This is a genomic window from Domibacillus sp. DTU_2020_1001157_1_SI_ALB_TIR_016 (genome assembly GCF_032341995.1).
Lineage (GTDB): Bacteria > Bacillota > Bacilli > Bacillales > Domibacillaceae > Domibacillus > Domibacillus indicus_A.
Genome location: NZ_CP135438.1, coordinates 1 through 57,671 on the forward strand (window position 1 = coordinate 1; position 57,671 = coordinate 57,671).

51 protein-coding genes, 3 rRNA genes and 1 riboswitch (1 of these 55 running past the window's edge) are annotated in these 57,671 nt (G+C 44.0%); of the genes, 16 read left to right on the forward strand and 38 right to left on the reverse strand.

Annotated elements, in window-relative coordinates:
* Positions 1-25: 25 nt before the first annotated feature.
* The 7 genes from rrf to RRU94_RS00035 form a co-directional block, all read right to left on the reverse strand.
* A 5S ribosomal RNA gene (gene rrf, locus RRU94_RS00005) occupies positions 26-141 on the reverse strand.
* An 89-nt stretch (positions 142-230) separates the two neighbouring features.
* Positions 231-3,163 (reverse strand): 23S ribosomal RNA (locus tag RRU94_RS00010).
* A 192-nt stretch (positions 3,164-3,355) separates the two neighbouring features.
* Positions 3,356-4,908, reverse strand: a 16S ribosomal RNA gene (locus tag RRU94_RS00015).
* Together the 16S, 23S and 5S rRNA genes form the textbook arrangement of a ribosomal RNA operon.
* Before the next feature lie 440 nt (positions 4,909-5,348).
* Positions 5,349-6,074 carry a DUF421 domain-containing protein gene (locus RRU94_RS00020; protein WP_315691241.1) on the reverse strand — a complete coding sequence of 242 codons (726 nt, stop codon included), beginning with the start codon at positions 6,072-6,074 and terminating at the stop codon, positions 5,349-5,351.
* 51 nt (positions 6,075-6,125) lie between these two features.
* On the reverse strand, positions 6,126-6,743 hold the full coding sequence (locus RRU94_RS00025) for an FAD-dependent oxidoreductase (protein ID WP_315691242.1): 618 nt from the start codon (positions 6,741-6,743) through the stop codon (positions 6,126-6,128).
* Positions 6,722-7,471: an FAD-dependent oxidoreductase gene (locus tag RRU94_RS00030; protein WP_315691243.1), complete on the reverse strand. Its 750-nt coding sequence runs from the start codon at positions 7,469-7,471 to the stop codon at positions 6,722-6,724. The genes RRU94_RS00025 and RRU94_RS00030 overlap by 22 nt, the downstream gene beginning before the upstream one ends.
* A 198-nt stretch (positions 7,472-7,669) precedes the next feature.
* Positions 7,670-7,861 (reverse strand): YozQ family protein, encoded by a 192-nt coding sequence (locus tag RRU94_RS00035; RefSeq protein WP_242237961.1) that lies wholly within the window; start codon positions 7,859-7,861, stop codon positions 7,670-7,672.
* Positions 7,862-7,963: 102 nt separating this feature from the next.
* Between RRU94_RS00035 and RRU94_RS00040 the strand changes: the two genes are divergently transcribed.
* Positions 7,964-8,203, forward strand: coding sequence for a methyl-accepting chemotaxis protein (locus RRU94_RS00040; RefSeq protein ID WP_315691244.1), 240 nt, complete (start codon positions 7,964-7,966; stop codon positions 8,201-8,203).
* 193 nt (positions 8,204-8,396) lie between these two features.
* Here RRU94_RS00040 and RRU94_RS00045 read toward each other — a convergent pair whose 3' ends face one another.
* From RRU94_RS00045 to RRU94_RS00060, 4 genes are all read right to left on the reverse strand, one after another.
* Positions 8,397-9,722 carry an NAD-dependent malic enzyme gene (locus RRU94_RS00045; RefSeq protein WP_315691245.1) on the reverse strand — a complete coding sequence of 442 codons (1,326 nt, stop codon included), beginning with the start codon at positions 9,720-9,722 and terminating at the stop codon, positions 8,397-8,399.
* Positions 9,723-9,888: 166 nt separating this feature from the next.
* A complete protein-coding gene (nhaC, locus tag RRU94_RS00050) occupies positions 9,889-11,313 on the reverse strand; it encodes a Na+/H+ antiporter NhaC (RefSeq protein ID WP_315691246.1) in 1,425 nt (474 codons plus the stop codon).
* Between the two features lie 43 nt (positions 11,314-11,356).
* Positions 11,357-12,784: an aspartate ammonia-lyase gene (aspA, locus tag RRU94_RS00055; protein ID WP_410492942.1), complete on the reverse strand. Its 1,428-nt coding sequence runs from the start codon at positions 12,782-12,784 to the stop codon at positions 11,357-11,359.
* 26 nt (positions 12,785-12,810) lie between these two features.
* Positions 12,811-13,800 (reverse strand): asparaginase, encoded by a 990-nt coding sequence (locus RRU94_RS00060; protein ID WP_315691248.1) that lies wholly within the window; start codon positions 13,798-13,800, stop codon positions 12,811-12,813.
* Positions 13,801-14,016: 216 nt separating this feature from the next.
* Here RRU94_RS00060 and RRU94_RS00065 point away from each other — a divergent pair, with 216 nt between their 5' ends.
* Both RRU94_RS00065 and RRU94_RS00070 read left to right on the forward strand, forming a co-directional pair.
* The gene (locus tag RRU94_RS00065; protein WP_315691249.1) at positions 14,017-14,391 is read left to right on the forward strand and encodes a helix-turn-helix domain-containing protein; all 375 of its coding nucleotides are present in this window, start codon (positions 14,017-14,019) and stop codon (positions 14,389-14,391) included.
* Positions 14,392-14,838: 447 nt separating this feature from the next.
* The gene (locus tag RRU94_RS00070; protein WP_315691250.1) at positions 14,839-15,390 is read left to right on the forward strand and encodes an MEDS domain-containing protein; all 552 of its coding nucleotides are present in this window, start codon (positions 14,839-14,841) and stop codon (positions 15,388-15,390) included.
* Positions 15,391-15,467: 77 nt separating this feature from the next.
* On the opposite strand, the gene RRU94_RS00075 is transcribed toward RRU94_RS00070, so the two are convergent.
* Together RRU94_RS00075 and RRU94_RS00080 are read right to left on the reverse strand one after the other, a co-directional pair.
* Positions 15,468-16,379 (reverse strand): class F sortase, encoded by a 912-nt coding sequence (locus RRU94_RS00075; RefSeq protein ID WP_315691251.1) that lies wholly within the window; start codon positions 16,377-16,379, stop codon positions 15,468-15,470.
* 237 nt (positions 16,380-16,616) lie between these two features.
* Positions 16,617-17,969, reverse strand: coding sequence for a copper amine oxidase (locus RRU94_RS00080; RefSeq protein ID WP_315691252.1), 1,353 nt, complete (start codon positions 17,967-17,969; stop codon positions 16,617-16,619).
* Between the two features lie 244 nt (positions 17,970-18,213).
* Here RRU94_RS00080 and RRU94_RS00085 point away from each other — a divergent pair, with 244 nt between their 5' ends.
* Together RRU94_RS00085 and RRU94_RS00090 are read left to right on the forward strand one after the other, a co-directional pair.
* On the forward strand, positions 18,214-18,771 hold the full coding sequence (locus RRU94_RS00085; protein ID WP_315691253.1) for an RNA polymerase sigma factor: 558 nt from the start codon (positions 18,214-18,216) through the stop codon (positions 18,769-18,771).
* Positions 18,768-19,520, forward strand: coding sequence for an anti-sigma factor (locus tag RRU94_RS00090; RefSeq protein ID WP_315691254.1), 753 nt, complete (start codon positions 18,768-18,770; stop codon positions 19,518-19,520). Before RRU94_RS00085 ends, RRU94_RS00090 begins: the two co-directional genes overlap by 4 nt.
* A 95-nt stretch (positions 19,521-19,615) precedes the next feature.
* On the opposite strand, the gene RRU94_RS00095 is transcribed toward RRU94_RS00090, so the two are convergent.
* The 14 genes from RRU94_RS00095 to RRU94_RS00160 form a co-directional block, all read right to left on the reverse strand.
* Positions 19,616-20,722, reverse strand: coding sequence for a PAS domain-containing sensor histidine kinase (locus RRU94_RS00095; protein ID WP_315691255.1), 1,107 nt, complete (start codon positions 20,720-20,722; stop codon positions 19,616-19,618).
* An 18-nt stretch (positions 20,723-20,740) separates the two neighbouring features.
* The gene (locus RRU94_RS00100; protein WP_315691256.1) at positions 20,741-21,175 is read right to left on the reverse strand and encodes a GAF domain-containing protein; all 435 of its coding nucleotides are present in this window, start codon (positions 21,173-21,175) and stop codon (positions 20,741-20,743) included.
* Positions 21,172-21,846 carry a response regulator gene (locus RRU94_RS00105; protein WP_315691257.1) on the reverse strand — a complete coding sequence of 225 codons (675 nt, stop codon included), beginning with the start codon at positions 21,844-21,846 and terminating at the stop codon, positions 21,172-21,174. The genes RRU94_RS00100 and RRU94_RS00105 overlap by 4 nt, the downstream gene beginning before the upstream one ends.
* 90 nt (positions 21,847-21,936) lie before the next feature.
* On the reverse strand, positions 21,937-22,587 hold the full coding sequence (locus RRU94_RS00110; protein WP_315691258.1) for a sensor histidine kinase: 651 nt from the start codon (positions 22,585-22,587) through the stop codon (positions 21,937-21,939).
* A 13-nt stretch (positions 22,588-22,600) separates the two neighbouring features.
* Positions 22,601-24,103: a nitrate/nitrite transporter gene (locus tag RRU94_RS00115; RefSeq protein ID WP_315691259.1), complete on the reverse strand. Its 1,503-nt coding sequence runs from the start codon at positions 24,101-24,103 to the stop codon at positions 22,601-22,603.
* A 1-nt stretch (position 24,104) separates the two neighbouring features.
* Positions 24,105-24,380: a hypothetical protein gene (locus tag RRU94_RS00120; protein WP_315691260.1), complete on the reverse strand. Its 276-nt coding sequence runs from the start codon at positions 24,378-24,380 to the stop codon at positions 24,105-24,107.
* Entirely contained in the window at positions 24,367-24,678 is a 312-nt protein-coding gene (locus RRU94_RS00125; RefSeq protein ID WP_315691261.1) for a hypothetical protein, read from the reverse strand. The genes RRU94_RS00120 and RRU94_RS00125 overlap by 14 nt, the downstream gene beginning before the upstream one ends.
* Positions 24,675-24,878 (reverse strand): hypothetical protein, encoded by a 204-nt coding sequence (locus RRU94_RS00130; RefSeq protein ID WP_315691262.1) that lies wholly within the window; start codon positions 24,876-24,878, stop codon positions 24,675-24,677. The genes RRU94_RS00125 and RRU94_RS00130 overlap by 4 nt, the downstream gene beginning before the upstream one ends.
* A complete protein-coding gene (locus tag RRU94_RS00135) occupies positions 24,868-25,392 on the reverse strand; it encodes a Rieske 2Fe-2S domain-containing protein (protein WP_315691263.1) in 525 nt (174 codons plus the stop codon). Before RRU94_RS00135 ends, RRU94_RS00130 begins: the two co-directional genes overlap by 11 nt.
* 11 nt (positions 25,393-25,403) lie before the next feature.
* Positions 25,404-25,964 carry a 4Fe-4S dicluster domain-containing protein gene (locus RRU94_RS00140; protein ID WP_315691264.1) on the reverse strand — a complete coding sequence of 187 codons (561 nt, stop codon included), beginning with the start codon at positions 25,962-25,964 and terminating at the stop codon, positions 25,404-25,406.
* Positions 25,965-28,133 (reverse strand): molybdopterin oxidoreductase family protein, encoded by a 2,169-nt coding sequence (locus RRU94_RS00145; RefSeq protein ID WP_315691265.1) that lies wholly within the window; start codon positions 28,131-28,133, stop codon positions 25,965-25,967.
* On the reverse strand, positions 28,120-29,202 hold the full coding sequence (locus RRU94_RS00150; RefSeq protein ID WP_315691266.1) for a hypothetical protein: 1,083 nt from the start codon (positions 29,200-29,202) through the stop codon (positions 28,120-28,122). Before RRU94_RS00150 ends, RRU94_RS00145 begins: the two co-directional genes overlap by 14 nt.
* 204 nt (positions 29,203-29,406) lie before the next feature.
* Positions 29,407-29,907 (reverse strand): hypothetical protein, encoded by a 501-nt coding sequence (locus tag RRU94_RS00155; RefSeq protein ID WP_315691267.1) that lies wholly within the window; start codon positions 29,905-29,907, stop codon positions 29,407-29,409.
* 153 nt (positions 29,908-30,060) lie between these two features.
* On the reverse strand, positions 30,061-33,771 hold the full coding sequence (locus RRU94_RS00160) for an EAL domain-containing protein (protein ID WP_315691268.1): 3,711 nt from the start codon (positions 33,769-33,771) through the stop codon (positions 30,061-30,063).
* 346 nt (positions 33,772-34,117) lie between these two features.
* Between RRU94_RS00160 and RRU94_RS00165 the strand changes: the two genes are divergently transcribed.
* Together RRU94_RS00165 and RRU94_RS00170 are read left to right on the forward strand one after the other, a co-directional pair.
* Positions 34,118-35,023, forward strand: coding sequence for a PhzF family phenazine biosynthesis protein (locus tag RRU94_RS00165; protein ID WP_315691269.1), 906 nt, complete (start codon positions 34,118-34,120; stop codon positions 35,021-35,023).
* A 324-nt stretch (positions 35,024-35,347) separates the two neighbouring features.
* Positions 35,348-35,608: a hypothetical protein gene (locus RRU94_RS00170; protein ID WP_315691270.1), complete on the forward strand. Its 261-nt coding sequence runs from the start codon at positions 35,348-35,350 to the stop codon at positions 35,606-35,608.
* 296 nt (positions 35,609-35,904) lie between these two features.
* On the opposite strand, the gene RRU94_RS00175 is transcribed toward RRU94_RS00170, so the two are convergent.
* Positions 35,905-36,465 carry a hypothetical protein gene (locus tag RRU94_RS00175; RefSeq protein ID WP_315691271.1) on the reverse strand — a complete coding sequence of 187 codons (561 nt, stop codon included), beginning with the start codon at positions 36,463-36,465 and terminating at the stop codon, positions 35,905-35,907.
* 619 nt (positions 36,466-37,084) lie between these two features.
* On the opposite strand from RRU94_RS00175, the gene RRU94_RS00180 reads away from it, so the two are divergent.
* Together RRU94_RS00180 and RRU94_RS00185 are read left to right on the forward strand one after the other, a co-directional pair.
* Positions 37,085-37,516, forward strand: a complete 432-nt coding sequence (locus RRU94_RS00180) for a helical membrane plugin domain-containing protein (protein WP_315691272.1) — start codon at positions 37,085-37,087, stop codon at positions 37,514-37,516.
* 39 nt (positions 37,517-37,555) lie between these two features.
* Positions 37,556-38,737 carry an NAD(P)/FAD-dependent oxidoreductase gene (locus RRU94_RS00185; protein ID WP_315691273.1) on the forward strand — a complete coding sequence of 394 codons (1,182 nt, stop codon included), beginning with the start codon at positions 37,556-37,558 and terminating at the stop codon, positions 38,735-38,737.
* A gap of 81 nt (positions 38,738-38,818) precedes the next feature.
* Here the strand turns inward: RRU94_RS00185 and RRU94_RS00190 are convergent, their stop codons facing one another.
* The 4 genes from RRU94_RS00190 to RRU94_RS00205 form a co-directional block, all read right to left on the reverse strand.
* Complete coding sequence (locus RRU94_RS00190; RefSeq protein ID WP_315691274.1) at positions 38,819-39,961, reverse strand: mannitol-1-phosphate 5-dehydrogenase; 1,143 nt, start codon at positions 39,959-39,961, stop codon at positions 38,819-38,821.
* Positions 39,962-39,966: 5 nt separating this feature from the next.
* Positions 39,967-42,054, reverse strand: coding sequence for a BglG family transcription antiterminator (locus RRU94_RS00195; RefSeq protein ID WP_315691275.1), 2,088 nt, complete (start codon positions 42,052-42,054; stop codon positions 39,967-39,969).
* 82 nt (positions 42,055-42,136) lie between these two features.
* Complete coding sequence (locus RRU94_RS00200; protein ID WP_315691276.1) at positions 42,137-44,050, reverse strand: PTS mannitol transporter subunit IICBA; 1,914 nt, start codon at positions 44,048-44,050, stop codon at positions 42,137-42,139.
* Between the two features lie 227 nt (positions 44,051-44,277).
* A complete protein-coding gene (locus tag RRU94_RS00205) occupies positions 44,278-45,594 on the reverse strand; it encodes a multi antimicrobial extrusion protein MatE (protein WP_315691277.1) in 1,317 nt (438 codons plus the stop codon).
* Between the two features lie 473 nt (positions 45,595-46,067).
* Here RRU94_RS00205 and cdaS point away from each other — a divergent pair, with 473 nt between their 5' ends.
* Positions 46,068-46,691, forward strand: coding sequence for a sporulation-specific diadenylate cyclase CdaS (gene cdaS, locus RRU94_RS00210; protein WP_315691278.1), 624 nt, complete (start codon positions 46,068-46,070; stop codon positions 46,689-46,691).
* A gap of 14 nt (positions 46,692-46,705) precedes the next feature.
* Here cdaS and RRU94_RS00215 read toward each other — a convergent pair whose 3' ends face one another.
* From RRU94_RS00215 to RRU94_RS00225, 3 genes are all read right to left on the reverse strand, one after another.
* The gene (locus RRU94_RS00215) at positions 46,706-47,704 is read right to left on the reverse strand and encodes a ketoacyl-ACP synthase III (RefSeq protein WP_315691279.1); all 999 of its coding nucleotides are present in this window, start codon (positions 47,702-47,704) and stop codon (positions 46,706-46,708) included.
* Between the two features lie 104 nt (positions 47,705-47,808).
* Positions 47,809-48,447 carry an NAD(P)H-binding protein gene (locus tag RRU94_RS00220; RefSeq protein WP_315691280.1) on the reverse strand — a complete coding sequence of 213 codons (639 nt, stop codon included), beginning with the start codon at positions 48,445-48,447 and terminating at the stop codon, positions 47,809-47,811.
* Between the two features lie 55 nt (positions 48,448-48,502).
* Complete coding sequence (locus RRU94_RS00225; RefSeq protein WP_315691281.1) at positions 48,503-48,679, reverse strand: hypothetical protein; 177 nt, start codon at positions 48,677-48,679, stop codon at positions 48,503-48,505.
* Positions 48,680-48,766, reverse strand: a riboswitch (cyclic di-GMP riboswitch).
* 344 nt (positions 48,767-49,110) lie between these two features.
* Here RRU94_RS00225 and RRU94_RS00230 point away from each other — a divergent pair.
* The 6 genes from RRU94_RS00230 (at position 49,111) to RRU94_RS00255 (ending at position 54,689) form a co-directional block, all read left to right on the forward strand.
* The gene (locus RRU94_RS00230; protein ID WP_315691282.1) at positions 49,111-50,094 is read left to right on the forward strand and encodes an alpha/beta hydrolase; all 984 of its coding nucleotides are present in this window, start codon (positions 49,111-49,113) and stop codon (positions 50,092-50,094) included.
* A gap of 32 nt (positions 50,095-50,126) precedes the next feature.
* Positions 50,127-50,798 (forward strand): response regulator transcription factor, encoded by a 672-nt coding sequence (locus tag RRU94_RS00235; protein ID WP_315691283.1) that lies wholly within the window; start codon positions 50,127-50,129, stop codon positions 50,796-50,798.
* Positions 50,795-51,802, forward strand: coding sequence for a sensor histidine kinase (locus tag RRU94_RS00240; RefSeq protein ID WP_315691908.1), 1,008 nt, complete (start codon positions 50,795-50,797; stop codon positions 51,800-51,802). The genes RRU94_RS00235 and RRU94_RS00240 overlap by 4 nt, the downstream gene beginning before the upstream one ends.
* A gap of 305 nt (positions 51,803-52,107) precedes the next feature.
* Positions 52,108-53,052, forward strand: coding sequence for a permease (locus tag RRU94_RS00245; RefSeq protein ID WP_315691909.1), 945 nt, complete (start codon positions 52,108-52,110; stop codon positions 53,050-53,052).
* 14 nt (positions 53,053-53,066) lie between these two features.
* Positions 53,067-53,930 (forward strand): TIGR03943 family putative permease subunit, encoded by an 864-nt coding sequence (locus RRU94_RS00250; protein ID WP_315691284.1) that lies wholly within the window; start codon positions 53,067-53,069, stop codon positions 53,928-53,930.
* Positions 53,931-54,107: 177 nt separating this feature from the next.
* Positions 54,108-54,689, forward strand: coding sequence for an RsfA family transcriptional regulator (locus tag RRU94_RS00255; RefSeq protein ID WP_315691285.1), 582 nt, complete (start codon positions 54,108-54,110; stop codon positions 54,687-54,689).
* 92 nt (positions 54,690-54,781) lie between these two features.
* On the opposite strand, the gene RRU94_RS00260 is transcribed toward RRU94_RS00255, so the two are convergent.
* The 3 genes from RRU94_RS00260 to RRU94_RS00270 form a co-directional block, all read right to left on the reverse strand.
* Entirely contained in the window at positions 54,782-55,033 is a 252-nt protein-coding gene (locus RRU94_RS00260) for a hypothetical protein (protein ID WP_315691286.1), read from the reverse strand.
* 216 nt (positions 55,034-55,249) lie between these two features.
* Positions 55,250-56,032, reverse strand: a complete 783-nt coding sequence (locus tag RRU94_RS00265) for a LysM peptidoglycan-binding domain-containing protein (RefSeq protein WP_315691910.1) — start codon at positions 56,030-56,032, stop codon at positions 55,250-55,252.
* A gap of 377 nt (positions 56,033-56,409) precedes the next feature.
* Positions 56,410-57,671, reverse strand: partial view of an allantoinase gene (locus RRU94_RS00270; protein ID WP_315691287.1) — the 3' portion only. It continues 127 nt past the right edge of the window; 1,262 of the gene's 1,389 nt are visible here — the last part of the coding sequence; the start codon falls outside the window, past its right edge — the gene reads right to left on this strand; it ends in the stop codon at positions 56,410-56,412.

The window sequence follows — 57,671 nt, forward strand, 5'->3', positions numbered from 1 at the left end:
CTGATTTCTCAAGTTGTCTTAGCGTGCCAGGCGGCGTCCTGCTCTCACAGGGGGAAACCCCCAACTACCATCGGCGCTGAAGAGCTTAACGGCCGTGTTCGGGATGGGAACGGGTGTGACCTCTTCGCTATTGCCACCTGACTATGAAGTTTGAAAGAAGTGTTCTTTCAAAACTGGATAGAAGCGTTATTGTATGGGCAAAAACCTTTCGGTTACACGCCAAGTGTACATTGATTAAGTCCTCGATCGATTAGTATTCGTCAGCTCCATGCGTCGCCGCACTTCCACCTCGAACCTATCTACCTCGTCATCTTCAAGGGATCTTACTTACTTGCGTAATGGGAAATCTCATCTTGAGGGGGGCTTCATGCTTAGATGCTTTCAGCACTTATCCCGTCCACACATAGCTACCCAGCGATGCCTCTGGCGAGACAACTGGTACACCAGCGGTGTGTCCATCCCGGTCCTCTCGTACTAAGGACAGCTCCTCTCAAATTTCCTGCGCCCGCGACGGATAGGGACCGAACTGTCTCACGACGTTCTGAACCCAGCTCGCGTACCGCTTTAATGGGCGAACAGCCCAACCCTTGGGACCGACTACAGCCCCAGGATGCGATGAGCCGACATCGAGGTGCCAAACCTCCCCGTCGATGTGGACTCTTGGGGGAGATAAGCCTGTTATCCCCGGGGTAGCTTTTATCCGTTGAGCGATGGCCCTTCCATGCGGAACCACCGGATCACTAAGCCCGACTTTCGTCCCTGCTCGACTTGTAGGTCTCGCAGTCAAGCTCCCTTGTGCCTTTACACTCTGCGAATGATTTCCAACCATTCTGAGGGAACCTTTGGGCGCCTCCGTTACATTTTAGGAGGCGACCGCCCCAGTCAAACTGCCCGCCTGACACTGTCTCCCACCCGGATTACGGGTGCGGGTTAGAATTTCAACACAGTCAGGGCAGTATCCCACCAGCGCCTCCACCGAAGCTGGCGCTCCGGCTTCCAAGGCTCCTGCCTATCCTGTGCAGACTGTGCCAAAATTCAATATCAGGCTGCAGTAAAGCTCCACGGGGTCTTTCCGTCCTGTCGCGGGTAACCTGCATCTTCACAGGTACTATAATTTCACCGAGTCTCTCGTTGAGACAGTGCCCAGATCGTTGCGCCTTTCGTGCGGGTCGGAACTTACCCGACAAGGAATTTCGCTACCTTAGGACCGTTATAGTTACGGCCGCCGTTTACTGGGGCTTCAATTCAGACCTTCGCTTGCGCTAAGCCCTCCTCTTAACCTTCCAGCACCGGGCAGGCGTCAGCCCCTATACGTCGCCTTGCGGCTTTGCAGAGACCTGTGTTTTTGCTAAACAGTCGCCTGGGCCTATTCACTGCGGCTCTCTCGGGCTTGCACCCTACCAGAGCACCCCTTCTCCCGAAGTTACGGGGTCATTTTGCCGAGTTCCTTAACGAGAGTTCACTCGCTCACCTTAGGATTCTCTCCTCGCCTACCTGTGTCGGTTTGCGGTACGGGCACCTTACATCTCGCTAGAGGCTTTTCTTGGCAGTGTGGAATCGAAGACTTCGGTACTAAAATTCCCTCGTCATCACAGCTCAGCCTTAATGGAAACGGGATTTGCCTCATTTCCAGCCTGACTGCTTAAACACGCGTATCCAGCTGCGTGATCTCCTATCCTCCTGCGTCCCCCCATCACTCAAACGATGCTTGGTGGTACAGGAATATCAACCTGTTATCCATCGCCTACGCCTTTCGGCCTCGGCTTAGGTCCCGACTAACCCTGAGAGGACGAGCCTTCCTCAGGAAACCTTAGGCATTCGGTGGAAGGGATTCTCACCCTTCTTTCGCTACTCATACCGGCATTCTCACTTCCAGGCGCTCCACCAGTCCTTCCGGTCTGGCTTCACAGCCCCTGGAACGCTCTCCTACCACTGACACCGAAAGGTGTCAATCCACAGCTTCGGTGATACGTTTAGCCCCGGTACATTTTCGGCGCAGAGTCACTCGACCAGTGAGCTATTACGCACTCTTTAAATGGTGGCTGCTTCTAAGCCAACATCCTGGTTGTCTGGGCAACTCCACATCCTTTTCCACTTAACGTATACTTTGGGACCTTAGCTGGTGGTCTGGGCTGTTTCCCTCTTGACTACGGATCTTATCACTCGCAGTCTGACTCCCAAACATAAGTATCTGGCATTCGGAGTTTGTCTGAATTCGGTAACCCGGGATGGGCCCCTAGTCCAAACAGTGCTCTACCTCCAGTACTCTTCGTTTGAGGCTAGCCCTAAAGCTATTTCGGAGAGAACCAGCTATCTCCAGGTTCGATTGGAATTTCACCGCTACCCACACCTCATCCCCGCACTTTTCAACGTGCGTGGGTTCGGACCTCCAGTGAGTGTTACCTCACCTTCATCCTGGACATGGGTAGATCACCTGGTTTCGGGTCTACGACCTCATACTCATGCGCCCTATTCAGACTCGCTTTCGCTGCGGCTCCGCCTTATCAGCTTAACCTTGCATGAAATCGTAACTCGCCGGTTCATTCTACAAAAGGCACGCTATCACCCGTTAAAGGGCTCTAACTACTTGTAGGCACACGGTTTCAGGATCTCTTTCACTCCCCTTCCGGGGTGCTTTTCACCTTTCCCTCACGGTACTGGTTCACTATCGGTCACTAGGGAGTATTTAGCCTTGGGAGATGGTCCTCCCGGATTCCGACGGAATTCCTCGTGTTCCGCCGTACTCAGGATACACTCAAGAGAGAAGAGAATTTCGGCTACAGGGCTGTTACCTTGTACCGCGGACCTTTCCAGATCGCTTCACCTATCCTCTTCCTTTGTAACTCCGTATAGAGTGTCCTACAACCCCAAGAAGCAAGCTTCTTGGTTTGGGCTATGTCCCGTTTCGCTCGCCGCTACTCAGGGAATCGCGTTTGCTTTCTCTTCCTCCGGGTACTTAGATGTTTCAGTTCCCCGGGTATGCCTCCTCCTGCCCTATGTATTCAGGCAGGTGTGCCATCCCATTACGGATGGCGGGTTTCCCCATTCGGAAATCTCCGGATCAAAGCTTACTTACAGCTCCCCGGAGCATATCGGTGTTAGTCCCGTCCTTCTTCGGCTCCTAGTGCCAAGGCATCCACCGTGCGCCCTTTCTAACTTAACCTAAAATGGCGGTGTATCTTACTCGGTTTTTTGCTTTGGTCATACAATGTGTTGCTTCTATCCAGTTTTCAAAGAACAGTTTCAGTTTCGAGCTGCATCATGCAGGCTCTAGAAGGATTGAACCTTCAAAACTGAACAAAATCAAACGTCAACGTGCCAGGAACGGAGTTCCTGTTTCCGTAAATATCCTTAGAAAGGAGGTGATCCAGCCGCACCTTCCGATACGGCTACCTTGTTACGACTTCACCCCAATCATCTGCCCCACCTTCGGCGGCTGGCTCCCGTAAGGGTTACCCCACCGACTTCGGGTGTTGCAAACTCTCGTGGTGTGACGGGCGGTGTGTACAAGGCCCGGGAACGTATTCACCGCGGCATGCTGATCCGCGATTACTAGCGATTCCAGCTTCATGCAGGCGAGTTGCAGCCTGCAATCCGAACTGAGAATGGTTTTATGGGATTGGCTAAACCTCGCGGTCTTGCAGCCCTTTGTACCATCCATTGTAGCACGTGTGTAGCCCAGGTCATAAGGGGCATGATGATTTGACGTCATCCCCACCTTCCTCCGGTTTGTCACCGGCAGTCACCTTAGAGTGCCCAACTAAATGCTGGCAACTAAGATCAAGGGTTGCGCTCGTTGCGGGACTTAACCCAACATCTCACGACACGAGCTGACGACAACCATGCACCACCTGTCACCGCTGTCCCCGAAGGGAAAGCCCTGTCTCCAGGGAGGTCAGCGGGATGTCAAGACCTGGTAAGGTTCTTCGCGTTGCTTCGAATTAAACCACATGCTCCACCGCTTGTGCGGGCCCCCGTCAATTCCTTTGAGTTTCAGCCTTGCGGCCGTACTCCCCAGGCGGAGTGCTTAATGCGTTAGCTGCAGCACTGAGGGGCGGAAACCCCCCAACACTTAGCACTCATCGTTTACGGCGTGGACTACCAGGGTATCTAATCCTGTTCGCTCCCCACGCTTTCGCGCCTCAGCGTCAGTTACAGACCAAAGAGCCGCCTTCGCCACTGGTGTTCCTCCACATCTCTACGCATTTCACCGCTACACGTGGAATTCCGCTCTTCTCTTCTGCACTCAAGCCTTCCAGTTTCCAATGACCCTCCACGGTTGAGCCGTGGGCTTTCACATCAGACTTAAAAGGCCGCCTGCGCGCGCTTTACGCCCAATAATTCCGGACAACGCTTGCCACCTACGTATTACCGCGGCTGCTGGCACGTAGTTAGCCGTGGCTTTCTGGCCAGGTACCGTCAAGGTACGGGCAGTTACTCCCGTACTTGTTCTTCCCTGACAACAGAGTTTTACGATCCGAAAACCTTCTTCACTCACGCGGCGTTGCTCCGTCAGACTTTCGTCCATTGCGGAAGATTCCCTACTGCTGCCTCCCGTAGGAGTCTGGGCCGTGTCTCAGTCCCAGTGTGGCCGATCACCCTCTCAGGTCGGCTACGCATCGTCGCCTTGGTGAGCCGTTACCTCACCAACTAGCTAATGCGCCGCGGGTCCATCTGTAAGTGACAGCCGAAGCCGCCTTTCAATCAAGAACCATGCGGTTCTTAATGTTATTCGGTATTAGCCCCGGTTTCCCGGAGTTATCCCAATCTTACAGGCAGGTTACCCACGTGTTACTCACCCGTCCGCCGCTAACTTGAACAGAGCAAGCTCTGTCAAGTCCGCTCGACTTGCATGTATTAGGCACGCCGCCAGCGTTCGTCCTGAGCCAGGATCAAACTCTCCAAAAAAGTTTGACTTGCTCATTTGTTCCCATTAAAACACGGGGTGTTTTTAATGGGAGATAAAAATTTAAAACGTTGACGTTTTTATTGATTTTGTTCAGTTTTCAATGTTCAATTCGTTTTACTATCTCTGCGACAGTTAGATAATCATAACATCTGCTGTTCTCTAAGTCAATATGTTTTTTTGTGAATTTTAACACAAGACATTATGTCGCTTATTTAAAACACAATTACTACGTCTGCAAAGTCAACTGATTTTCACTGCATCCTGTCAAAGGAAGCAATGTTTCTCTATTATTCATTTGCATCGATTCTTTCTATCTTAGCGACGAATAATAATATAACACTTATTTTTCATCAGCACAAGAAGTTTTTAAAAATAAATTTATATTTTTTGATTGTATGTCTACCTTCTTCCCTCAGGACGCAAAAAAAGCTGCGGCTTTTTAATTTTCATTTCCGGGCTTGTAATTGTTAATCCCTTTTTCATGATCGTGAGTATCATCGTTATCCACCTGCAAACTCCCGTCCTGCGTAAAAACAGCCAGCGTGACATGCTTTATATCCTGTTTGCGAATCCCCCAGTGCTGAAGTTGATCAAAAAGCCAATTCTCATCCCTATTCACAAACTTTAAATTATGATGGAGGATTTCACCATCTATAATGACTGGAATCGAAACGAAAGCAGGTTTTGGAGTGAACTCTGGATCACTTGATTGTTTATTGCGATTATTTACTTTAGGAATAACGCTCACCTTTCCCGTTTCTTCCATTAGAGCAATATCAATGTCTGCGGGGTTTACAAATCCCTTAATCCGAAGCTCTCCAAGCAATTCCTCAATGGTCATTTTTACGCTTTTTAGCCCGTCTTTATCGATATCTCCCCCGCGTATTAATACAGTAGGTGTAGCGGTCAGCGTAGATTTAAACTTGTTAATAAGAATGAGCCTGGACAGTAAAAGATAAAACAAAACAACCGCAAGTGAGTACCAGGTAGCTTTCCAGGCGCTGTCTTGGGCAATTGGTTCTGATATAGCTGAACCGAGAACCGTCACAAAAACAAGATCGTAACTATGCATTTGTGAAACCGCTTTTTTGCCGGAAAGTCTTGTGAGAATATAACCTAATAATATAAGGTAAATGGGCAGTGCTATATATTTTAATATCTCCACATATCCACCTCTTCTCTTATCTTTATTTTTTACTTCAGATAAAAGGGACCTTCAGCGTTTTTCAGATGACAAAATGGCCCGTGCTGCTTTTTGTCCTGACACGACGGCTCCTTCCATTGTGGCAAAATACGGCTGCATGGTGTAATCTCCGGCAAGCAATAATCCATCAACCGGTGTAACCTGTTCAGGCCGCATCCAGTGATAGCCCGGCTCAAGAGAATGAAAGTCATCATAATGATTAATCTGGCGATAGTCGATAATATCCTCTTCAAAGTCCATGCCTAACAATTTCGCATCTTTTATAACCACCTGTAATGTTTCTTCTGGAGTCATTTCTAAAAAACGTTCAGGGTTTGACATAATAATCGATAACCTTCCCGGTACATGACGAAATGTAGAGCGGGATTGTTCGGCGAAGCTGATGAGAGAAGTCCGCGGACCAAACGTTGTAATATCTTTTGGGAGAGCAGGCTTTATTAATTCCATTTGCAGTGTTGCTGCGGACATCATCGGCAGCTCGAACATTGGCTGAAACCATGGGTGATCTTTAAACAAAGGCTTCAGCAGCTGTTTGGCAGAATTAAGGGTTGTGGCTACGACTACTTTTTTGCCATAAAAGATTCTCCCACCTTCCATCTCAACACCTGTTATGTTATTTTGCCCGTCCATGTGCAGCTTACAGACTTTATTATCTGTTTTGACAATACCGCCTTTTTTTCAATTGCTTCCGCCATCGGCTGGCACATTACGTCTGTCATACCGCCTAAAAAAGCGCCTATGCGCATTTTATAAAAGCGTTTAATGGCTGGAGCAAGCAGTCCAAAAAAGACATAAGCGGAATACCGCTCAGGCGGTAAGAAATAAAGGCCCGTACTAAAGGGTATAATAACGTTGTGAAAGGCATCTTCACTGACCTTGTGCTTTCTTGCATAGTCCCGGATATTACAGGCATCCAGCTTCTTAGGATTTGTAATAAGGTCTTTTAATCCGCTCAGAAAAAAGGAAACCAGGGAGAGCTTGTCTCTCAGCGGAAGCAATTCATTATTTCCTAGAATGCCCATGATTGTTTTTTTAGGACCAAACAGTGGTGCAGCGCCTAAGGTAATCAGCTTTTCTTTTTTTCTCACCCGTATTTCTACTTTTTCTTCCCACGTGAAAATCTCATTTAATTGAATGCCCGCTTTTCGTAACATTTTAGGCATTTCAGAATAAAAGCCGATATAGCGGTGAAACCCAGATTCCACTTTCATCCCATTATCTATATAAGAAGAAGTCCGCCCACCTACAACAGGTTCCGCTTCTAATAAAAGCACCTTTTGTCCTTTTTCCGCTAATTCTAAACCGCACGTCAGCCCTGCCAGTCCCGCTCCAATAATTACTGCATCGTATTGTTCCAATAGAAGAACCTGCCTTTTGTCTTCATTGTCTTCATTGTCTTCATTTTCTTCTTATTATTGCCTCATCATTTGCCATAATATGCGCTGGTATCCTTGTATTTAGCTCAGGCCAAAAGAAGATAACAGTATGTGTCCAGGCAGATATTTTATGATGAGAAAAAGGCAGCCAAGAATAGCTGCCTTTTTGTCAGATCCAGGTTATTCTGTTTTGTTTGAAGAATTTCTCGGCAGTGTTTCTTCATATTTTGACGGCGCTACTTCTCCCTCTTTGTACAGGTCACTCACTTGTTCATGGGTCGTAGCCAGCCCTTTTGCTGTTTCGTCATTTTTATGATAATCATTCATATTAAAATTACGAACAGGCGTTACTTGCTGCTTTTCTTTTGTCATGACAGCCCCCTCCTTTCTTTAAGCTTATTTTCTTCAAAAACATATTCCTTATTCAAAAGCTAAAAGCCCGGGCTGGAGAGCAGGGAAAAGGTTTTACGGTTGGTGGCAGAAGAATTCCGAAAGCTGGCTAACGACTCCAAAGACTCTTCTTCACAAATTGCGCACATGATCAGAAGTATCCAGCAGGATATTGAAAAAGCAAAACATTCAATTCACACAAGTACAGAAAAAGTCTTAACCGGGTTGACGTATACCGACAGTGTCAACACATCATTCGGTCACATTGAAGCCTCGATTTCCAATGTTTCCGATAAAGCAGCCGAAGTCGATGCTTCGAGCTGAAGAAATTTCTTCTTCTGCTCTTTCCTTATCCCTGTTAGCCGGAGAGCTTCAACATACGTTAACAGCCTTTAAAATGAGATAACATAATAAAAATCCCTGCTGTTACAGCAGGGATTTCCCATGTAAAAAACTTATATTTTGATCGCCGTAAATCATTTATGGCTTCTTAGTTTGCACATTTAAAATAGAGGAGTTAACTGTGTACTTTTAAAGAATTTAAACTAACCTGCTCTACTGCAGCTGCCACCCGCTCATGAACAGTCCGGTCTAATGGATGCGGAACAAGATCACCTGGCTTTGTGCAGGATGCGATGGCTTCTGCCGCTGCTACAAGCATCGGGTGCGTGACATCATTTGCTTTTGCATTCAATACGCCTCTGAAAATACCAGGGAACCCTAGTACGTTGTTGACAGAGCGTCCGTCTGCCGCGTAAGCCGCTCCGGCTTCAAGCGCTTCTGTCGGCGCAATTTCCGGATTCGGGTTTGAAAGTGCCAGAATAATCTGCCCCTGCTGCACCCATTCTTTTTTAATCAGTCCCTGCACGCCTGTTGTCGCAATGACAATATCGCACTGGCTCATAAGTCCGCCAAGGTTGTTAACCGGTGTGCCGCCGTACTGCTCGAGCCGCTGTTTCGCTTCTTCTGACAGGTCTGCCCCGTACACCGATTTTACACCGTACGCCATCAGCATGCGGCAGATCGCAAGACCGGCTGCACCGAGCCCGATCTGGCCGACTGTGGCTTCTTTCAAGTCTACGCCGGCACTTTTGCAGGCAGAGATAACAGCTGCCAGTGTCACAACCGCTGTGCCGTGCTGGTCATCGTGCATAACCGGGATATCAAGCTCTGCTTTCAGCCGCTCTTCTACTTCAAAGCAGTGCGGTGATCCGATATCTTCCAGCAGGATACCGCTGAAGCCGGGTGCGATATGCTTAACCGTCTCCACAATTTCATCCGGGTTTTTCGTATCCAGCAGGATCGGAATCGCGTTAATATCCACTAATTGATCAAACAGCGCCGCTTTCCCTTCCATGACTGGCATGCCGGCAACCGGGCCGATATCACCCAATCCTAAAATGGCCGTTCCGTCTGTGACAACCGCCACACTGTTGCCGATGTTTGTATAGATTTTCGCTTTTTCCGGCTCTGCCTGAATCACTTTGCACACATCCGCTACCCCTGGTGTGTATACACGGCTCAAGTCTGCGAGTGTCTGAATCGGCACCCGGCTTTTCATCTGTACTTTGCCGCCTTCATGGGCACGAAGCACCTCATCCGATACCGCCTGCACGCGGAACCCTTCTAGTTCGTTGATGCTTTCGATAATTTCTTTCAGCTGCTCTTCCTGTTCAATCTGTACCGTGATGTCCCGATGCGTGTAAGCCGGGCCTACTTTAATCGTTTCTACTTCCCCGATGTCCCCGCCATTTAAACCGATTGCCGTAGCCACTTTTCCAAGGCTGCCCGGAACAGACGGAATTTCAATCATCAGTGTGCGAATTAATTTGTTATATGCCATGCGTACAATTACCTCCAATTATTAAGAACATTTGCTTCCTTTATGAGTGGTTTCAATTAAAATTTTTTAAATTGGTTTTTACACGACGAAGCAGCCTGACTTTGGACAAAACAAAATCAGACTGCAAGCCATATGATATATTCTTTCCTTACTTCTTCTTCTCTATTTACGACATTGAAGAACTTTGGTCGATCGGCTGTACCTTCGCTTTTGGATTTTTTACATACCAAATGTATTTACCTGTATAACCGTAAATAATAGCCAGCAGGATGGATACAAAGCTCAGCCACATAAACGGTACATAAGCGAATGTTGACACACCTAGTATGCCAGCCATGAAAATACCGTTGTCTGACCATGGCACCATTCCAGAGGTTAACGTTCCGCCTACTTCAGAATTCCGCGCGAGTACTCTTCGGTCAATATGCAGCTTATCGTAGCTGTCCGCCATGATTTTTGGCGTTAAAATAAGCGATACATACATGGCACATCCGAAGATATTTGCCAGGAACGCTACTATCAGCGTGGAAAGTGTTACATTACCCGCCGATGTTAGAAAGCGTTCAAAAGAAGAAACGATGACTTTCAAGATTCCCAAATGCTCAAGCAGTCCGCCAAATCCAAGACCTAAAATGATCACAGCGACAGAGCTGAGCATTCCTTCAATGCCGCCGCGGTTTAACAGCTGATCGGTAAATTCAATGCCTGTGCTGATACTAAAGCCGCTGTACGCTGTCGCCACCGCATCTATAAAAGACATGCCCTGGAAAACGGAAGCCCAGACTGCCCCCAGGAGCGATCCTGCTGCAATAGTAGGTAAAGACGGCTTTTTAAGGGCAAGCATTAAAATAACGAACAAAGCCGGTGCGAGCATCCAGATATGGATATCAAATTCTTGAAGAAGCGCATTTTTTAAAAACTCGACTTTTTCAAGGTCTGTATTTTTGCCGCTGTAGATAAATCCAGCCCCTGTAAAAAGAGCAGCGGTAATCAAGTAAGCCGGTATATCCAGATACAGCATGGCACGCACATGGGCCATGACCTCTACTTTTGACATAGAGGCAGCCAAAATCGTGCTGTCTGACAGCGGCGAAAGCTTGTCCCCAAAATACGCACCGGAAAGCACTGCACCGGCTACAAGCGGAAGCGGCATGCCAAGCCCTTCACCAATGGCCATCATCGCAATACCAGCTGTTCCTACCGTTCCCCATGATGTTCCGGTCGCTAACGACGTGACTGAACAAATCAGAAGCGTTGCCAGCAAAAAGATGCTTGGGTGAATCATTTCGAGACCATAGTAGATCAGTGTAGGAACGACTCCGCCGGCAATCCACGTACCGATCAGCGCACCTACCGCGATTAAAATCAAAATAGCTTCGAGTCCGTTGGAAATTCCTTTTGTAATCGCTCCCTGCAAGTCCTGGTAGCGATGTCCCAGCCTCGTGCCAAGTATCATCACTAAAAACCATGAAATAAATAAAGCTAATTGAATCGGCAGATCATATAGTGCTGTAAAAGAAAAAACAATGGCTAGAAACAATCCAAGTGTTACAATGATTTCCCACATAAATGGCAGTCTAATTGTCTTCATCTTGTTCTCCTGTCCCCTTTTACCGGCTTGTATGCACTTTTACTTACTTTTGTGCGATCAATTCACTTCCGGCAATACCTGGTTTTGTCATTTCGTACGGATTTAAAATAAGATCCAGCTCTCGTTCTGTAAGCAGTCCTTTTTGGAGACAAAGCTCACGTACGGATTTCCCGCTCAGTACAGCTTCTCTTGCGATCTGAGACGTTGTTTCATAGCCCAGATGAGGGTTGATGGCGGTAATGACTCCTACACTTTGCTCGACATATTCTCTTAAGTGTTGTTCATTCGCTTCAATTCCCTCTACACAGTAGCTTGTAAAGCTTTGGAATCCATTGTTCATAATGCTGATGGACTGCAGGAGATTGAAAACAAGCACCGGCTCCATAACATTTAGCTCAAGCTGACCTGCTTCTGAAGCAAGACAAATGGTGTGGTCATTTCCGATTACTTGGAAAGCAATCTGATTAATCAGCTCGGCCATAACCGGATTTACTTTACCTGGCATGATGGATGAGCCTGGCTGACGGGCCGGCAGCGTGATTTCACCCAGCCCAGCACGCGGGCCAGAAGCCATAATCCGCAAATCATTTGCGATTTTGGACATATTCATCATGCATACTTTTAAAGCCGCCGATACTTCTGTGTACGCATCTGTATTTTGTGTTGCATCCACCAGATGTTCAGCACTCACAAGAGGAAGACCGCTGATCTCTGCCAGGTGCTTGACTACATTTTCAATATAGCAAGGGTCTGCATTTAAGCCGGTGCCGACAGCGGTTGCTCCCATATTCACTTCATAAAGGTGCTGACGGGCCTGGGCAATCCGCTTAATATCGCGTCCAATAACACGGCTGTACGCTTCAAATTCCTGCCCGAGACGGATTGGCACAGCATCCTGGAGGTGCGTGCGTCCCATTTTAATTACATGGTCGAACTGTTCTGCTTTACTGTGGAAAGCAGTCAGCATCCGCTCCATTGTCACAAGGAGCTTTTCCAATAAATTCAAAGTTGAGATATGAATAGCTGTTGGAAATACATCATTTGTTGACTGTGACATATTTACATGACTATTTGGGCTTAACTCATGATAGGCTCCTTTAGGATGACCCATAATTTCTAGAGCCCGGTTGGCGATGACTTCGTTCGTATTCATATTCATGGACGTACCTGCGCCGCCTTGAATTGGATCGACGATAAAATAGTCATGCCATTGGCCGGCAAGAATTTCTTCGGCCGCTTCGATAATCGCAGCACCTTTTTCTTTTTGCAGGCGCCCTGCATCCATATTCGCAGCTGCGGCTGCTTTTTTAATCATCGTTAGTGCCCGAATCATTTCCTCATGAATTTTATAACCGGTGATTGGAAAATTCTCAACCGCCCGCAATGTTTGAATGCCATAATATACATTGGCTGGCAGTGCTTTTTCACCGAGAAAATCCCTTTCTATACGATACGCATTTTCTTTTTCCACGCTAGTTCCCGCTTTCATATTTGATTTTAAACCATTAAATCGTTAGCAATCGGTGTTTCCATCCACTTTTTCACTTGCTTAATATCGTTTGTTTTACCAAGCGTCCACATCAATTTTGGTACAAGCGCCTCAGTATTCATATTTCCTGCCCGAATCACAACACTTTGATCAATATTCCGGCCGACTTCATATACATCAATGTCTTCTCCTTCTTCAAGACACTGCGTCGTAATGACAACCGCTGTTCCTTGATGGGCCAGCTCATTGACCTTTTCTAAAATATTTCGCCCCTGGAACGGTACACCGCCACTTCCATATCCTTCTATGATAACCCCTTTATAAAGGCCTTTCAGCGCATCAAAAAGGCTGGGCTCAATGCCCGGATATAATTTAATAAGACCTACTTCCGTACAAAGAGACGTATCTAATGTTAATGTCCGTTCTAGTGTTGGCTTAGGATTCTGGTTATATTCCACGCCTTCCTGCGAAACAGAGGCAATATAAGGAAAGTTGATGCTTTCAAATGAATCGTAGCTTTTGGTCCGCAGTTTGATCGCACGTGTTCCTTGAATTACACGGCCGTCAAACACAACGTACACTCCGCCGATTTCCTCGCAGGCAAAGCGAATGGCATCTCTAATGTTGCGCTTCGCGTCTGTTTTTTCGAAAGCAATCGGGATTTGAGACCCTGTCAGTACGATCGGCTTGGCAGAGTCTTGGAGCATATAAGACAGCGCAGCGGATGTATACGCCATAGTATCTGTTCCATGCGTAATCACAAAGCCATCGTACTGATCGTATGCTTCATTCACAGCCTCGGCGATCTGTATCCAATTTTCCGGCTGCATATTTGTGCTGTCTATATTCAACAGCTCTTTCGTATGGAGCTCATACGGAATCTCCATTCCCGGCACGTGGTTTAAAAAATCTTCTGAATTCATTCCCGGTTCTAAGCCGTTTTTCCCTTCCGATGAAGCAATAGTTCCGCCCGTTGTAAGCAATAATAGTCGTTTCAATACAATTCACGCCCTTCATACACTTTTCATGTTCATTAAGTAAATAAAAGTTTCTTTTTTGTAAGCGTATTCTTTTCGAAAATGTTCTCGTTACGCGTACACATTTGTATTATATGAGCTAATATCGAAGAAATCAAGACAAAAAAGTTCTCAGTTCGCGTACTTTTTGTTTGATGAACGTGATATAATAAACGGAAAGACAAAGGAGCGGTGATAATGAATTTAAACAGGTTAATGGCCCTGCGAAAAGACAGAAACTGGTCGCTGCAGTATGTATCCGATCAACTTGGCATGGCTAAAAGTACATATGCGGGTTATGAATCAGGCTATCGCCGGCCTTCACTTGAAGCCATTACAGCTATGGCTGACTTGTTTCATACATCCGTAGACTATATTTTAGGCAGAGTAGACAAACCCGGCACTCATGCAGACCCGCCGAACCGCCAGGATGAAAAAACCATAGACTTAAACAATCTGGAAAATTGTATGCTGTCGGTGGATGGCCAGGCTCTTTCGGAAGAAGAAATCCGCCAGTTTGTTGCGTTTATCAAAGCGAAGCGGGAACTTGAGCAGCCGGCACGCAGCAAGTGAAAAACAAGTATTATTCTCTCAAGCACCGGGCTTCCCCATATACCGGCTGCCTATCCTCCTATACATAACACTTGATTTAGCATTTTCATTAAGTCCCTCGCTTTTGCTCATTTTTTGCGCTAAGTTGTCTCTTTATTCAGACACTTTTGCATCACGATATTAAGCGTCCCTTTCATTAACAGGGACGCTTATATTTTGTCCATCGTTTTCTCTTTTTTCATTAAGCCGCCTCTTTATGCAAACTGTTCTTCTGCCTGCTCCTCAAAACGGGATATTCGCCTATACGCATCGCTATAACCATGGTATATTTATTGGAATAACTGTACTAAAAATCAGCATTTTTTTAATGGAAGGAAAAAAGATAGAAAGGGCCGCCAAGAAACACAATTTTTCTTATGTTTTTATATGTTACAGGCACAAAAATATATATTAAGTGAGGGCCTGAAGGTGACAAAAAACAGCGCTAATCCAATAGTAGAGCAGCCAAAAATGGAAGGACATATTTTTTACTTCTCTGAAAACCAACAAAAATATATAGAAAATGCAGCTTCTTTTATCGTTTCAGGCATTGAGCGCGGTGGCTGCGTGCTTTTAATTGAAAATGAAAAAATAATGGCGTTGCTTCGGAAGAGAATAGCTCGTACTTTAACAAAAGAACAGCTCAAAAAAGTACTTTCTGTCAATAACTATGATTATTACTATTATTCCCGGGGTGCATTTGATACCCCATCGATTGTTTCGTATTTTTCTAAATTAATGCAGCCTTACGTTGAACTCAATCTTCCTATTTTCACTTGGGCTCATATAGAATGGAATGACGAACAGGAAATTACTTCTAAAATAATATCTTTTGAAAAGAGCGCCAATAATGTGGTCACTTCTATGAAGCTGCTATCTATCTGCGCATACAACGCCGACCGGTTAACATTATCGATGAAAGAGTCTTTAATGGAGCATCATGATGCAATGATGACAGATGACGGGCTGGTCAATATATGAGCAGAAACAGCGTCTGCTTATCAAAAAAGGTAAAGCGTCTAGTACGCTTTACCTTTTTTAATTCTTTTAACACGCCCTTATGGCTTTGGCGTTATCTCGGATGGTTTGGATTCCTGATTGTATTTATCCACTGATGTTACATAATACCGGTGGTTTTGAGCTTCTGGATCGCTATAACTCTTTCGTTCAAAAGCCGATATACTTGCCACATGTTTGAACTGGCCGTTTTCTTCGCGGTAAATACGATAGCCGACAACCGTTTTTTCCCGTACAGCGTGCCAGGAAACAAAGGTACCATGTACTTCAACGTTAGTTGGTGCGAATGGCTTTTGAACCGGGTCTTCTTTTAACTTTGTATATACGACAAGCCGTTCTTCATGAGTACCTTCTGATCGGTCGAACCGGCCGGTACACGTAATTAAATTTAATTTCTTTTCGTCCGAGGAGCCAAAAACCTCGTTGATTGGCGCTGAATTTCGCTCATAGCTCCGTTTCGACTGCACTACAAATGTCAGCTGTTTTCCTTCAGCATTTTTGACAATTACTTCATCGCCTTTTTCGAGCTTTTTAAGATCGAAAAAAACGGCCGGACCGGTTTGACTGTCAACATGACCTGCTAAAACGGCATTGCCGACATTCCCCGGTTTAATACCAGGTTCAAACCAGCCGACGTTATTGACTTCCTTTGGGACCCCCATCTGCCCATTTTCTAAAATACCAACGGGTTCAATGACTGCGTTCACTCCAATGGCCGGCATTTCTACACTGGCTGGCACAATACTGTTTGCGGCTGTTTTTTTCGATTCTGCCATCAGCTTCTGCACTTCTTCATCAAGAAGCGTGAATTCCGGCGGCTCTTCTGCAGCATCGGCCGACGTTTGCTTCTGCTCCTTACTTTGAACAGAAGGATGAGAGATATAGCTGCTCGTATAGCCGAACAAAAGAAAACAGATTAAGCTCGCAGCTCCTAATAATAAAATGGATTTCATATTGAATCACCCTTCCTTTTTCCAAAAAGAGAAGAGATGAAATCCTCTCTTTTTTCAGAGTGCAGCCAAAATTAGAAAGCAGGCTGATTGAAAACGTCTGACTTTCCAGGAACGCCACTGGCTGGGAAGCAGAGTGACCTTTTTGGAGTCATGAGCATTCACAGCCAGCAAGTGACGCCGAAAGCGGGCGTTTGTCAACAGCCTGAGAGAAGAGATGAAATATCCTCCCTTCTCTCCTTACTTATGAACGGCTTTACGGCGAAGCATAACAGCCGCAGCAAAGCCAAAACCCGTGCCCATCACAGCCCACAGCGCTGCCATCATTCCGCTGCTTTCTGTTCCGCCAAGACCTGTTTTTGGCATTTCATCCGGCACAGCTGCTTCAGTAAATCGATCTGGCATTTGTGTAACGATTGCTTTGCCAAGCACTTGTCCAATGCCAAACATATACGCATAGCCTTCACGAAAAGAAGCATAAGACGCATTATAATTACTCGCCGTATATTCCTCAAACGTCTGCTGCAGAAGGCCTTCATGTTCTTTTACTGCCGCTGCCGCATCCTGGGCCGGCAGCTTTTTGCCGGTCGCTGTTTCTAAAAAAGTGCCGAAATCATTAGCAAATGTATGAAGTTTTCCTTTTGCAGTGTTGACTGCTTCATCATCGCCTTCTAATGTTGCGATAACCAACTCCGCTTGAGCATTAATATGATTGGTCTGCCATACTTTTTCAAATTGGGCGGCCCCTTCTTCTCCATACATGGAGGAGATGGCTGCTTTAAAATCTGCTGTATTGGCATCTTCTGCCCAGCTGACAAAATCGTAATCTGGCTTCCTATCAAACCCTTTTTGCATGCCCGTTGCCGCGAGCGCAAAGTGTTCTGCTGCCAGGCTGTTTAGTGTAGAGCGCAGGTCCGCTGCAGGCGTATCCGCTTTTGTATGATCAAACTTGTCCGGCATTTGTGTAACAATCGCAGTTGATAGCGCTTTGCTGACATCATACATATGTTTGTAGCCTTCTCGAAATTCTACGTTGGCTGCTTCATAATCGCCCGCTGTATAGTGATCAAAAACAGACAGCACCTGGTTTTCATGAACGCGGATCACTTCTTCAGACGTTGTGGATGGCAGCTTTCCGCCCGTAGCAGTTGCCAGGAAAGCAGAAAACTCCTGGACAAATTGGTCAATATCCTTTTCGGCTGCCGCACGTGCTTCAGCATCTTTTGTTTTTGCTGCTTGTGCCACTTTGGCTGTATCTTCATTATGCCCGCTGAAAATGCGCTCAAACTCGGCGGCCCCTTCTTTCCCGTAAAGAGAAGCGATGGCAGGTTCCATGTCAGCTGCATTTTGCTCAAGTGCTTTTTGGGCAGCCGCTGCGTCATCAGCTCCGTCGTAGGCTTTTGTCATGACTGTAATCGCAAGTACATAATGCTCTGATAATAAGTGGTCTAGTGATGAACGAAGCTCTACTGCCGGTGTTTCAACGGATGGAGCCGCATCCGCATTTGCGGATGCGGATGCGGCACCTGGTGCCAGTAAAGTCAGCCCGATCGCCGGGGCTAAAAGCTTTTTTGCCTGCTTTTTGATTTTCATTGTTTTTCCGCCTCTTTCATTTCATGTTTTTTGCTCTTCACTTTACCTAACGGGCCAGCACGGAAAACGGATCATTTTTTCAAAAAATTTTTTATGCGTTTTTTGGATCAATACTTTGAAGGCGCAAAATCCAATTCTTTTAATATCGTATTTTTGAAAAATAGTTTACAATTTGAATGATTAACTGATCCGAATGTACCGGTAAAACGTTAGCTTAGTACATTCGACCGAACAGGAGGGACTTATGGGCGAGCAGGATTATGAGTTGTACCAGCGGCTTCAGCAATCAGACAAGCGCGCGCTGGAACTGCTTTATGAGCGGTATGAAAAGCTGTTGTTTTCATTTGCTTTCCGAATGACCGGCAGGCGGGATCTGTCGGAGGAAATCGTTCAGGAAGTTTTTATAAAAGTGTGGACAAAGCCAGACCTTTACGACCAGTCAAAAGGAAAGTTTTCTTCCTGGCTGCTGACTATTACAAGAAATGCAAGCATTGATCATATGCGTAAAAAAAGCGAGCAAAGCGAAGGGCTTTCAGACCATCACCAGCTTCAAAGCCGCGAGCCGGCCGTTGAAGATACCGTACAATGGAAGGAAGAAGGAAAAGCTTTGCGAACAGCGATCACTCATCTCGCTGAAGACCAGCAGGAAATCATCGAGCTTTTTTATTTTAAAGGCCTTTCCCAGCGGACAATTGCGGATGAACGGAATATTCCGCTCGGAACCGTTAAAGGGCGGATACGACTTGCCTTAAAGCATTTAAAGAAACATTTGCATACAGAGAAAGGAGGAGAAAAATCGTGACGAAGGAACAACATCAATGTGATAAGTTACTCGATTACTTTAACCGAACACTACCTGAAGCCGAACAAACCGCATTTGAAGAGCATCTTGCCGCCTGCCCGGACTGCCAGGAAGAGCTTGGGGAGCTCCAAATGCTGACAGAAGATCTGCCGTATCTAGCAGAGCCTGTAGAGCCAAATGAAGGAATGAAAGACCGGGTGTTAGCTGCTGTTTTTGCAGAAACGAAGACTCCTGAAAAAACAGTCACTCCCGAAAAAATAGAGCCGGCTCCTGTAACAAAAACACAGCCGTCGCGAAAGCCTTGGCCATGGCTTCAGCCTCTTCTTGCCGCTTCTCTCCTTTTATCCGCCAGCGCCAACGCTTATTTCTTGTTAAGTGACCGGGAAGAAGTCGCCGAGCCAAGAACAGCCAGTGTGATACGGGATGTTCAGCTTGCCGCAACAGAAGGATTTAATGGATCTGCTAAAGCGACTATGATCAGTGAGAATCAAGCTGATTCAGTTGTTCTTCAGGCAGAACAACTGAAGAGCCTTTCGGGAACAGAAGCGTATCAGGTCTGGCTGATTGATGAAAGTGGCAATAAAGTGAGGGCCGGCACGTTCCGTCCTAATGAAAATGGAAGCGGCGCTGTTTCCCATGCTATGCCTGAAGCAAAAAATGGCGACTGGAAAATGATCGCCATCACGCTTGAACCGACACCGGACAGCGCGCAGCCGCTTGGAGATATTGTCTTGGCAGCAGAGCTTTAACGAGCAAAAAACAATAAGAATAGATAATAATAGATCAATAAAAACCTTGCACAATGGGCTGTATGTACGCCCTTTATGCAAGGTTTTTTAGTTGGCTACTTTTCGCTTTCATTAAATGGCAGTTCAACAATAATGGTCGTTCCTTTGTCCGGCGCCGAGCGAATTTCAAGCGTTCCGCCTATGGCACGCGCTCTCTCTTCCATGCTAAATAAGCCTACACCCCGGGATGTCGCGCTCATCTGGAACCCTTTTCCCCGATCTTCAATCATCAGCCGGACTACACCCTCCATCTCCCGAATGGCCACATCTGCTTTACTCGTTTGAGCATATTTTTGAATATTAGTCAGTGCTTCTTGAATAATACGGTAGACAACTGTTTCCTGGTGAACAGTGAGCCGGCGGTTTAACATGCAATCAAATAGAACATCGATTTGATGATGATCGGAGTATCGGGAAAGATACGAGCGAATGGCTGGAATCAGCCCTAGATCATCGAGCACGGATGGACGCAGCTCCCAGGAAATCTCCCTGATTTCCTCAATTAACTGCCTGGTTTCTTCCTGCATTTTCTCGATCAAAGGATGATCGACCTCTGCACTTAAACGGCTGATGGTAATCAAATGGCTGTAAAGGTTCTGGCCCACCCCATCATGCAGGTTTCGAGACAAGCTTCGGCGTTCTTCTTCCTGCACTTCAATTAACCGCTGTGTCATTTCCTGTAGCTCTTCTTCCACTTTTTTTCGGTCGGTAATTTCGTAGCGAATGGCCAAATATTGATAGGGCTTACCATCCTGGTTTAAAAACGGCACGATTGTCGTGTCTACCCAGTACAAAGAGCCGTCCTTGGCCCTGTTTCGAATTTCTCCTTTCCACACCTTTCCCGTAGAAATCGTTCTCCACATATCCTTGAAAAACTCTTTTGAATGAAAGCCTGAATTGACCACCCGGTGGTCGCATCCAATCAGCTCTTCTCTTGTATACTTTGAAATGTGGCAAAACTGATTATTGACGTAATGGATAATACCACGGTGGTCGGTAATAGCTACGATGGAAGAGGCATCAAGAGCAAATTTAATGTCGCTCAGTTCCTGTAAAAGCTGTGGTGTTCCTTCAGAATCGTGACTATTCGGCTCTTGAGACAAGGTATTCAGACTATTAAACAGAACCTTGTTTTCTTGATTTGGCCTGCTGTATTTTTTCATCGTATCCCTCCAGGTGTCTTACATAATCAAGCGTTCAACCTCTTTCGCAAACACATTGACTGTCCCTTTTTCGTCTTCTGTAAACGGGCGGACCTTCCTGCGTCCAATAAGCAGAACGCCTTTCGGGCAGCTTGTATGAAACAGCGGCACTGCATAAGCAGAAACGAGCTGCTCAGCGAGCATAATCGGATAATCAAGTGCTTTTCCATGAATCCCGTGTGGAAAGGCATCAACTGAAATCGGGCTGCCCGTAGATACCACTTTTCCTGCAATTCCTTTTCCATACCGGACTGTAATACGCTTATATTTATCATTACGGTTGCCCAGCGCATAAAGCCAGGTAATATCGGTGCCTGCACGGCGCTGAAGCGCATAAGCCACAAAGTCGCTTGAAACGGCTTCTTTCAAGGATGCAAACAACTTTTCTACTGGTTCCGGCTGTTGATGATTCATCCGTCAATGCCCCGATTTCCGTACCCAAGCAGGCCTTTTTTCAATGCGTACGCGACAAGCTCTGGCTTTGTTTTCATTTGTAATTTCTCTGTTAAATTCCCTTTATGGGTTTCTACTGTTTTCACACTGATCACCAGCTTTTCGGCAATCTCTTTGTTTGAAAATCCTTTTGCGATAAGGGTAAGCACTTCCCTCTCTCGATCGGACAATAAGCTGAAGCTGCTTCCCGTTCCCCCATTTTGCTTAACGCTTCCTACATATTCTTCCATGAGCCTTCTCGTTGCCGATGGATGAAGGTAGGCATTTCCGGCCGCAACAGACCGTACCGCCGACAGCAATTCATCATGCGGTGCACTTTTTAACAAACAGCCGGATGCGCCTGATTCAATGGCCTGAAACAAGTATTCTTCATCATCATGCATCGTTAAAATTAAGATGTTTGCTTCCGGCAGAAGCCGTTTTAATTCCGATGTAGCCGACATACCGTCTTTGCCATGCGGCATGCTCAAATCCATGATCACCACGTTCGGCTTAAGCTCCAGCGCTTTTTGGATTCCTTCATTTCCTTCTGACGCTTCTCCTACCACATTCATATCTTCCTGATTATTTAGCAGCATCCGCAGTCCCATCCGTACAACGGAATGATCGTCAACCAGCAGTATTTTAATCATGGTGCCATCCCCCAACAATATAATTACTTTCTCATTACGCCTTTAAGCCGCACAAGAAACACGAAAAGCCTCCACCAAAGGAGGCTTTTTTTAAAGAGAAGGAAGAGAAACTTCAATAATTGTGCCTTCTCCTTTAATAGATTCTAAATGGAATGTCCCTCCAACTAATGCCATCCTGCCTTTCATAGCGGCCAGCCCTGAAGCTTTTTCCATTCCCTGCTCGGCTTCGAATCCTCTGCCCCGATCGGAAATTCCCATCGTTACAGTGCCCTCTCCCCAAATAATAGTCACTTTTGCTTTTGAGGTATCTGCATACTTGGCAATGTTCGCTAAAGATTCCTGGAATACGCGAAACAGGGCAACTGTTCCTTTTTCCTCTATTTTTCCTGGCTCGCCAATCGTTTCAATTTCTACCATAATACCATAAGTATCCGTATATAACTTTGTATAGCTGTTAATGGCGGATAAAAGGCCGACCGTATGAAGAGTAGGTGGATGCAGCTCCACCGCCAGCATTCTTACTTCTTTAATCGTTTTCTCGAGCAGCTGCACCATATCCTGCAGATAATGCTTCACTTCAGGCCCATCGGCAGCGGATTCCACTACATTTAATCCTGTGTAAACACTATAAAGCGTCTGGCCGACTCCTTCATGAAGGTCCAGCGCAATGCGTTTAAGCTCTTCTTCCTGCGACATAATAATATAAGAACTTATCTGGTGATCCATTGGCTGGATGCTCATCTTTTCTGCTCCTTTAACTCTTTGATTTATGGGCTGTTACATCGCTGATCAAGCCGACGTATTGTTTCGTTTCTCCCGCTTCATTTTTAATGGCGCTGATGGTCAGCCACTCCAGGTAGTTCTGGCCGTCTTTTCGGCGGTTCCAGACTTCCCCCTGCCAGACACCTTTTTGTCCAATCGTCTTCCACATGTCCTGATAAAATTCTTTTGTTTGAATGCCGGACTTTAAGAAGTTTGGATTTTTTCCGATCGCTTCTTCCGGCTCATAGCCTGTTAGAGCTGTGAAGGCAGGGTTTACCGCCATAATTTTCCCGCTTGTATCCGTTAAAATCATGCCTTCAGCAGTATGATGAATAATCTGGCTGGCAATGCTGAGCTTTTCCTGATAAAACATCCAAATTACAAGAACGAGGCTGACAAGAGCCAATTGGGACAGTGCCATAAAGCCAATCGCGTAATGCCCTGTTAATTTAAATAATACCATTAACATAAGCGGCGGGAAAAATCCGCCCAGTCCGCCCATTGCAGAAACGATGCCGTTGACAACACCGGCCTGCTTATGAAAAAACATCGGAACCAGTTTAAAAATCACGCCATTTCCTGCTCCCGCGCAAAAAGCGATCGTTAAGCAGCCCACTGTGTACCAGGCGATAGACGGCGCAAAAGCAAGCAGAACAGAAGCGGCTGCAACACCTGTGAATACAAACATCAGTAAAATAAGGGAGTGAAACCGGTCTGCCAGCCAGCCTCCTACAGGTCTCATGAGCGTAGCAGCGATAATAAAGCCGGCCGTTCTCATTCCCGCATCCACTTTATCGAGTTCAAAATTCGTTACGAGAAAGTTTGGCAGATAAACGGTAAACGCCACAAATGAACCGAATGTAATAAAGTAAAACAAGCTGAGCATCCACATTTTTTCGTTTTTATACACGCCTTTTATTTGCTCCAGCAGCGGCGTCCGCACTTTTGTTTCAGCTTTATCGCCAAGGAAAAAATTCACAATCAGGAAAATGCCAAGTAAAATTAAATAAAGCTGTACAGTGGCGGACCAGCCGATTGCCGAAGCCACAACAGGCGCTCCAAAAGCAGTAATAGCCGTTCCCAGATTTCCAGCTCCATAAATACCGTTTACAAAGCCATGGCGTTCCTTCGGATAATATTTAGGAAGAGACGTAACCCCTACTGAAAAGATCGCACCGCTGACCCCTAAAAACAAGCCGCCGACCATCAAATCTACTGAACTGTTTGCAGCGCTAATGTAGTAAACTGGGAACATTAACAGCACAAAGCTTGCCATAAACATTTTCCGTGCACCAAATACATTGGCGTAGTACCCAAGCGGGATGCGTAAAATAGAACCAAGCACAACCGGAATGGCTGTAATCCAAGCCAGCTGCTCTGGCGGAATGGCAATGTCTTCTTTAATAAAAGGCATAAGCGAGGAAAGAATGACCCAAATCATAAAACCAGCGGTTAAGTTCAATGTCTGCAGCGGCAGTTGTATTTTCTTCATCATGTTATGCTTCTTCCTTTCTGACAATATAGGAAAGCTCCGTTTCTTGATCGAAAGCCATCCATTCCTGTTCGTTTTTCGTTACACAGCTTTTTCTCGGCACTGCCAAGAAAAAGCGCCGGTCGAAGTAAAGCCGGATATGCGTGCCGTCCGGACATATGGCTGCTTTTTGAATCACTCTGCTTACCAGGGGCGCTCTTTCGCCGGAGGCGTCTTGTACGCCTACCTGAACAGGGACCGCGATATACGGACGCAGCTCTTCTGTTTTAATGAGTTCCACAGGAAGCACACCCTTTTTGAAACGGATAGATATATAACTGGCAGCCCTGCACGTATGTCCAGAACCGTTCATCCGCTTTCTCTTCCAGATAATGCAGCAAGTCCCCTTCAGAGGTCCAGTCACTCATCCCTTTAATCTCTGCAATCACCATTTCCGCCGTATCTATTTTCTTTTCTTCTAAATACCAATGTAAGCGCTTTGTGCTGAACAAGTCATGAAGAAGCGCATTAATATCTTCTTTAAACCGGCCTTGCTCATTCCGAATAAAACAAAAGTCCACGTACGTTTCGTTGTTCATGCCTGCTCGCCCTTTCTGCTCTTTTGGTCTCCCTTATAAATAAATATCGCTGCTGGAAATAACACAAGATTGATTCCGCAGTAAACAAGGGCATTTACATAATGTTGAAAAAAGTATTGGTGAACCATAAGCTGTGTAAAAACAATGTTCGCCAGCAAAATCAAACAAAGAAGCGCGACCCGTACATAGTTACGCTTCATAGCGCTTTACCCCAACCGCATAAATGGTGCCGTTTTCCACTTTCACTTTAATTTCCGGCAGCGGCCGTCTTGGCGGGCCGGCCGTTGGTGCTCCTGTTTGAACATCGAATTTTCCGTGATGACACGGACAGATCATTTCACTTTTTTCTTTCACCCAAAAAACAGGGCAGCGTAAGTGTGTGCATGCATTTTGATACGCAACATATTTGTTTTCACTAATCCGGATCAAAAGTGCGCTGTCATGCTCCCCGGGAAAAGTGAAATCAACGGAATCCCCAATGGCGACACTGGACACATCGGCAATTTTCTTTCTCGGATACTCTTTATCACCAAGTCCCATCAGTTCCTTGGCGGCAACCGCCCCCCAGGGAAGTGAAGAAACCGCAAACAAGCCCGCTGCTCCTACAAGTGTTTTCATAAATCCGCGCCGATCCAGTGTCCGCTCGCCGTTTCGTTCAATATTATGCGTATAGTTATCTTCTTTAAATGGAATTTTACTGTTTTTCTCCATCATGCTCGCTCCTTCTAAAACAGCTTGGTTACACCTTGCAGAATACCTGGAAGACTGATTTTCACATTCGTATCTCCTTCTAAGTACGGCATGCTTGTTACCCATTTTCCGTTTCCTGTTTCATGCTGTTTTTTCTTTCTTTCAATCTCTTCTTCTGTCAGCCACTGAAGCGTATTAGATGGGCAGACACTTGCACACATAGGCGGGATGCCGTCTTTTGTCCGGTCGATACATAAATCGCATTTGTACATTAAATTCTGCTCCGTATCAAACTTTGGAATCCCATACGGGCAGGCGATGGTGCAGTTCTGGCAGCCAATGCACTTTTCCACCAGCGCGGACAAAACAGCGCCTGTTTCGTGAATTTGAATAGCTTGTGCCGGGCAGCTTCTTGCACAAGCCGGATTGACGCAGTGAAGGCACATTAAAGGCATCGTCTGCCGGTTTACAAGCGGATTCACATCGTATACGTAATTACGGTTCCGTTCTTCATGCCCGCCGCACTGGGTACAAGCGGCAAGGCAGGAACGGCAGCCGATACAGTTTTCAAGTTCTAGATATAATCTCTTTTTCATTTACTGCACCTTCTTTTGTGCTAGTTTTTCTATTTGTGCGGCACACGCTTTGAATTCCGGCATTCTGGATATTGGATCGAGCGCCGCAATGGTAAGCAGGTTAATAGACTGCTCATGCCCAAAATGGTAAGGAACAAACACCGTGTCTTTTCGGATGGCTTCGGTGATCTTTACACGATACACACTTTCACCACGCCGGGTGAATAAGCGAATGTTTTCTTCATTTTCAATGCCGTACTGAGCAGCCGTTTCCGGATGAACCTCTACATATGGATCTGGGCACATATCATGCAGGAACTGAATTCTTCTTGTTTGATTGCCAGATAAGTAGTGGTAAACAACCCGGCCTGTCGTCAGCCGGAGTGGATACTGTTCGCAAGGCTCTTCTGCCGGCGGACGGTATGGCAGCGCACAGATTTTAGCTCTTTCATCCGGGTGGTAAAACTTTTTGTCTAAAAACATATGGGGTGTTCCTGGATCTTTCTCATCTCTGCACGGCCAGAATACACCGTCCTGCTTGTCGATTTTGTCCCATGTAGCCCCGTAATAGTCGGCATATCCGCCTTTTGATGCCAGCCTGAATTCATCCGCGACGTCTTTGGCCGTTTTTAAATGTGAAAAGTATTTTCCCTTGCCCAGGCGCTCAGCCAGCTCTACCTGCATCTGCCAGTCTGGCTTAGACTCTCCAATGGGTTCCTGTGCTTTATTGATTTTAATGATCCGGCCTTCCAGGTTTGTCACGGTTCCTTCATCTTCCGACCATGTGACACTTGGCAGAATCACATCCGCAAACTCGGCTGACTCGGACAAATAAAAATCGGCACATACCATAAAATCAAGATCTTTCATTGCCTGTCTTACAAAGTTTAAATTCGGCGCAGATACGGCAGGATTAGAACAAAGCAGGTACAGTCCGCGAATGGTTTTTTGGTCCATTAATTCGAACATTTCATAGGCAGATACACCAGGTTCCGGCATTTCCTCCGGTGTGATGCCCCATATTTCGCATACTTCCTCGACATGCTTTGGATTTGTAATCTTTCGGTAGCCCGGCAGCAGATCCGCTTTTTGGCCGTGCTCTCGTCCTCCCTGTCCGTTCCCCTGACCGGTGAAGGTCGCAACGCCGGCTTTTGGACGGCCAATTTTTCCCGTAACGAGTGCCATATTCACATAAGCAGATACGTTATCGACCCCTTTGTGCTGCTGTTCGATACCGCGGGCAAACAAGACAATGGCATTGGGAGCTTTTCCATAAATCTCTGCTGCCCGGATAATTTTTTCGGGTGCAACTCCTGTTAACTGGCTTGTGTATTCAGGTGTGAATTCTTTCACAAGTTCTTTCGTCTCTTGGAAGCCGTTCGTGTGATTGCTGATGAACGCTTCGTCCGTATAATGGTTTTGAATCAATAGATGTAAAATCCCGTTTGCGAGTGCGAGATCCGTCCCCGGTTTTAAATCTAAATGAACGTCTGCTCTTCGTGCCAAAGGCGTTTCACGCGGATCAGCCACAATCAAGTAGCCTCCCCGCTCCTGCACAGACCAAACCCGGAACATAGACGTTGGATGGCACTCCGCTGTATTGCTTCCAGCGATAAATAAGCAGTCTGTTTCATGGATATCAGTCCATGGCAGTGTGGAGCCCCGGTCCACTCCGAATGAACAAAGGAATCCGCCTGCCGCACTGGACATACAGAACCGCCCATTATAATCAATGTAGCGAGTGCCAAGAGCTACGCGGGCAAATTTCCCCGTTAAGTAACATTTCTCGTTCGTCATAGACACGCCGCTGAAAACTCCTAAGCTGTCTTTGCCGTACTTCGTTTGCAGCGCATTGAATTTCTCGGCAATCAAGTCGTATGCTTCTTCCCAGCTTGCTTCACGAAACCCTTCTTTTGTTCCTTTTAGGGACGCATCGTCCCGGATCAGCGGCTTTAACAGCCGGTCTTTATGATTTGTCTGCTGATAGGCGGTTACCCCTTTCGGACACATTTTCCCAACTGTTACCGGCCAGTCGTAACGGGGTTCTACTCCGATGATTTTATTCGTGACCGTATTGACCCGCAGGTTCATGCCGCACTGCATACCGCAATAACTGCAATGCGTTTTAATCAGCTTTTCATTTGGATGGGTCAAGTTTTCAACTTCTTTGAAAAATTTATCCCTTTGCATTTTGATTGGTCTCCCTTGCTTTTATTTCATGTGTGGCAATTCCTGAGAATCGGGAAATCCGATATTTGCGGCGGCATGGCAGACAAAGTTCAGCCAGGTGAAAACCGTCGTCCATTTGAAAATCAATATGATTGGCCCCGAGCACTTCACGTACATCGTTTGACTGCTCAGTTGAAACAAATGAATCTCCGCACACTTTACATTTCTTCATCGACTGTTCGCCGTAGTGCTTCCGGTAATTTTTTGCAAATACACTGAGCGGACGGAACGGAATATGTGCTAACTTCCCAAATGGAAGGTAAATGAGTGTAATAATGACTGAATACTGATGAATAAGCGACATTGCATAATGGCCTTTGCCGTCTAAAAAGATGTTAATAAACGTCAGCAGCAGGCCGGTAACGGAAACAAACAAAAGCAGGTAAAGCGGCAGAAAATCATAGATGAATTTTTGTTCTGCCCGTGCCTGCATGTTTTTCAAGCGGCGGTAAAGTGCCATACATACACCGGTAATGACCATCAAAGCAGTGAAGTTCAGAGCGTTATACGACAAGAAGCCAATGATGCCGTCTGCTTTAATGGTCATGACATTCATACCAAGCGCTACGATCGTATAGTAGCCGTTTTCCTCCATCGTGAAATACATCCATCCAAAGACAAGCGGAAATGTAACGAAGCAGGAAAGAATGCAGCCCCACCCGATTAACAAGTGCTGCGTCCACCGATAAAAGCCGCGATTCCAGATAAAACGGTATACAGCCAGGTGATCCACCGATGTTGTCGCAGTTTCCCTGCGAAACAAAAGCTTAAGTCCCTTTTTAATAAAAATTTTCGTAGGCGGCCGTTCTCCCCAAGAAATAAACCGGTAAAAGAAGCCGCCGATAAAAACAAGCGTGCCGACCATATAGCCATACAAATTCAGATCTACATGGGTAAACATCCTTGTGGCAATAAGAGATAAAATAAAAAGTCCACTTACGGTCAAAAACACGGATTTCGCAAAATGAGAAGCAAATGCACGATTCAATGAACGCTTTTCTTTATGGGTTACTGCTGCTGTTTGTGCCATTTTCGTTCCTCCTTACAAATAAAAAACACTTCCTGACTCTTATAATAAGAATCAGGAAGTGTTTTTCGTATCGGGGAATCTCCCCATCTTGAGGGGGAAATTCCCCTATCTTACTTTTGGGCCAGCCAGCCCCCAAAAGCCCGACTGTTTCAAACAGCCCAGACATATAAAAAGAGTGGTTTTGCCCCTCTTACTAGAATCCGTTTACAAAAATCCTTTTTTGACCAATACACTGCGAACGATTTCATTCATCAGTTCACTCTGGTCTTTCTCCTCGACCGTGTTGATGAATTCGATGATATCCGGATCCCAATTAAAGCCCTTGTACGTTTTGGAGTCTCTTTCCAGCTGCTCACGAAACAAAATACGGTCAATGGCATCAAGCTGGTAATATTCTTCTTTGTCTGTCACCGCGGCTTCCGCTTTGATCTGGGCGTCAGCCCTGGCCATCAATGCTTTGATTGCTGTTTGATTATCCAACATCGGTTTTGATTTTGCTTTTCGCGTTTCTATAAACTCATAAATTGACCGCTCTGCCACTTGAGGCAAATTGTCGTGGTGCCAGCCCCGTGTTCCTCTTTTGCAGTAACATCCGGCATTCTTGAGCGCTTGTCTTGCCGCAGTCTTGCCAATCGTTAAATGCTGCTTTGCGATTTCTTCGAGCGGCTCCTTTCTTGTCATCGCGAGTATATCTCCAATTTTCATGGTTCCATCTCTCCTGCCCTTTTGATCATCAGGGTTTTTGTACTCCTTCCATTCTATAGACAAACCTGACATAAGATTAAACCGGCCACTGCCGAAGCCCGGCCTTAAGCGTTATGTTCTCCACCCTCGTTTATCTGATACCCTCACTCTTTTTTAACTTGAAGCTCGATCAAAAAGCGGAAGTCTTACCTCTACAGTGGTGCCTTCATTTTCTTTGCTTTTAAAGACGATTGTGCCTTTATGCTGGCGGATAATCCGGAAGCACAGCATTAAGCCTAATCCGGTTCCTTTTTCTTTATTGCTGTAAAAAGGCTCTCCTAATTTTTGAATGCGGTCTTCTTTAATCCCCATTCCATTATCTACGATGGTGATCAATACATTCGGTCCTTCTATAGAAGACCGGATGTGTACCACCCCGCCGTCAGGCATCGCCTCAATACTGTTTTTAAGTAAGTTAATAAATACTTGTTTAATCTGGTTTGGATCACACATAAATGAAGGAATAAACTGCTTTGTTTCATGCAGAATCTGCACGTTTTGCAAATAGGCCTCAGATCGCAGCAGCGTCTCCACATCTTCTAGTACCTTGTTAATATTGATCTTTCGCAATTGAATTTCCTGCGGCTTCGCAAGTGTAAGAAATTCCTTGATAATACACTCCACCCGGTCAAACTCTTCCATAATCACTTTGAAAAATTCTTCTTTGATCATGCCCTGCTGCAGCAGTTGAACAAACCCTTTAATCGACGTAAGGGGATTTCTTATTTCGTGAGCAACACCAGCAGCCAGCTCGCCTACTACCGTTAATTTTTCTGACTTTAACAGCAATTCTTCTGCTTTTCTTTTTTCGGTGATATCTCTTCCTACCATAACGACGTGTTCGACGGCTCCGTTTTCTCCTAGAACAGGCGTGCCGACACATTCTATTAACAGCCAGCGCCCATCAGCGTGTAAAAAACGAAATTCTACCTGCGAAGAATGGTTCGTTTCAATAATCTGCTTTACCTCCTGCTGAAAAAACTCAACGTCTTCAGGATGTATTTTTGCGATGGTTTTGTCGCCGCCTAGTTCTTCCTGAGGGTAACCTAGAACCGTTGTATGTGAAGGAGAAGTGTATACAACGTGCCCGCTGCTGTCTAACAGACAAATCAGATCGGTCATGTTATCGGCGATCAGCCGGTATTTTTCTTCGCTTTCCTGCAGCGCTTCTTCAACTTGTTTTCGGTCAGTGATATCGACCGCTGAACCAATGACCTCTACGACTTTTCCGCCTTTCTTGACGGGGCATAAAACGCTAAGGTAATCAATCCCATTGATCATGCTTTCATACGTAACAACCTCTTCTTCCTCCCAGGCCCGTCGGTATGATTTTTCTTTGTCTGCCGCAGCCTTTGGAGGCATAAAATCATACAATACCTTTCCAACTACTTGAGAAGGCGTCAACCCCATCCGGTACAGCAGTTCTCCATCACATAATGTATGAATAAACTGGTCATGAATTTTTTTAAATTTAAAGGTCATTCCTTGCTGAAGACGAATGGTCTCCTGCATTTCCTGCTTTGCTCTGTCTAATAACTCCCGGACCCACATGCGTTCATTTACATCTTCAGGAAGCCCGTGCTTTTTCATCAGCTGCTGGACTTTTGAAAAGGTATTTTCTATTTCATCAGCTGGCAAAGGCGGGCTGAAGAAATATCCCTGGCCTTCATCGCATAAGTGCTGCTGTAAAAACAGCAGCTGCTCCTCTGTCTCAATCCCCTCAGCGATTACATTTAATTTTAAATTGTGGGCCATTAAAATAATATTTTTTACGATGGCTTCTTCATCCGGGTTATGACGAAGTTCTCTAATAAACGACTGGTCAATCTTTAACGTATCAACCGGAAACTGCTTTAAATAATGAAGTGAGCTGAATTCTGTCCCGAAGTCATCCATACTGATCTGCACGCCTAAATTTTTAAGCTGCTTTAATGCTGACAGAATTCGGTCAGCGTCTTCCGAGATACTTCCAATAATTTCAAGCTCTAAGTAACGGGGCTCAAGCTCGGTTTCCTGCAAAACGCCTGCCACAGTAGCAGCGAAATCCGGCTGTATCAGCTGCCTGACGGATAAATTAACGGCTATCACCGTTAAATAACCTTTTTGGTGCCATTGTTTATTTTGTTTGCATGCATGATATAAAGCCCATTTTCCAATTGGAATAATTAATCCGGTTTCCTCAGCGAAAGGAATGAAGGAAGCGGGCGGCAGCAACCCCCAATCCGGATGTTTCCAGCGAAGAAGCGCTTCAAACCCTACAATATTTCCCGTTTTCAAGTTTACCTTTGGCTGATAATGCAGGGACAATTCATCACGCTCAATCGCTTTATAAAGGTCTATTTCCATTTTTAATGGATTTAATTTAAAGCCGCCGTCCTTTGAAAAGTAAAACTTGTAGGTATTTTTCCCTGCTTTTTTTGCTTGACACATCGCCGAGTCAGCATGCTTAATTAAGTCTTCAGCCGTTTCTCCATCTTCCTTGAATAAGCTGATGCCGATGCTGGCCGATGTAAGAATACGATGATTTTGAATGGTAAAGGGGGCTGAAAGAGCATCCAAAATACGCTTTGCCACATTGGAAGCAACCGCCCGGTCCGCATCTCGCAGCACAATAAGAAATTCATCACCGCTCTGGCGGAATATCATATCATTATCGTAAATGGAAGATTTTAAGCGAATGGTGACTTCTTTTAAAAGAAGATCTCCTGCTGTATGATCCAATGTGTCATTAACCACCTTGAACCGGTCAAGATTTAAAAGAAGAACTGCAAAGCTTTTGCTTAGTGCAGACGCTCTCAAAATTTCATCACAAAGGCGTACATGCAGTCCGCTTCGGTTCGGAAGACCCGTTAAATAATCATAAAAATCCTCATATTTAATGGACTTCTCAGCATTTACTATCGCTGGGCTTTTTATCCCACTTTGCAACAGTTCACGGTTTCGGCAGACCGGTGAATCTTTTTCCTCATAATAGAATATATCGGATGTTTCTGGCAGCCCCTTTTCCATAGATTGCAGCGGGCTGCTTGCTTTAGCTGAGAATTTAGGCAACTGATCGCCTTCCGGCTCCTCTTTTCCGACCACCATCACCGTTAATTTTCCATCAAATAAAGCAGGGACTGCTCTTAGCTCAACATACATCGTTTTTCCGTTATGCATTCTCACTTTTATGTTACGGGCAGGAGGCTGCTCGCCCTTTACGACTTTATCCAGCTGATCTCTCAAAACTCCTGCTTCTTGCGGCAAAAAGATGGCTTCGAGCGGTCTTCCTACCAGCTCTTTTGCATGAGAAACTTCCACTGCCTGCAAAGCTGTGTTATTTGCATATACAACGGTTTCTGCTTGGCATAAAAAAATTGAACTGGAAGACAGCTCAATAAATTGACGATACTGCTCTTCCCATTCGGCCAACTGAAGGTCTGCCTTTTTTTGCTTCGTAATATCGAGAACAATACCTGTATATAACACTACTTTTCCATGCTCATCTTTTAAACTATTTGCTGTTTCCTGCACCCATCTCACCGTTCCGTCAGACTGGATAATTCTGTATTCGACCGTAGATGGACTGCTAGATAACAATTGTTGCCTGTGACGTTCAACGATAGGGCGATCTTCTGAAAACACAAATTCCTGCCACAGCAAAAGGTTGTTTTCTAGACCTTTTTGTGAGTATCCATAAAGGCGGGCAGCCTCACTGGAAATCCAAAAAGAAGCATCCTCTACGCTCATATACCAAATGGATAGTTTTAACTCTTCGAACATCGATTGAAGAAAGGCATGATTCTTATGCATTCCTGCTAGATTGGTAATAAAGTTAGTCTCCATTTCTCTTCTCCAATTTATTATTAAATACGCTCCCTGTTATCAAAAAATTATCTACTTTCTGTCATTATAATCTGATAAGGAAGCGGAAACAATATAAGGTTTTTGTTTTATTTTGTACGGGTTTTATGAAGTCTTCTTGGCGAATCATCACATAAAAAGCCATATTTTGAAAGTTTTTGTAAAAACAGAGGAATATTAACGAATATTGCAGCTTGCCGGTAACCTTTTCTTGAGACTTCTTGACGAATGAAGCACTTTTAATAGCCGAAGAAAATGCATTGCACAGCACACAATAATGGAATGTATGTCATAATCTTTAAAAATACATATCATACTGGAGGGACCCATGAAAAAGATTCCTTATTCTATTGTCGATGTTTTTTCTCAAGGCCCATACACAGGAAATCAATTGGCTGTTTTTAAAGAAGCAGAAGACGTTTCCGCTGATGAAATGCAGCAAATCGCCAAAGAAATCAATTTTTCAGAAACAACGTTTATTTTATCGAATACAGAAACGACGGATGGCTACAGCGTTAGAATTTTCACTCCGAACGAAGAAATTCCTTTTGCCGGACATCCAACGCTCGGCACAGCTTTTGTGATTAACAAAGAAATGGTCAAAGAACCGGCAGATTCTATTCTCTTGCAATACAAAAGCGGTCAAATACCCGTTACATTTGATCATAAAAAAGAGATTGTATGGATGAAACAAAATGAACCTTCTTTCGGAAAAATAATCGATGCAGATCAAATAACAGATATTTTAAATATAGATCCAGCATATATCGATGAGAGATTTCCTATTCAAGAGGTATCTACTGGCCTGCCGGTTATTATTGTGCCTGTCACCTCTTTGCATGCCATAAAAAACATACACGTAAATCTAGAAAAATACTATCAGCTTATTGAACAAACCGAAGCAAAAGCTATTTTGGCGTTTTCCCCGGAAACATACAACGCAGAAAACCATTTAAACGTTCGTGACTTTGCCCCTTATTACGGAATCCCGGAGGATGCTGCTACTGGAAGTTCAAACGGATGTTTAGCGGCCTATTTAGTTCAATATCGCTACTTTGGCAACGAGGAGATTGATATTCGTGTAGAGCAGGGATACGAAATAAAACGGCCTTCTTTATTATTTTTAAAAGCAGAAAAAGAAAGGGAAAAAATAAATGTGCAAGTAGGCGGCCAAGTAGTCTCTATCGCAAAAGGGGAATGGTTTTTAAATAAAAGGGAAAATGACGGCTTATGAATAAACGTCAGGAATTCGTTTATATCGAGAATTAATTTCCTGCTAACGACGAGTGGGGTTCATTTCCCTCTACCTCGTACTGCCTTGCTCTGTACTAGAATGTTCCAGAGTGTGCAGCATGGAAACAAAGCAAAAAATTGATTTAAGCATCGTCCATAATATCCGTCAATCACCCAATTGCGGTACGAAAAAAATTATCTATCCCTGTCTCTTTGCAGGGTTCTATTTTTTACTCTTTCACATATACATTATATTTGTGAAAAAAGGTTTTTTCATAGCCTATTACGGGTAATAAAAGGCTTTAGAATAAAGGAGGATCAACTAGTGGGCAAAGTAACTCATGTATTAAAATCCGAAGACGTATATTTAATGATTCCCCCCCTCGAGGGAAGCAGATCTGTTCATACGACGAGTGATATATTGGACTGTACCCATTTTAAATCCCCTGCACATGCTGCTGAATTTTTAAAATACATATCTGCTCTGCCAGATGACTTTACAATGAATTCTCAAGTTAATTTTCAAGATGTTACCATTGTGAAAGCTACTTTAAATGTTACTGAAGAACCTATTAATTTCGATTAATAGGTTTTTTGAGCAAAGAAAAAACATCCCATAGGATGCCTTTAATCGTTATTCTTCACCTTCACGCTTAACTTCTTTCCTTAAACATACCAGCATGCTCTAATGAAAAACGTGGTTGGGGTTGTGTACCAGAAACATGTCGTATGATGTATGCACACTTTAATTATTGTTTGGTATTGGATTTAATTTGAATTATATGCAAACTGTATTTAGTTATAGCGATGAAAGCGTCTTTTTTTTCGTCAGCTTGATCGTATTCATTCCGTTCACACCTGCCCGTTACGAATTTCTGCTTATTATCCAGCCAGTACCTGATTTTGCTCCCTTGTATCCACTTTAATCCACCAACCCTTATAGCTTTCACTCAACTGCTTTATAAGTGCTGCGCATTTATCTTTATAAAGCTTTATTTCATTAAGCACTTCTAGGAACTTCCCTTTGATAAAACTAAAAGCATTTCTTAAAGCTTGTCCGAGGACAGCAAAGCCAGCAGCTATCATCTTGTTTATTTTTTGTATACCTTGGAGGATCCAATAATGCTTTTGGTTATCAAGAGGCTCTTCTGTCTTTAAAGAAGCCCTCTCAACTAATTCATCAAACCATTCCCGATCACGAGTCATTAAAGCAAGATCAATCAAAGTGGAATAATCATCTGCTAAATGCTCAATTTCAATCAGTTCAGCTTGCGATTGATATAGCATTTTGTATTTCCCTAGATGGAAATGCTGACTACCCTTTTTATCAACCCGTTTTAAAATGCACATTTGAAACGCATCTTGACCATCATATACTTTGTTTGCGTAGCCAAAATATGTGTGAAAATCAAAGCGGACACAAATCCAATCCCCTTCTCTCATGATCCTTCCCCCTTGGAATGGTTTATTTGAAAGCTTCCCGCTTTTCTTTTTTCCTGCTTACGTTTTTCATATGCGGCAGCATTCTGATTTATACGCTGGGCGGCTGCAATCATTCTTTCTTCTGCCTGCTTTCACTTTACATTATCAGCATTTCGAGCTGCTTCCTTTGCTGTTGTTTTATTGTGAAAATAGCCACCTACATAAAGATAAATTTCTGACACTCCTCTGTCCCATTTCTGCGATATTAATTACCTGATCTTCCATACGAATAAACATATCTTATTCGCCCTATTTTTTCTTTGATAACGCTCTCCGTTTGTCTAGGCATGTACATCCTAACGCTTCATTGGCTGCATTAATTTGGTCTTCAAGCTCTTTATACCGATTAGCCCCACTGACTTGTTCAATACTTACCATAGATTTATGAGCAATTTTTTTAAGAATAAATGAAAATTAAGCTGGAATTTTGGAACGATAAAGCGCTATAATAGTGGAGTGAAGTTTAACTGATAGTGTTAAAAGCGATTTCGCGCGGAATCGCTTGTGCAACATTTCACAAACTTTTAGAGATTTGGAGAATATATACATAGCAAACAGCTATGGCAAAGGAGAATGGGTTATGCCAGAAACAATGACTCAACCAAAGTCAGAAACATTGACTGTGAGCCAGGAACAATTAGACGTACTTGATCAGCTTTTAAAGCCTGAAGTACAAGAATCATTAACAGTTTTAGTTGAACATCTTCCTAAATTAACAGAATTGACGACAATTCTAACAAAAACATATGATTTCGCTCAATCTGTTGCAACCGACGAAGTGTTAAAAAATGATACGGTTAGTGCGGTTACAGAACTTGCAGAACCGGTTACACATACTGTTAAAAACCTTGCGGCTACTGCTATTGAAGCAAAAGACCGTGCAGATGAAAGTAATGAAGTAATTGGCTTGTTTGGTTTAATGAAAATGCTGAAAGACCCGCAGGCTCAAAAACTATTCCGTTTTGCAAATGCGTTCCTTCAAGTGAGCAACGAGCGCGCAAATCAAAAATAAGTCTTTTACCACTTAATGAGTAAGAATGGAGAATAAACGATGTCAAAACATATTGTGATTTTAGGTGCAGGTTATGGCGGCGTACTTTCTGCCCTGACTGTTCGTAAATATTTAAGCAAAAATGAAGCACAAGTAACAGTGGTGAACCAATTCCCTACTCACCAAATTATTACAGAGCTGCACCGCCTTGCTGGAGGAACACTGAAAGAGCAAGCCATTGCGATTCCATTGAAAAAGCTTTTCAAAGGAAAAGATATTGATCTTAAAATCGCGAAAGTAGAATCTTTCTCAGTAGATAATAAAGAAGTTAAATTAGCAGACGGCTCTTCCCTATCGTATGATGCGCTTGTGGTAAGCCTTGGAAGCCAGACTGGTTACTTCGGTATTCCAGGTCTTGAAGAAAACAGCATGGTGTTAAAATCTGTAGAAGATGCGAACAAAATTTTCAACCATATCGAAGAGCGCATCCGTGCATATGCCGAAACGAAAAACGAAGCAGATGCTACAATCGTCATCGGCGGCGGCGGCTTAACAGGCGTCGAGCTTGTTGGTGAAATTGTCGACAACTTCCCGAAAATCGCTAAACAATACGGTGTTGATTTCAACGACTTGAAAATCAAGCTTGTAGAAGCGGGTCCGAAGATTCTTCCAGTACTTCCGGATGCTTTAATTGACCGTGCAACGGAAAGCCTTCAAAAGCGCGGCGTTGAATTCTTGACAGGTCTTCCTGTTACAAAAGTAGAAGGAAACAAAATTGAGCTAAAAGACGGCTCAAGCATTACAGCAAATACATTCGTTTGGACGGGCGGCGTTGCAGCACTTCCAATCGTGGGTGAATCTGGCCTTGAAGTGGACCGCGGCAAAGCAACGGTTAATGAATTCCTTCAATCTAAATCCCATGCAGACGTATTTGTAGCAGGCGACAGTGCGGTAGCTTTCCCTGCTGACGGCGGACGCCCTTATGCGCCGACTGCACAAAACGCTTGGCAAATGGGTGAGCTTGTTGGCTACAACTTGTTCGCTTACCTGACAGGCAAGAAAATGGATACATTCGAACCAGTGAATTCTGGTACGCTTGCCAGCCTCGGCCGTAAAGATGCTGTTGCCACAATTGGTGCGAACAACACAGCACTTAAAGGACTGCCGGCAACGCTTATGAAAGAAGCAAGTAATGTCCGTTACTTGTCACACATTAAAGCATTGTACAGCCTGGTTCATTAATCAGCCGTTTCGTACAAATAACAAAAAGCCCGGAAGAATATTCTTCCGGGCTTTTTAACATGGTCTTTATAAAAAGGTTACTTATTTTTGAAGCAGTTCATACTGACGCAGCACTTCCTGGGTAATCTCACTGTTTTCATCCAGTCCGCTTACCTGTTTAAGTACTGCAGCTACCCCATTCTCTTGAATCATCTCCTGCAGTTTTACTGCTTCTTCGTCTTCCTTGTAGTCAAACAGCAGGGCTGCTGCAATGGCTTTCGCCAAGTTTGTATAGGAAAGACCTGCTTTTTGAGCTTGGACAGCCGGACGAACCAGACGGTCATCTGGACCAAGCTTGCGAATTGGTGAACGCCCTACTCTTGTTACACCGTCATTTAAATACGCATTTTTAAAACGGTCAATGATCTTATGAATGTATTGCTGATGCTCTTCTTCATTTAATCCGTATTGCTTGATTAAGTAAGCCCCGGTTTCATTCAACGTCGCCTGCACCTGCTTTTCAATGGCTTCGTCTGCGAGCGTTTGATCGATCGTTGATTTGTTTTCAAGATAACCGAGATACGCAATCACTGCGTGTCCTGTGTTAACGGTAAACAGCTTTCTTTCAATAAATGGCGCAAGGTCTGTAACGATTTTCATGCCCTCGATCGCAGGAATATCTTCTGTTGTTTCCACTACCCATTCATGATAAGGCTCTACAAGAACGTCGAGTGACCCTTGATTGTTTTGAATCGGTACAATACGGTCAACAGCAGAATTGAAGAAGAACACTCTGCCTTCTAGACGGCTTTTTATATCATCATCCAGGTTTTCCAGTACATATCCTTTTAATAAGTCCGTTGCTGAAATTTGATTTTCGCAGGCGATAATGAACAGCTTTTCATCGCTTGTCTTCATTCTTTCTGTAAGTCCCTTTGCAATTAACGGCGCGATACGAGGAAGAATTGTCGGTCCAATTGCCGTTGTTAAAAAGGTGGCATGCTGGATGGCAGCCACCACTTCCTCTTCCTGCTTCATGTTATTTAAACCGGATACGTTCGTAATAGTCATCTCATCCTGCTGGTCTGTTGCCAGTTTTACACGATATTGTTGATCTTTGTTCAGCTGATCAATCGTTTGATCGGCAATATCTACAAAGGTCACATGGTAGCCAGAATCGGAGAAAAGCGCTCCGATAAATCCACGGCCGATATTCCCTGCGCCAAAATGTACAACTGTTTTCATTTCAATCATTCCTTTATCAAATTAGTATGAAGATAATCTAAAAAAATCGATTCCATTTTTGTGCGGATCATCTCTTCATTCGAGGAGGAAAAAATCATGATCGCCTCGTTGCTTTCAATCAAGCTGGTGCTCAGTAAACTAATGATTTCCTGCTCTTTCGCACTTAATTCTTCCGGAGCCAGCATCAGCAGCAAACTTTTCATATTTATCTCATTTCCATCCATTCCTTTGATTAAACAAGGGTGATGTAAATACGCAATTTGAAAAACGAGTTCGTGAACGTGTTCACTTCTACAGTGAAAGAGCCCCATTCCTGTGTTAGGGATACCAAGACCGCCTTTTCTTTCACGATTCTTTAACGCCTCGAATACAAGAGGTGCTTGAGATAGGAGCTCGTCTTGTTCTGCTTTTTCTAGCATTTCTTTTATCGTTTGGTTATAATCCTGTGCCTGAGCGATAGGGTGTACACGAAAATGTTCGATCAGCGCCTCAATACTTTGCTGCGTATCTTTAAGTTCTTTAAGCAACTCTGTTAAAGGCCTTTCTACTTTTACAGGTGAGTCTTCCTCTTTCGGCAGTGGTTTTTTATACTTTTTATTTTTGGTTAATTTTTCAACGTTTTTCTGCAGAAAACCCTTAATTGCCATGATGTCTTCCGTGCTTAACAGCGGATTCACCAATACATATTCGGTATGTATAAGCGGTAGGCGGACGGTGGAAATAATGATATCAAATGTATGTACGTTCTGCTGCCCGATTTCTTTCAGTGATTTGATTTCAACTGAATCAATTTCGATAATTTCTTTTTTGATGCGGCTTGCCAGCATCCTCGATGCACCAATTCCCGTTGGGCAAACCACGAGTGCCTTTAGGGCAATGTTTTCTTCCTGCATGACCAGCGCAGAACCGAAGTGAAGGACAATGAAGGCTATTTCATCATCAGGAAACGGTTCAATCTCCTCGAATTCTTTTTCTACACTGTTTTTTACCGCCAAAAATAAAACGGGATATTTCCGCTTAATTTCCTCTGTTAGCGGATTGAAAAGCCCCATCTGCTGTTTCAGGCGAAACAAAGCGGGTTCCATATGGGCAAGAAGGCCTTGAAACAAGGAAAAATCATGGGTTAAATCAACATGGAGCTGAGAGGATACATCTTGAATCACGCGCTTGATCATTTGGCCCAAAACCACACTGTCATAAGGAACGGCCGCTGCTTCCTGCAGCTTGGATCCCTTTAAAACGGTGGTTAAATACTCGACATCTTCTTTCGTAAATGAAACAGAGAAGAATTCTTCAAGCTGTGCACATATCGCCATTACCTGGCTGTGTTCATCTGTTTCTTCGCTCAAAAACAACTCTTCTTCCAGGTAAAAGCCCGCTTCTGTTCTTTGCATCGTAATGCCAATATGAACAATAAGCCCGATATAGTCACTGTCCGCCAGGCGGGAATACCGGTTATTCATCGTTTCATTCACCAGCCGGTCAATCGCACGCATATAATGCGGAAGGAAATAATGCAGGACTTTTTCCTGCTGGTATTTTCCCTCTTCCAGTAAAAAGAGGCTTTCAATCATTTCTTCATTAAAATCCATGAGAAAACAATGGGCTAAAGCTTTGCGCTTGCTCTCTTCGCGTCCTTTCAGTTCTACTCCGACGCCTCGTTTTCGGCTCAGTTCAATGTGAAACGGCTGGAGCCACTCGGTCAATTCGTCTAAGTACATGGATAATGTAGTGATGCTGACACCTAAATCGGATGCTAAAGCTTGAATCTTAAAGGATTCTGCTTCCTCCATCAAGACTAAAAGCAGCAGCAGCTTTCTTTCCTTCGGTGTTTGATCCACTGGATGGCTGCCTGTTAAGTGCTGAATCAGCCGAAATATTTGTTCATTTCTGCCTTCAATGATCAAGCCTTCATTTGTATTTCTTTGCAGGTGAAGATCAAAGTGCTCCAGAATTTTCTCAACCGATTTTAAATCGCGCTGAATGGTTCTCACACTTACACTTAAAGAAGAGGCAATGGAAAAAGCGGTATGCTTCCCTGATGTTTTAATGATCAGCTCAATGATGGCTTTTTCCCTCGAAGTAATAAACATGCTGCCACCTCCTTTTGTCTTATTTCTTTAGAAAACAGGAAGTAGAAAAGCGCACGAAGCACTTTTCTACTGAATAAAAAGCTTATTCATTTGAACCATTGAGGATAGCGATTATTTCTTTCGCTGTTTGAGCGTTCACCAGTTTTTCGATATTCTCCATTTCTGAGCATGTTACGGCGATACCGGACAGAATTTCTAAATGCGTGCCGTCTTTGCCCGCAATACCAAAGATCAAGCGGACCAGGTTGCCGTCAAAATCAACGCCTTGAGGAACTTGAATAACTGTGAATCCAGATTTTAATACTTCTTTTTTCGCTTCTTCTGTTCCATGCGGGATTGCTACATCATTTCCCATATAAGTGGATGTGATTTGGTCACGTTCAATCATGGCTTCAATGTAGTTTTCTTTTACATACCCTGCCTTAAACAAAACATTACCCGCAAAACGAATCGCTTCATCTTTGGTAGCAAAAGATTGATTTAAGAACACATTTTCTTCTAACAATAAACCGTCTGCTGTTCGTCCATCCTCGTTTTGTGGAACGTTGTCTTCCGCATCTTCCACAATTTCTTCTACAGGGTCCTGTCCGCCGTTGTGGAGACGGTCAATTAATTTTTCATACTCTGGGCTGGAGAGGAAGTTGTCAACAGATACATGGTATGCATTCGGAAGTTTGTTTTGCGCCCGCGGCGTTAACTCTTCCTGTGTAATGACAATTTGTGCATCCGCTGGCAGGGTGCTGATCGATGTGTTTGTTACTGAAACATTCAAGCCTGCTTCTTTTACTTTTTTACGAAGAAGCGAAGCACCCATTGCACTTGAACCCATTCCTGCATCACAAGCAAAAACAATTTTGTTTACATCTTGCGGGAATTCTCCAGGGTTTGAAGCAAATACATCGGCAACAGAGCTTTTCTTCCCTTTCATTTCCTGCATTTTTTGAGCCGCATCTTCAATGTTTTCTTCTGTCTGCTTGCCTGTTTTCAACACAAACGAAGCGACCACAAAGGACACTACTGCTGCGACAAGCACAGCGGCAAAGTTTGCAGTAAACGCACTTGCATTATGCGGCGTTACAGCGGCAATCGCAAGGATACTGCCCGGTGAAGCCGGCGCAAACAAACCGCCGCCTAAAAGAACTAGTGTGAACACACCGCTCATGCCTCCAAGAATAACGGCTAAAAACAGCAGTGGACGCATTAAGATGTACGGGAAGTAAATTTCATGAATACCTCCGAGGAAATGAATAATTGCTGCTCCCGGAGCTGATTTTTTTGCAGTGCCTTTTCCAAAAATACAGTATGCAAGCAGAACGCCAAGTCCTGGTCCTGGATTGGATTCAAGCAAGAACAAAGCCGACTGGCCTGCTTGTTTTACTTGTTCAACCCCAATCGGTGATAATACACCGTGGTTGATAGCATTGTTTAAGAACAACACTTTTGCTGGTTCAATCAGGATACTTGTTAAAGGAAGCAATCCTGTTGCAATCAGCCAATCTACACCGCCTACCAGCCAGCTTGTTAAAGCTTTTACCGCTGGACCAACCGCCAGGAAAGCTAAAATCGCGAGCAGCCCGCCTAAAATTCCGGCAGAGAAGTTGTTTACAAGCATTTCAAAGCCAGATTTTACTTTTCCTTCAATCCATTGGTCAAATTTCTTAATCACATATCCGCCAAGCGGACCCATTGCCATCGCACCTAGAAACATCGGAATATCCGTACCGGCAATAACCCCCATGGTAGCAATAGCGCCGACAACCGCCCCGCGCTGGTCATGAACAAGCTTCCCTCCTGTATACCCGATTAAAAGCGGGAGGAGATACGTAACCATCGGGCTGACCATTTTGGCAAGGCTTTCATTTGGAAAAAACCCGCTAGGAATAAAAAGTGCCGTAATCAAGCCCCAGGCAATAAAAGCGGAAATGTTCGGCATAACCATTGAACTTAAAAAGTTACCAAACTTCTGAACAGCGACTTTTATATTAGATTGAGCCATTTATTTTTCTTCCTTTCAAATGTTAATAACATACTTTCATCATAAAGTACGTTTTTTCTTCATTCAATAAAGAAGAAAACTACCTTTGTCGTCACATAATCGACAAAATTAGCGTTTTGTCCACTGTTTACCGTTTTGTTATGTGCGAATCACCTCACAAAGCGTTCACATTGAAAAGAGTCAGAATATTCCGTCCGTCATGGACCTTTAGCCTTTGCTTATCAAGGTTAAACCACCGTTTCTGAATGTCCGCTCTTTCTTTTTCGCAAATGAAAAACCACTCTCATTACAACAAGCAGTCCGACCATTTCACCGAGTGAAGCAGCAATCGCACCGGCACTGCCGTTTAAATAAGGCACAAATTGAACGAGTAAAAAGCTGCTGACGGTCACAGCGGCTAAATTGTACACCTGCGGGGCGACCATACTTTTTGTGTTTTTATGCAGCATAAGAATGCCCCCAAAAAAGTCCACCCAGGGAAAAAGGAATGTTTTTAAAATAAAAAACTGCAGCACTGTTAAAGAAGACTCTGCCAGGGCCAGATTTGTGCCCATCACATTCATCATAAACCAGATGCCTGCCGGACTGTAGCACAGGAAAGCCAGAAGCAAAGAAGGCACAATGCTGAACACAATAACACATTGGATAACAGCCCGTCTGTTTTCTTTGAAAAACTGCAAAACGATTTGATGGGTATACATGAAAAAACTAAGCACTAAATTTGTAATACTGAGGGCCATGGCAAAAGAAGCCATGCCTGTCTGGGCATCTTTAATATTACCAAGAAAAGCATAAATAACCGGAATGATTACCGTTTGAAAAGATAAGTAAAAAACAAGCGGCGTGTAAAATGCGTAAATGTCTCGTTTTTCTACAGCCGGCTCCCTTCTTTTCATTTCTTTTTTGACAATTCGATGGCCCCGCCAAACGCTAATGATGCACTCAATCGCCATACCGGTTAAAAAAATAATGGCTCCTACAATGCTGTGGTTCACATGGCCGGACCAAACAAAGTAATAAGCCACTAAAAACATGCCAAAAAGCCGGACCACGACGCCAATTGTCACCCATTTTGTTTCAAAATGATTAATGATAATTCCTTGATACAAACAGCGGAGGCCGGAAAAAAAAATCACAAAGGTAATGACCCTGAATGTAGAAGTGACAGACGCCAGCATCGTTTCATCCGTATTAAACAAATGCACAAACGCAAAATGACCCAGCGGTGTGTAGCCAATCAAGGCGCACACAACAAAAATCAGAAGCGAAACTTGAATAAAAACACTGCTTAAAAGCCGGAAAGAAGCTTCATTCTTCACAAGAGCAGAACAGGTCTGGCGAAATACCAGGACGGGCCGTTCTATAATTCCAAATAAAGAAAGTGCGATGGCATAGCTGGCAATGACCACTTCGGCGTGATCTGCCCTGCTTAGTGTCCCATTAATGATTAAGTGGGTAATAGCCGTTAAGCTGGCCGAAAAACCGAGCGGAATAAAAAAAATAAGCATATTTGTAAAGGAATACGGACTGACGGCTTTTTCCATGGATAAAACCTCCTTTTTCGTTACTGTCTCAGCTTGCGTTTTACACTCCTTCACCCCAATGTTAACGTTAACATTTTTAAGCAGCAGTTCTTGGCTCAACCTGCTATGTCAGCATACTTTTCGGCATATCATATTAATAACACTTTTAACGTACCACTCCTTCTTGTTTACGCTTACATTTTCCAAAAAAATAAGTAAGAATAGACTTACCTTTCCTCCAAATACCGGTCTTTCCCACTATTTGAATGGGTACGATTATATCATTCCTGGCATCATTAAACAATTTGAATGCTTACAGCTGTTTAAAGCGAAATCAGTTCTTTTCGCTAAAAACCCGCTCATTCCATTCAAGAAAAACGCAAATGGTTACATAAGTTTCACATAAACCCGCAGAATAAATAAAAAATCCGTTCTTTATACATACTCTTCACACCCGCTGGCACGTTCGACGACTTGAAATGAGGTGGATGACCATGAAAAAAAGCGATTGTGATTTTTCTCCATTAAAATTGAAATTAATCCAGCAGCTTGAAGAAATTGTTTTTCATATGAAGGAAGGTATCGAGACCTTAAAAGCGGACGATGGGTGCGCTTTAAGCAAACTTGAAGCCATTAAAGACCAATTTGAAACAGTAGAAAGAATGGCAGCTTCTTTTTACTTAAACTGTTACCTGTCTCCTTTTACAGATAAGTATTTGGATATCTCCACCTGCATTCAGCACCTGTCTAATCAGCGGCATGGAGCGCTGATCGTGATCGAGCGTAAAGACGCGGTGGACCCTTTTATTCACACCGGAACGCTCATGCAGGCAGCCCTGACTCATTCATTGCTTGAATCTATTTTCTATCCTGGCAATCCGCTTCATGATGGAGCGGTGGTGATTCGTGAGAACCAAATTTTCTCAGCGGCAAATACCCTGCCCCTATCCGCCCAAAACTGGTCCGGTAAAAAGTTAGGCACGCGGCACCGTGCAGCGATTGGACTAACCGAAAGATGTGACGCACTTGTACTTGTGGTGTCTGAGGAAACAGGGAAAGTATCGTTCGCCGTGGACGGAAAACTTCATCCAATTATGACAACCAGCTCTCCTTTATAAAAGGAAAAGCCTGCTTAATAAGCAGGCTCTTCTACGTTCCATTTCACAATAAGGCCTAGATGAGTAAGTCCTCCTCCAAATCCATACAGCAGCAATGTGTCTCCAGCTTTCACTTTTGCTTCTTCCACTCCCCCATTTAAAGCGAGAGGGATAGATGCAGCCGATGTATTCCCAAAGAGTTTCATGCTCGTTAATGTTTTTTCAAGTGGAAATCCTGATTTTTGGCAAATCGATTCTATCATGCGCATATTCGCACTATGCGGGATAAACCAGTCGATATCTTCAGCACGGACATTTGATTTTCGCAGCAGTTCTTCTATGCCTTCAGGAAGCGTGCGGGTAGCCCACTTGTACACTTCCCGGCCGTTTTGAACCATTTTGCCGCTTGTATTCAGCTCTTTTCCATGGATAGAATCTGCGAGCGCGGTCCGGTACAAATGGCCGCCGCCTTCTCCCATTGTACCCATGTGTACACCCCAAAAGCTTGGCTGATCCGGATCATATTCTACCAGTAAAGCACTGGCCCCGTCTCCAAACAGTATACAGGTTGTTCTGTCGGTGAAGTCTGTTACTTTGGACAATGTTTCCGTCGCTATAACCAATATTTTTTTATGCACGCCGGATGTAACCATTGTATTAGCTAAATGCAGGGCATAAGTAAAGCCGGCACAAACGGCATTAATATCAAAAGCACCCGTTGCTGGAATATGAAAGTGGTGCTGCACCTGGGCGGCAACACTCGGAAAAGCGTGATCCCCAGTTGAAGTCGCTACAATAATACCGTCAACGTCATGCAGCTCTTTTTTGTATCTTTCCACGAGGTTTTCAACAGCCCGAAAAGCAAGATGGGAAGCATATTCGTCTTTTCCAGCTATTCGTCTTTCTTTTATTCCGGTCCGCTGAAAAATCCATTCATCACTCGTATCTATCATTTTTTCAAGATCATCGTTGGTTAACTTTTCCTCGGGAACATACACGCCAAGGGCCGTTATACGTGCTTTAGATCCATTCATCTCTTTGCACCTCGTTTACTTTTATATACGCCTATTATAACACCTAATTATAGCACCTGGTATTAAATTAAAAGGAAATTCTAAAGTAAGCGAGGCAGCTTAAACTAATTAGAAATAAAAGGAGCTTGATGGATATACCGCTCCCCTTCCAGCTGGCTGACAAGAAAGCGGGCTATATCCTTGTTACCAATAGTCAATCCCGGCATATCCGCAGCGTTTACCTTCACGGCAGCTGCTTTCTCTCGCTCTTTCACAAACGGAAGCCGGACAAGTGTCCAGTCGAGCTCTTTCGTTTGAAAAAGCAGATCTGCCTCTTTTTTCTTATCTTGCAGCATCTCCGTATAGACTGTCTGAAACAGTTTAGCGCCTGCTTTATTGAGCAGGCTTTTTTTATCATTTCTTAACGTCAGCGAACCGCCTGTTACGCCTATGTACCGATTAATTTGAAGCTCACTCATGATCTCAAGAATCTGTTTTGTTACATTGCTGTACAACGGCACTGCCTTCGGCGGCTGGCCAAATGTATTGATGACCGCCTGACAGTCTTTTAACAGCGTTTTGATTATATCCCTGCTTTCCACGTTTCCTTCCAATATATTGATACTGCTGTTTTGCTCATTTATTTTCTGGGGATTTCTCACAAGCATACGGACGCTATAGCCATGTTTCACAGCCTCACCTGCTATATGCCGCCCTACTATTCCAGTTCCGCCGATCAGCGCTATTGTACCTCTTTGACTCATATCCATGCCTCCATCTCTAATCTTAGAGCCCGTTTTTTCTAGAAAACAAGGTTTCTTATCTCTTCGGATAAGAAAGCAGTGCAATGGCTTCTTTTAACAGCGTAATATCGCTTACTATTTGTTCTTTTATTCGTTTATCCTCACAGCGTTTATAATCGCTCGTTAAGCGAGTCATTTCTTGAATAAACATGAACCAATCGCTGTTTGTACTCATGGCGATGGTACCGTCCATTTCTGCAGCCCGGCTATCATGATTCTATTGAATTTTAGATCCGCAGCTTTGCGTCCTAACCTTTCGATTAGTTTGCCTTTAATTATTTATAAATATATTTTATCCAAATCCCCCCAAAAAAACAGCAAAATCTTTGATCTTTTAAGATGGTTTCTCCTTGTATCTTTATGCTATTTTAAGCTAGTATCGCTGTTGTTTTTCTTTCAAAAAATCAAGCACCTGTTTGTCCAATCCATGCTCACGCTGCATCTTCATAAAACTAAAATTAGAGAAGGGTTGTTTCCTCAGGTAGTAGATCGAATGGTAAAAATGATTGCAAAGGCATTACCAAAAAGCAGCATTTTTCAGAAGGAGAGAAAAATTCACGAAAAATTTATGAGAAATTTATTTTTGTTCATTATCCTTTCACTATACCGTGAAAGGAGTTTTGTATGAAAACATTCATGAATACAGTCAAGAAAATAGCAGCTGGATGTCTCGCTCTTGTCCTTGTTGTAACGGCCTTCGTTTATTTGTATCATCATGATCAGCTGAGTAAGGAAGCGGCACTGCTCGAACATAAAGGCAAATATGTTGAATTCGGCGGCCAAAAATTGAATATATACAGTGAAGGCAGCGGCCCGGAGACGTTTGTGTTTATGCCAGGTTCCGGCATTGCGGCTCCTATTTATGAAATGAAAGGGTTATACAGCAAATTTGCAAAAGAAAGCACCATTGCCGTCGTTGAGCGTGGTGGATATGGATATAGTGACGTATTAAACGATCACCGTGATATAGATACGATCGTTGCCCAAACAAGAGAAGCGCTGCTTCAAAGCGGTCATCAGCCTCCCTATATTCTTGTTCCCCACTCTCTTTCCGGACTGGAAGCTATTTATTGGGCACAGATATATCCGGAGGAAATCAAAGCGATCATTGCGCTGGATATTGGATTGCCCCATGAATATGCGAATCATCAATGGAGTACGGCTGACTCACTGATGATAAAGAGCATGAGCCTATTAACGAAAATTGGATTTCAACGCCTGACTCCTTCAAAGGTTTACGATCCTGAAGTGATCCATCAATCCTTTTTAACGGAGAGTGAAAAAAATCAGTTTAAAGCGCTGTCCTTTAAACAAATGTTTAACGACAATATGGCAAAGGAGCTGCTTCAAAGTACGGAAAATGCACAAAAATCAGCGGCTCTCCCCCCTCCGAAACAAACACCTGTCTTGCTTTTATCCGCTTATACAGAGGAAAATAAGCATTCAAAGTACACAAAAGCACAAAACAAAAGTTATCAAGCATTTGCCCGGCAGCTAGAGCACGCAGAAGTAAGAAAAGTAAAAGGAAAACACTCTATCTATTTGTACGCATCTGACGAAATCTACGAGCTGACTGTTGATTTTTTAACCGACATAAAAACTGATTAATCATTTCCACTACAAAAGGAAAAGGTGACGGAATGAAAGGATTTACGATTTTAATTGTAGAAGATGACACCATGATTGGCGGCCTGCTGCAGAAAATTCTGCAGCGGGAAGGCTATGATGTCCGCTGGAAAAAAGACGGAACAGGTATATGGAACGATCTGCGGCATATTGACCTGGTGATTATGGACATTATGCTCCCTGGCGAGGACGGATATCAGTTGACACAAAAAATCAAAAACGCCGGGCTGAACATTCCTGTCCTCTTTCTCTCTGCCCGGCAGGATATAGACAGCAAGCTGCAAGGACTAACATTAGGAGAAGATTATCTAGTCAAACCCTTCGATCCGAGAGAACTGCTCCTGAGAATGCAAAAAATGCTCAATCTTACATACGGAACCTTTATGCAGATTAACCATTTGTATATTGATGCCGAGCGAAAAAAAGTATTTAACGGAGGCTTTCATCAGGAAGTCATGTTTACAGCGACCGAGCGAAAAATCTTTTTTTATTTATACGGGCATAGAGACCGTATTTTAACAAAAGATCACTTTTTTGATTATTTATGGCCGTTGGAAGAGCGAAATCAAAATATTATAAATGTACACATAAAAAAAGTCAGAGCAAAAATTGATGACAATGAAGGCAGCATTATTCAAAACATTTATGGAGAAGGGTACCGATTAAATACATGTACAAAGAAATGACGTTAAAACGAAAATACCAGCTTCTTTTGTTTTCAGTCGTTATTAGTGTTCCTTTATCGTTATTTGCCATTAATTTTATCATGGTCATCATTTACCGTCTTATAGATCCAGCAGAGCGTGTTCCTTTTCATGAATCGTTTGCTTATCCGACGATGATGGCCGCTTTTTGTTTATCTTTCTTTTTACTGTCTTTTTTGTTTTCCAAGTCCATCCACTCGCTGCTTCGTAAAGTAAACAAATTAAATGAAACGGTGCGGAATTTAGCCAGCAGTGAACAGCTCCCGAGCAAGCTGGAAATAAGCAAGAAAGACGAAATAGGAGAACTTATCCAGTCTGTGAATCTGTTAATAGACCGAACGGCTTATAGAGAGCTGGAACTCCGGCAGCAGGAAGAAATGAAGAAAGAACTTCTGCAAAAGCTGCAGCATGACATTAATACACCCTTAACGGCCCTTCGGCTGCAGTTGTTTTATTTAGAAAGCCAGTATCCAGATCAAGACCCCCTGTTTGAATCGCTTTATAAGCAAATCCACTATATTTCCGAATTGACGACTGGATTGAATGTACAGTCCGGAGAAACGCTGGAGAATTCCTACCTGCTAACTCATGACATAGTGGTAGGCGACTTGTTAAATAGTATGGTCACCAAATGGAGTTACTTGTACAACGTGCAGGGGATTGAACTCGTTTATCATGCCAATCACCATTCATTAATTTGGACAAGTAATGAGTTATGGCTGCAGCGGCTGTTTGATAATGTATTTCAAAACACCTTAAAACACTCAAAAGCCGCAAAGCTCGAAGTGAAGATTGAGAATCAAGTTGTTTCCCTTTGTGATAATGGCGCCGGCTTTGATGACAGCCAGGCTCAGAACGGCCTTGGATTGAAAATTATTCACGATGTGGCCCGGCTGCTTCATCTCGATTACGATCTTCAATCCAATCAGAACGGAACCTCTTTTTATTTTAAAAGCCAGAAGCCGTTACCGATCAAGGAAAAATAAAAGAAACGAATCGTTTAGTTCTTTTGTTCTTCTATACAGAGATCATGAAGCTGCTCTGCTCCATTTCGAGTATGTAAAAGAGATACCGCCTTATGCCGCTGTATCTCTTTTTACCGTTCTTGAGATTCTACTAATACCGTTACTTCTCTTCCTCAAAGGCAACGATATCGTACTAATTCTTTTCTCCATACATACATATACGATGGACAGGGCGTCTTTATTTTCAACTGAAAAAGGAGAAACTTATGATTCCATCCATTCGTCTTCATCCATTCACAATCACACTGTCTGTCACCCTTCTTTGTATGGCGTTATTTGTATTCTTTGAACCTTTTTTTAAAAAGGAAGATCTCTTTTCGTCCCTTCCTTCTTCACTTTTGCAGCTGAATACGATTTTTTTAAGTATCCTGATAGAAGCGATTCCGTTTGTTTTAATTGGTGTGTTCATTGCAGGTTTTATACAAATATTTATTCGTGAAGAACACATCAAAAAGTGGATGCCGAAAAACCGGTTTACAGCCGTTTTGGCCAGCTGCCTTATCGGCGCCTGCTTTCCAGCTTGTGAATGCGGCATCGTACCGATCGTCCGGAGGCTGGTTGCCAAAGGAGTGCCCATTCACGCTGGAGTGGGGTTTCTCCTGACGGGACCACTCATTAATCCGATCGTTCTTTTTTCAACTTATATGGCTTTCGGGCAGGATATGAAGATGGCCGGCCTGCGAATGGGCGTGGGCTTTGTCGCAGCAGTTCTCATTTCTTTGCTGGTCGGCCTTTTTTTCAAGCACAATCAGCTGAAGGAGCAGCCCGTAGAACAAGAGGCTTCAGCCATACCGTCTAAAATCACCTTTGGTGCGCGCTTATGGGGCATGCTGACTCATTCAATTGATGAGTTTTTCGACATGGGGAAATACCTTGTGATTGGAGCTTTTCTTGCCGCATTTGTTCAAACGTATGTCTCAGCGCAGTCTCTCCTGCAGGCGGGAGGCGAAAAAATTCCCGCCGCTCTTGTGATAATGGGGCTTGCTTATGTTCTCTCCCTTTGCTCAGAAGCAGATGCATTCATTGGCGCTTCTTTTCGCCATTTGTTTCCCCCCTCTTCTATTTTGGCTTTTTTAATTTATGGCCCCATGATCGATTTAAAAAATACCTTCATGCTTCTCAGTGTATTTCGGATCACCTTTGTTCTTAGTTTACTCGTTTTGATCACGGTCATTGTTTTTCTCTGTACAAACTTTTTACCTTTTCTGTAAAGGAGGCGGCTTTTATGATATTTCACCCCCATCAAGCGTTTAAGGCTCTCGCTTTAACGGCTTTCTCTCTTTTTTTCCTGAATCTTCACACGAGCGGAACCATCTTAAAATATGTAAATCCTGACTATGCGTGGCTTAGTTTATGTGCCGCTTATCTTTTTTTCTTTCTTGTTTTTATTCAATTTTTTCGCCTGTGGAGCCCTAAAAACAAGCACATCCCGTCCTGCAAGCATGACTGCCATCACCATTCCAGGCGGAAATATATCTCTTATTCTGTTTTAACTTTTCCCTTGGTGACAGGCTTTCTACTGCCGCCTCAAACATTGAATGCAACGATCGCGGCCCAAAAAGGAGCCGGTTTGCTTTTGCAAACAGAGAATAAAAGCCTTCCGTCGGAACACGAAGAAATAGCCGTGGACCGAAAAGAAGTACAGCAGGCAGAATTCGACCAAAGGATCAGCGCTCTTGAACGCAGCCGTGTAATTCACCTGACCGACGGGGTGTTTGAGCCTTATTACGAGCGAATAAATGCCGATCCCCACAAGTACAATGGCCGTACGCTCAAAATGACGGGCTTTGTTTTCAAAGAAAAGAGTCTTCAAACCAACCAGCTTATTTTGTCGCGCTTTTTGATTACACACTGCGTAGCGGATGCCAGCCTGATCGGTTTTCTAGCAGAATTCGATAGAGCTGCACACTTGAAACAGGATATGTGGGTTGAAATAGAAGGAACCTTATCTGTCACCTCTTATAAAGGAATTTCCATCCCCGTCGTCAACATCACTTCATGGAAAGAGATTGCCGAGCCCAAAGAGCCCTATGTATATCCGCTTTACATTAAACTTGCCTTCACGCATCATAATGCCTCTTTCTCTTAGAAAAATAGCCGCCATCCAGCGGCATTTCTTTTGCTTCTTCCTATGTATATTTTATGTACGAAGAATAATTTGCCCTTTTTATGAATAAACTAACACCAAAGTGGAAAGACTCTTCATATCTATCGCCAGTCAGTTAGATTTTACTATAACTATGAAAACGAAATGGAGTGACTTACATTGAATATTCGTCAGGATGCCTGGTCAAAAGACAATGATCTTTTCCTAGCCAATACGGTGTTAAAGCATGTGCGGGAAGGAAGTACACAACTGAAAGCGTTTGAAGAAGTAGGAGAAGTATTAAACCGCACAGGAGCAGCATGTGGATTTCGCTGGAACGCTGTTGTCCGCCAGCATTATATTCAAGCGATGGAAACAGCCAAAAAAGAAAGAAAGCAGCGGCTGCGCGCTCAAAGCAAACAGCGGGCAGATATGAAATCAGAAAACGCAGCTCTTCCTTCCGGCAGTTCAGATAGCTATATGACGATGACTGATGTCATTCAATATTTGTCATCGATGACACCTGAAGAAAATACCGCCTCCCTTCAGGAAGAAAACAAGCGGCTCCAGCTTGAACTTGAAAGCGTCACAAAAGAGCTCGATCAGCTGAAAGAAGTGTATAACTCTATGCAGGAAGATTATGAATCTCTTATGCAGATTATGGAGCGCGCTCGCAAGCTTGTCGTATTTTCCGAAGAGTCTCCTCCTTCTGTTAAGTTTAAGATGGAGCGAAATGGTAATCTTGAAAAGGTAGCGGAATAAAGAAACAGATCACTATTTTCCTTGAAACGAAAACAAGCACATGATCCGTCATTCGAATCGTGTGCTTGTTTGGCGCTTCCGCTTTCATTCCCTCAGCGGCTGGCTTCTTCCGCCGAAAGAGCAGTTGTGTCGATCAGTGTTTGGACCGTGACACGCATATGAGGAGGTATATGTTTCTTCTCCAAGCCTGCTCTTTTTCTCTTGAAAGAGTTCGGCAGATCAATATGAAACTCAGGTCCGTTTTGTTCATCTTCCGATGCCAGCCGAATAAACCCTTCACTCATCACGTAATCTAAATAGGAACGCTCTAACCGGTAGAGCTGTTTTTTATACGTATACCCCACGACCATTCTTCCTTCTTTCTCTCTTACACTCAAGATCTCATTATACCAAAAGATCCCTTTGCCGCGTAGGCTTTTTACCAAAAATAAAGTAAACTTCTTGGCTGAGAAATCCTATCTATACAATACTCTTTCCTTTCCTTTATTTTGTATCGTATAAAAATAAAAAACACTTTAACGAGTCAATGACCCATAGAATGTGCTTTCCGCTCGATACGTTTAAAAGATTACTTTTATTTTCACGAGATCTTGAATACTCCCATCTTTAGCGCTTCTCGTGAAAACACGAAGTTCCCCAGTACTTGCTGTAGGGAGTTTGTCGAAAGGCAATGTACTTTTGAAATTTCCGTATTCAGGGGCTCCTGCATCGGCTGTTGTAAAGCGCTCTTTAGAAACGATCACTCCATTTGCATCTCTTAGCTCATGGTGAAGAACGGCTTCAAATGCTCTTGCTTGTCCTTGGACTCGCTGTCCGCTAACTACTTTTGCTCCGGGAAGGGGCAACCATACAGCAATATTTCGAGATGTGGGCAGAGGAAGAATCAAATAAAACTTTGACCAAATAAGGTCTTCTTGATAACCTGGACGTCCCTGATTTGCTTTAGTGATGCTTGAAAGTGAAATTCCAAATCTGCGTGAAATGCTGGAAAGCGTATCTCCTGATTTTATTTCATAGATAAACACCGGAACTTGCAGCTGTTGATCCGGTATGATTGGTTTATTCAATTGGTTTATGCCCGAAACTAGATCTGTAAATGTGCTGAATTTTGATGCGATTCCACTGACTGTATCGCTGTGTTTTACAATATAAGATACTCTCCCTGATTCTAAGATGCTAGGCACCACCAACACATTCCCAGGATAAATAAGCCCAGGGTCTGTCACGGGTGAAGTTAAATGGTTTGCTTCCTCAATGGCTTTAACAGAGCTTCTGAATCTGCTGGCTATTGAAAAAAGCGTGTCTCCTTTTCGTACTGTATAAATAAAGTTCTTTTTCGTCACTATCAATTCTGTCACCTCCATTCTCTTAGAATTCTCTTTATCTTATGCATCTGCAACCAAACTGGCTTGGATGTTCTTATTAGAACAAAATGGAAAAGCGGTTATTAACACCTATAACTACTTTATAATTTCGAACCCTTTCCTTTTTCTTTTTAAAAGGTTTTGCTTTATTGGTTAAAACGACAAAAAGAACATTGCTATGATATGTATTAAATTTTCTACATATGATAACAAGATTCTTTTTAATGGTTTTAAACATTAGCGACATTCATCCTCTACGGGAGGCAAAGCCTAAAGACGAATGACGGGATGAATAACAGCTTTGCGAATTTGTTTTCCACACCTTAAATTAGCCTTCTATTAAGAAAGCAGCCAGCTCAGTTAACTGAGCTGGCTGCTTTTTCTTCGGCTTGTACCGGCTTAATCCACTGGCCGCCTGGCTGCGCGGGCAAGATCGCACCCTGGTCATATACAATATGCCCACGGTTAATCGTTTTCTTCACCGTGCACGGGAAAGTGTGTCCGATATACAAGCTGATTTTGTTTTTGGCAAGGAAGTTTTCTTCAGTAACGGTAAACGACTCATCCGTAGCCAATAACACAAAATCGGCGTCATATCCTTCTGCAATTTCCCCTTTGGAAGCAAGACCAAACCGTTTTGCCGGATTCGATGCTGTCCACTGTGCTACATGTTCAAGTGAAATCTTATACTGCAGGGCAAGCTCCATCATGGAAAGCAAAGAAAACTGGCCGCCGCTGATACCGCCCCATGCTTGGAACAAGTTGTACGTGGCTGGATCTTTTAAATCACTTGTACATGGTGAATGATCAGAAGAAATCATATCAAACTTTCCAGCAATCAAAAGCTCAATCAGCTTTTTCTGCTCTTCTGGCAGGCGAAGCGGCGGTGCACATTTCGCAATGGCCCCTTTTTCCTGAAGAGCATGATGATTAAACATTAAATAGTGAGGACACGTTTCAACGGTTACATTCATGCCTTTACGTTTTGCTTCTTCAATTTTCTCAATGGCTTCTGCGGAGCTGATATGAACGAAATGAAGCGGGCATCCCGTTACTTCTGCATAATAAAGAGCACGCTGTACCGCTTCTGCTTCAGCCGCTATTGGCCGTGTTTCCAAGTAATCATCTGCTGATACCTTTCCGGCCCGTTCTTTTTCTTCTTTGAGCCAGTCGGTAATCGGTCCGCTTTCAGAATGAAGAGCCAGCACCTTGCCGAGCCCCGCGATGATTTTCATTCCTTTTAAGAGTGTTACGTCATCTACGTTTTCAAATTCCTTATTTCCTGTTGTAGACAAGAAGGCTTTGAATCCAATCACACCTTCTTCTGCAAGTTCGGCTAAATACGGTTCATTGCCTGGCACTAGTCCACCCCATAAAGCAAAGTCGGTCCAGGACGTCTGGCTGCCTTTTTCCGCTTTTTCGAAGAGTGCGGCTTTGTCAATTGTAGAAGGAATCCCGTTAAGCGGCATATCAAAATAGGTTGTGCAGCCTCCTGCAGCCATCATTTGAGAACCTGTATGGAATCCTTCCCAATATTCACGGCCCGGGTCACTAAAATGGACATGGACATCAATCATGCCAGGCAGCACATATTGGCCTTCTGCGTCGATAATGTGCT

What these genes read in the sequence shown, in the direction of transcription:
- RRU94_RS00150 (WP_315691266.1), bottom strand. Translation starts at nt 29,202, where the DNA reads ATGGCACAAACAGCAGCAGTAACCCATAAAGAAAAGCGTTCATTGAAT.
- RRU94_RS00200 (WP_315691276.1), bottom strand. Translation starts at nt 44,050, where the DNA reads ATGGCTCAATCTAATATAAAAGTCGCTGTTCAGAAGTTTGGTAACTTT.
- RRU94_RS00185 (WP_315691273.1), top strand. Translation starts at nt 37,556, where the DNA reads ATGTCAAAACATATTGTGATTTTAGGTGCAGGTTATGGCGGCGTACTT.
- RRU94_RS00085 (WP_315691253.1), top strand. Translation starts at nt 18,214, where the DNA reads ATGGGCGAGCAGGATTATGAGTTGTACCAGCGGCTTCAGCAATCAGAC.
- RRU94_RS00100 (WP_315691256.1), bottom strand. Translation starts at nt 21,175, where the DNA reads ATGAATCATCAACAGCCGGAACCAGTAGAAAAGTTGTTTGCATCCTTG.
- RRU94_RS00110 (WP_315691258.1), bottom strand. Translation starts at nt 22,587, where the DNA reads ATGAGCATCCAGCCAATGGATCACCAGATAAGTTCTTATATTATTATG.
- RRU94_RS00125 (WP_315691261.1), bottom strand. Translation starts at nt 24,678, where the DNA reads ATGAACAACGAAACGTACGTGGACTTTTGTTTTATTCGGAATGAGCAA.
- RRU94_RS00220 (WP_315691280.1), bottom strand. Translation starts at nt 48,447, where the DNA reads ATGAGTCAAAGAGGTACAATAGCGCTGATCGGCGGAACTGGAATAGTA.
- RRU94_RS00035 (WP_242237961.1), bottom strand. Translation starts at nt 7,861, where the DNA reads ATGACAAAAGAAAAGCAGCAAGTAACGCCTGTTCGTAATTTTAATATG.
- RRU94_RS00025 (WP_315691242.1), bottom strand. Translation starts at nt 6,743, where the DNA reads ATGGACGGGCAAAATAACATAACAGGTGTTGAGATGGAAGGTGGGAGA.
- RRU94_RS00205 (WP_315691277.1), bottom strand. Translation starts at nt 45,594, where the DNA reads ATGGAAAAAGCCGTCAGTCCGTATTCCTTTACAAATATGCTTATTTTT.
- RRU94_RS00140 (WP_315691264.1), bottom strand. Translation starts at nt 25,964, where the DNA reads ATGAAAAAGAGATTATATCTAGAACTTGAAAACTGTATCGGCTGCCGT.
- RRU94_RS00235 (WP_315691283.1), top strand. Translation starts at nt 50,127, where the DNA reads ATGAAAGGATTTACGATTTTAATTGTAGAAGATGACACCATGATTGGC.
- cdaS (WP_315691278.1), top strand. Translation starts at nt 46,068, where the DNA reads ATGAAAAAAAGCGATTGTGATTTTTCTCCATTAAAATTGAAATTAATC.
- RRU94_RS00045 (WP_315691245.1), bottom strand. Translation starts at nt 9,722, where the DNA reads ATGGCATATAACAAATTAATTCGCACACTGATGATTGAAATTCCGTCT.
- RRU94_RS00145 (WP_315691265.1), bottom strand. Translation starts at nt 28,133, where the DNA reads ATGCAAAGGGATAAATTTTTCAAAGAAGTTGAAAACTTGACCCATCCA.
- RRU94_RS00165 (WP_315691269.1), top strand. Translation starts at nt 34,118, where the DNA reads ATGAAAAAGATTCCTTATTCTATTGTCGATGTTTTTTCTCAAGGCCCA.
- RRU94_RS00180 (WP_315691272.1), top strand. Translation starts at nt 37,085, where the DNA reads ATGCCAGAAACAATGACTCAACCAAAGTCAGAAACATTGACTGTGAGC.
- RRU94_RS00175 (WP_315691271.1), bottom strand. Translation starts at nt 36,465, where the DNA reads ATGAGAGAAGGGGATTGGATTTGTGTCCGCTTTGATTTTCACACATAT.
- RRU94_RS00240 (WP_315691908.1), top strand. Translation starts at nt 50,795, where the DNA reads ATGACGTTAAAACGAAAATACCAGCTTCTTTTGTTTTCAGTCGTTATT.
- RRU94_RS00115 (WP_315691259.1), bottom strand. Translation starts at nt 24,103, where the DNA reads ATGATGAAGAAAATACAACTGCCGCTGCAGACATTGAACTTAACCGCT.
- RRU94_RS00160 (WP_315691268.1), bottom strand. Translation starts at nt 33,771, where the DNA reads ATGGAGACTAACTTTATTACCAATCTAGCAGGAATGCATAAGAATCAT.
- RRU94_RS00105 (WP_315691257.1), bottom strand. Translation starts at nt 21,846, where the DNA reads ATGATTAAAATACTGCTGGTTGACGATCATTCCGTTGTACGGATGGGA.
- RRU94_RS00065 (WP_315691249.1), top strand. Translation starts at nt 14,017, where the DNA reads ATGAATTTAAACAGGTTAATGGCCCTGCGAAAAGACAGAAACTGGTCG.
- RRU94_RS00080 (WP_315691252.1), bottom strand. Translation starts at nt 17,969, where the DNA reads ATGAAAATCAAAAAGCAGGCAAAAAAGCTTTTAGCCCCGGCGATCGGG.
- nhaC (WP_315691246.1), bottom strand. Translation starts at nt 11,313, where the DNA reads ATGAAGACAATTAGACTGCCATTTATGTGGGAAATCATTGTAACACTT.
- RRU94_RS00245 (WP_315691909.1), top strand. Translation starts at nt 52,108, where the DNA reads ATGGCGTTATTTGTATTCTTTGAACCTTTTTTTAAAAAGGAAGATCTC.
- RRU94_RS00135 (WP_315691263.1), bottom strand. Translation starts at nt 25,392, where the DNA reads ATGATGGAGAAAAACAGTAAAATTCCATTTAAAGAAGATAACTATACG.
- RRU94_RS00190 (WP_315691274.1), bottom strand. Translation starts at nt 39,961, where the DNA reads ATGAAAACAGTTGTACATTTTGGCGCAGGGAATATCGGCCGTGGATTT.
- RRU94_RS00225 (WP_315691281.1), bottom strand. Translation starts at nt 48,679, where the DNA reads ATGGACGGTACCATCGCCATGAGTACAAACAGCGATTGGTTCATGTTT.
- RRU94_RS00155 (WP_315691267.1), bottom strand. Translation starts at nt 29,907, where the DNA reads ATGAAAATTGGAGATATACTCGCGATGACAAGAAAGGAGCCGCTCGAA.
- RRU94_RS00250 (WP_315691284.1), top strand. Translation starts at nt 53,067, where the DNA reads ATGATATTTCACCCCCATCAAGCGTTTAAGGCTCTCGCTTTAACGGCT.
- RRU94_RS00095 (WP_315691255.1), bottom strand. Translation starts at nt 20,722, where the DNA reads ATGAAAAAATACAGCAGGCCAAATCAAGAAAACAAGGTTCTGTTTAAT.
- RRU94_RS00075 (WP_315691251.1), bottom strand. Translation starts at nt 16,379, where the DNA reads ATGAAATCCATTTTATTATTAGGAGCTGCGAGCTTAATCTGTTTTCTT.
- RRU94_RS00130 (WP_315691262.1), bottom strand. Translation starts at nt 24,878, where the DNA reads ATGAAGCGTAACTATGTACGGGTCGCGCTTCTTTGTTTGATTTTGCTG.
- RRU94_RS00195 (WP_315691275.1), bottom strand. Translation starts at nt 42,054, where the DNA reads ATGTTTATTACTTCGAGGGAAAAAGCCATCATTGAGCTGATCATTAAA.
- RRU94_RS00215 (WP_315691279.1), bottom strand. Translation starts at nt 47,704, where the DNA reads ATGAATGGATCTAAAGCACGTATAACGGCCCTTGGCGTGTATGTTCCC.
- RRU94_RS00230 (WP_315691282.1), top strand. Translation starts at nt 49,111, where the DNA reads ATGAAAACATTCATGAATACAGTCAAGAAAATAGCAGCTGGATGTCTC.